At 44.1% G+C, this 57,671-nt stretch carries 51 protein-coding genes (1 of these 51 only partly in view); 22 read left to right on the top strand and 29 right to left on the bottom strand.

Going from position 1 to position 57,671, the window contains the following annotated elements:
• On the bottom strand, positions 1-491 hold the 5' portion of the coding sequence (locus CWO08_RS14920) for an ABC transporter permease (RefSeq protein ID WP_108020697.1). Its footprint begins 208 nt before the window's first position; 491 of the gene's 699 nt are visible here — the first part of the coding sequence; it begins with the start codon at positions 489-491; the stop codon falls past the left edge of the window.
• Positions 492-702: 211 nt separating this feature from the next.
• Complete coding sequence (locus CWO08_RS14915) at positions 703-1,509, bottom strand: substrate-binding domain-containing protein (RefSeq protein WP_017059611.1); 807 nt, start codon at positions 1,507-1,509, stop codon at positions 703-705.
• Positions 1,510-1,812: 303 nt separating this feature from the next.
• Between CWO08_RS14915 and CWO08_RS14910 the strand changes: the two genes are divergently transcribed.
• The 3 genes from CWO08_RS14910 (at position 1,813) to CWO08_RS14900 (ending at position 7,186) form a co-directional block, all read left to right on the top strand.
• Positions 1,813-3,276 carry a sigma-54 dependent transcriptional regulator gene (locus CWO08_RS14910; RefSeq protein ID WP_055318790.1) on the top strand — a complete coding sequence of 488 codons (1,464 nt, stop codon included), beginning with the start codon at positions 1,813-1,815 and terminating at the stop codon, positions 3,274-3,276.
• Positions 3,266-5,293 (top strand): cache domain-containing protein, encoded by a 2,028-nt coding sequence (locus tag CWO08_RS14905; RefSeq protein ID WP_108020696.1) that lies wholly within the window; start codon positions 3,266-3,268, stop codon positions 5,291-5,293. Before CWO08_RS14910 ends, CWO08_RS14905 begins: the two co-directional genes overlap by 11 nt.
• Positions 5,294-5,566: 273 nt before the next feature.
• Positions 5,567-7,186 carry a methyl-accepting chemotaxis protein gene (locus CWO08_RS14900; protein WP_108020695.1) on the top strand — a complete coding sequence of 540 codons (1,620 nt, stop codon included), beginning with the start codon at positions 5,567-5,569 and terminating at the stop codon, positions 7,184-7,186.
• Positions 7,187-7,322: 136 nt separating this feature from the next.
• Here CWO08_RS14900 and CWO08_RS14895 read toward each other — a convergent pair whose 3' ends face one another.
• Positions 7,323-8,210 (bottom strand): mechanosensitive ion channel family protein, encoded by an 888-nt coding sequence (locus CWO08_RS14895; protein WP_107899220.1) that lies wholly within the window; start codon positions 8,208-8,210, stop codon positions 7,323-7,325.
• Between the two features lies 1 nt (position 8,211).
• Positions 8,212-10,557, bottom strand: coding sequence for an ATP-binding protein (locus tag CWO08_RS14890; protein ID WP_107899221.1), 2,346 nt, complete (start codon positions 10,555-10,557; stop codon positions 8,212-8,214).
• Positions 10,558-11,009: 452 nt separating this feature from the next.
• Here CWO08_RS14890 and CWO08_RS14880 point away from each other — a divergent pair, with 452 nt between their 5' ends.
• Positions 11,010-12,593, top strand: a complete 1,584-nt coding sequence (locus tag CWO08_RS14880; protein WP_050650342.1) for an ABC-F family ATPase — start codon at positions 11,010-11,012, stop codon at positions 12,591-12,593.
• A gap of 133 nt (positions 12,594-12,726) precedes the next feature.
• Here the strand turns inward: CWO08_RS14880 and CWO08_RS14875 are convergent, their stop codons facing one another.
• The 10 genes from CWO08_RS14875 to fdhD form a co-directional block, all read right to left on the bottom strand.
• Positions 12,727-14,616, bottom strand: a complete 1,890-nt coding sequence (locus CWO08_RS14875) for a methyl-accepting chemotaxis protein (protein ID WP_108020694.1) — start codon at positions 14,614-14,616, stop codon at positions 12,727-12,729.
• A 361-nt stretch (positions 14,617-14,977) separates the two neighbouring features.
• Positions 14,978-15,085 carry a cytochrome bd-I oxidase subunit CydX gene (gene cydX, locus CWO08_RS14870; protein WP_102431939.1) on the bottom strand — a complete coding sequence of 36 codons (108 nt, stop codon included), beginning with the start codon at positions 15,083-15,085 and terminating at the stop codon, positions 14,978-14,980.
• Positions 15,086-15,111: 26 nt separating this feature from the next.
• The gene (gene cydB, locus CWO08_RS14865; RefSeq protein WP_108020693.1) at positions 15,112-16,248 is read right to left on the bottom strand and encodes a cytochrome d ubiquinol oxidase subunit II; all 1,137 of its coding nucleotides are present in this window, start codon (positions 16,246-16,248) and stop codon (positions 15,112-15,114) included.
• A 9-nt stretch (positions 16,249-16,257) separates the two neighbouring features.
• Positions 16,258-17,874 (bottom strand): cytochrome ubiquinol oxidase subunit I, encoded by a 1,617-nt coding sequence (locus CWO08_RS14860; RefSeq protein ID WP_102431937.1) that lies wholly within the window; start codon positions 17,872-17,874, stop codon positions 16,258-16,260.
• Positions 17,875-17,982: 108 nt separating this feature from the next.
• Positions 17,983-18,591, bottom strand: coding sequence for a DoxX family protein (locus CWO08_RS14855; RefSeq protein ID WP_107899225.1), 609 nt, complete (start codon positions 18,589-18,591; stop codon positions 17,983-17,985).
• Positions 18,588-19,355 (bottom strand): putative DNA-binding domain-containing protein, encoded by a 768-nt coding sequence (locus CWO08_RS14850; protein WP_108020692.1) that lies wholly within the window; start codon positions 19,353-19,355, stop codon positions 18,588-18,590. Before CWO08_RS14850 ends, CWO08_RS14855 begins: the two co-directional genes overlap by 4 nt.
• Positions 19,348-20,250, bottom strand: coding sequence for a DUF692 domain-containing protein (locus CWO08_RS14845; RefSeq protein ID WP_108020721.1), 903 nt, complete (start codon positions 20,248-20,250; stop codon positions 19,348-19,350). Before CWO08_RS14845 ends, CWO08_RS14850 begins: the two co-directional genes overlap by 8 nt.
• A gap of 98 nt (positions 20,251-20,348) precedes the next feature.
• Complete coding sequence (locus CWO08_RS14840; protein WP_108020691.1) at positions 20,349-20,663, bottom strand: hypothetical protein; 315 nt, start codon at positions 20,661-20,663, stop codon at positions 20,349-20,351.
• Between the two features lies 1 nt (position 20,664).
• Entirely contained in the window at positions 20,665-21,606 is a 942-nt protein-coding gene (locus CWO08_RS14835; RefSeq protein WP_107899226.1) for an MBL fold metallo-hydrolase, read from the bottom strand.
• Positions 21,607-22,016: 410 nt separating this feature from the next.
• Positions 22,017-22,847 carry a formate dehydrogenase accessory sulfurtransferase FdhD gene (gene fdhD / locus CWO08_RS14830; protein WP_102431975.1) on the bottom strand — a complete coding sequence of 277 codons (831 nt, stop codon included), beginning with the start codon at positions 22,845-22,847 and terminating at the stop codon, positions 22,017-22,019.
• A 455-nt stretch (positions 22,848-23,302) separates the two neighbouring features.
• On the opposite strand from fdhD, the gene CWO08_RS14825 reads away from it, so the two are divergent.
• The 11 genes from CWO08_RS14825 to cobB all read left to right on the top strand — a co-directional run bounded on the left by CWO08_RS14825 (position 23,303) and on the right by cobB (position 34,889).
• Positions 23,303-23,767: a DUF3305 domain-containing protein gene (locus tag CWO08_RS14825; protein WP_108020690.1), complete on the top strand. Its 465-nt coding sequence runs from the start codon at positions 23,303-23,305 to the stop codon at positions 23,765-23,767.
• The gene (locus tag CWO08_RS14820; RefSeq protein ID WP_108020689.1) at positions 23,757-24,440 is read left to right on the top strand and encodes a DUF3306 domain-containing protein; all 684 of its coding nucleotides are present in this window, start codon (positions 23,757-23,759) and stop codon (positions 24,438-24,440) included. The genes CWO08_RS14825 and CWO08_RS14820 overlap by 11 nt, the downstream gene beginning before the upstream one ends.
• Before the next feature lie 299 nt (positions 24,441-24,739).
• Positions 24,740-26,401 carry a 4Fe-4S dicluster domain-containing protein gene (locus CWO08_RS14815; RefSeq protein WP_108020688.1) on the top strand — a complete coding sequence of 554 codons (1,662 nt, stop codon included), beginning with the start codon at positions 24,740-24,742 and terminating at the stop codon, positions 26,399-26,401.
• 9 nt (positions 26,402-26,410) lie between these two features.
• Complete coding sequence (locus CWO08_RS14810) at positions 26,411-27,049, top strand: molecular chaperone (RefSeq protein ID WP_108020687.1); 639 nt, start codon at positions 26,411-26,413, stop codon at positions 27,047-27,049.
• Between the two features lie 75 nt (positions 27,050-27,124).
• The gene (locus CWO08_RS14805; protein WP_004733728.1) at positions 27,125-27,325 is read left to right on the top strand and encodes a twin-arginine translocation signal domain-containing protein; all 201 of its coding nucleotides are present in this window, start codon (positions 27,125-27,127) and stop codon (positions 27,323-27,325) included.
• 10 nt (positions 27,326-27,335) lie between these two features.
• Positions 27,336-30,191 carry a formate dehydrogenase subunit alpha gene (locus CWO08_RS14800; protein ID WP_108020686.1) on the top strand — a complete coding sequence of 952 codons (2,856 nt, stop codon included), beginning with the start codon at positions 27,336-27,338 and terminating at the stop codon, positions 30,189-30,191.
• Positions 30,192-30,202: 11 nt separating this feature from the next.
• Positions 30,203-30,811: a formate dehydrogenase FDH3 subunit beta gene (fdh3B, locus tag CWO08_RS14795; RefSeq protein WP_004742271.1), complete on the top strand. Its 609-nt coding sequence runs from the start codon at positions 30,203-30,205 to the stop codon at positions 30,809-30,811.
• A 13-nt stretch (positions 30,812-30,824) separates the two neighbouring features.
• Positions 30,825-31,898 (top strand): formate dehydrogenase subunit gamma, encoded by a 1,074-nt coding sequence (locus CWO08_RS14790; protein ID WP_012603931.1) that lies wholly within the window; start codon positions 30,825-30,827, stop codon positions 31,896-31,898.
• Positions 31,882-32,298 carry a hypothetical protein gene (locus CWO08_RS14785; protein ID WP_055318798.1) on the top strand — a complete coding sequence of 139 codons (417 nt, stop codon included), beginning with the start codon at positions 31,882-31,884 and terminating at the stop codon, positions 32,296-32,298. Before CWO08_RS14790 ends, CWO08_RS14785 begins: the two co-directional genes overlap by 17 nt.
• A 377-nt stretch (positions 32,299-32,675) precedes the next feature.
• Positions 32,676-33,896, top strand: coding sequence for an ammonium transporter (locus tag CWO08_RS14780; RefSeq protein ID WP_108020685.1), 1,221 nt, complete (start codon positions 32,676-32,678; stop codon positions 33,894-33,896).
• Between the two features lie 258 nt (positions 33,897-34,154).
• Positions 34,155-34,889 carry a Sir2 family NAD+-dependent deacetylase gene (gene cobB, locus CWO08_RS14775; protein WP_102431930.1) on the top strand — a complete coding sequence of 245 codons (735 nt, stop codon included), beginning with the start codon at positions 34,155-34,157 and terminating at the stop codon, positions 34,887-34,889.
• Between the two features lie 95 nt (positions 34,890-34,984).
• On the opposite strand, the gene CWO08_RS14770 is transcribed toward cobB, so the two are convergent.
• The 5 genes from CWO08_RS14770 to potA form a co-directional block, all read right to left on the bottom strand.
• The gene (locus CWO08_RS14770; RefSeq protein ID WP_108020684.1) at positions 34,985-36,022 is read right to left on the bottom strand and encodes an extracellular solute-binding protein; all 1,038 of its coding nucleotides are present in this window, start codon (positions 36,020-36,022) and stop codon (positions 34,985-34,987) included.
• Between the two features lie 211 nt (positions 36,023-36,233).
• On the bottom strand, positions 36,234-37,268 hold the full coding sequence (locus CWO08_RS14765) for an extracellular solute-binding protein (RefSeq protein ID WP_017059628.1): 1,035 nt from the start codon (positions 37,266-37,268) through the stop codon (positions 36,234-36,236).
• 146 nt (positions 37,269-37,414) lie between these two features.
• Positions 37,415-38,185, bottom strand: a complete 771-nt coding sequence (gene potC, locus CWO08_RS14760) for a spermidine/putrescine ABC transporter permease PotC (protein ID WP_004733706.1) — start codon at positions 38,183-38,185, stop codon at positions 37,415-37,417.
• A complete protein-coding gene (gene potB, locus CWO08_RS14755) occupies positions 38,185-39,042 on the bottom strand; it encodes a spermidine/putrescine ABC transporter permease PotB (RefSeq protein WP_017059630.1) in 858 nt (285 codons plus the stop codon). The genes potC and potB overlap by 1 nt, the downstream gene beginning before the upstream one ends.
• Positions 39,026-40,141 carry a spermidine/putrescine ABC transporter ATP-binding protein PotA gene (potA, locus tag CWO08_RS14750; RefSeq protein WP_048658741.1) on the bottom strand — a complete coding sequence of 372 codons (1,116 nt, stop codon included), beginning with the start codon at positions 40,139-40,141 and terminating at the stop codon, positions 39,026-39,028. Before potA ends, potB begins: the two co-directional genes overlap by 17 nt.
• A gap of 329 nt (positions 40,142-40,470) precedes the next feature.
• On the opposite strand from potA, the gene CWO08_RS14745 reads away from it, so the two are divergent.
• From CWO08_RS14745 to ttcA, 4 genes are all read left to right on the top strand, one after another.
• On the top strand, positions 40,471-41,298 hold the full coding sequence (locus CWO08_RS14745) for a hypothetical protein (RefSeq protein WP_048612081.1): 828 nt from the start codon (positions 40,471-40,473) through the stop codon (positions 41,296-41,298).
• Positions 41,291-42,139, top strand: coding sequence for a glucosaminidase domain-containing protein (locus CWO08_RS14740; protein WP_102431929.1), 849 nt, complete (start codon positions 41,291-41,293; stop codon positions 42,137-42,139). The genes CWO08_RS14745 and CWO08_RS14740 overlap by 8 nt, the downstream gene beginning before the upstream one ends.
• Before the next feature lie 122 nt (positions 42,140-42,261).
• The gene (locus CWO08_RS14735; RefSeq protein ID WP_102431928.1) at positions 42,262-42,912 is read left to right on the top strand and encodes a DUF2987 domain-containing protein; all 651 of its coding nucleotides are present in this window, start codon (positions 42,262-42,264) and stop codon (positions 42,910-42,912) included.
• 303 nt (positions 42,913-43,215) lie between these two features.
• Positions 43,216-44,109: a tRNA 2-thiocytidine(32) synthetase TtcA gene (gene ttcA, locus CWO08_RS14730; RefSeq protein WP_017059635.1), complete on the top strand. Its 894-nt coding sequence runs from the start codon at positions 43,216-43,218 to the stop codon at positions 44,107-44,109.
• A 139-nt stretch (positions 44,110-44,248) separates the two neighbouring features.
• Here ttcA and uspE read toward each other — a convergent pair whose 3' ends face one another.
• The 10 genes from uspE to ccoN form a co-directional block, all read right to left on the bottom strand.
• Positions 44,249-45,199, bottom strand: a complete 951-nt coding sequence (gene uspE, locus CWO08_RS14725) for a universal stress protein UspE (protein WP_017070547.1) — start codon at positions 45,197-45,199, stop codon at positions 44,249-44,251.
• A gap of 132 nt (positions 45,200-45,331) precedes the next feature.
• Entirely contained in the window at positions 45,332-46,078 is a 747-nt protein-coding gene (locus CWO08_RS14720) for an FNR family transcription factor (protein ID WP_017632474.1), read from the bottom strand.
• A gap of 86 nt (positions 46,079-46,164) precedes the next feature.
• Complete coding sequence (locus tag CWO08_RS14715; protein WP_102431926.1) at positions 46,165-46,839, bottom strand: sulfite exporter TauE/SafE family protein; 675 nt, start codon at positions 46,837-46,839, stop codon at positions 46,165-46,167.
• Positions 46,829-47,065 (bottom strand): cbb3-type cytochrome oxidase assembly protein CcoS, encoded by a 237-nt coding sequence (gene ccoS / locus CWO08_RS14710; protein ID WP_102431925.1) that lies wholly within the window; start codon positions 47,063-47,065, stop codon positions 46,829-46,831. Before ccoS ends, CWO08_RS14715 begins: the two co-directional genes overlap by 11 nt.
• Positions 47,065-49,437, bottom strand: coding sequence for a heavy metal translocating P-type ATPase metal-binding domain-containing protein (locus CWO08_RS14705; RefSeq protein WP_108020683.1), 2,373 nt, complete (start codon positions 49,435-49,437; stop codon positions 47,065-47,067). The genes ccoS and CWO08_RS14705 overlap by 1 nt, the downstream gene beginning before the upstream one ends.
• 5 nt (positions 49,438-49,442) lie before the next feature.
• On the bottom strand, positions 49,443-49,922 hold the full coding sequence (locus CWO08_RS14700; RefSeq protein ID WP_048658748.1) for a FixH family protein: 480 nt from the start codon (positions 49,920-49,922) through the stop codon (positions 49,443-49,445).
• Between the two features lie 108 nt (positions 49,923-50,030).
• Positions 50,031-51,005: a cytochrome-c oxidase, cbb3-type subunit III gene (gene ccoP, locus CWO08_RS14695; protein ID WP_048658749.1), complete on the bottom strand. Its 975-nt coding sequence runs from the start codon at positions 51,003-51,005 to the stop codon at positions 50,031-50,033.
• Entirely contained in the window at positions 51,005-51,178 is a 174-nt protein-coding gene (locus tag CWO08_RS14690; RefSeq protein ID WP_004733679.1) for a CcoQ/FixQ family Cbb3-type cytochrome c oxidase assembly chaperone, read from the bottom strand. The genes ccoP and CWO08_RS14690 overlap by 1 nt, the downstream gene beginning before the upstream one ends.
• 9 nt (positions 51,179-51,187) lie before the next feature.
• Positions 51,188-51,808, bottom strand: a complete 621-nt coding sequence (gene ccoO, locus CWO08_RS14685; protein ID WP_102431923.1) for a cytochrome-c oxidase, cbb3-type subunit II — start codon at positions 51,806-51,808, stop codon at positions 51,188-51,190.
• A gap of 11 nt (positions 51,809-51,819) precedes the next feature.
• Positions 51,820-53,253, bottom strand: coding sequence for a cytochrome-c oxidase, cbb3-type subunit I (ccoN, locus tag CWO08_RS14680; protein WP_102424429.1), 1,434 nt, complete (start codon positions 53,251-53,253; stop codon positions 51,820-51,822).
• A 252-nt stretch (positions 53,254-53,505) separates the two neighbouring features.
• On the opposite strand from ccoN, the gene CWO08_RS14675 reads away from it, so the two are divergent.
• From CWO08_RS14675 to CWO08_RS14665, 3 genes are all read left to right on the top strand, one after another.
• A complete protein-coding gene (locus CWO08_RS14675; protein ID WP_108020682.1) occupies positions 53,506-53,871 on the top strand; it encodes a hypothetical protein in 366 nt (121 codons plus the stop codon).
• 115 nt (positions 53,872-53,986) lie between these two features.
• On the top strand, positions 53,987-55,171 hold the full coding sequence (locus CWO08_RS14670) for an FIST signal transduction protein (protein ID WP_108020681.1): 1,185 nt from the start codon (positions 53,987-53,989) through the stop codon (positions 55,169-55,171).
• Positions 55,171-56,895: an ATP-binding protein gene (locus CWO08_RS14665; RefSeq protein ID WP_102431921.1), complete on the top strand. Its 1,725-nt coding sequence runs from the start codon at positions 55,171-55,173 to the stop codon at positions 56,893-56,895. The genes CWO08_RS14670 and CWO08_RS14665 overlap by 1 nt, the downstream gene beginning before the upstream one ends.
• The last annotated feature ends 776 nt before the right edge of the window (positions 56,896-57,671 follow it).

Below are 57,671 nucleotides of genomic sequence, written 5' to 3'. Positions count from 1 at the left end.
GAGAAGGCAGCGATAGTTGCCGCTAAAAGAGGGAAGCGCGTTTCCCAAATTAACGTACACGCCACACGAGTCGTTGATACGCCAAGCGTGCGCGCCGTTTCAACCGCTCGGCGGTCACTGGCTTGGAGAGCGCCGTGCATCATCGCGACTAGGATTGGGAAACAGATCAGCATCTGACCTAGAATCATCGCCTTTTGGGTGAACAGTAATTCCCAATCACCGAGTGGGCCAGAACGAGAGAGCATCATGTACATCAACAAACCGATAACCACGGTTGGGATAGCTTGTAGGGTGTTGATCACCGATAACAATGCCCACTTCCCAGGGAACTCGGTATAAGCCAATAAGAAAGCCATAAGGATTGCAGGAACAATCACTAATGAGATGGCGGACAAAGACACACTGAAGGATACCGCGACGATCTGCCACAATTCGTGGTCAAAACTCACCAGTAGATTCATTGCATCAATCGTTGTTTGCCATAGGGTCATGAAGTATCTCGTGTGAATCGATAATAGGCTTTTATCGGTAATGACTGATGTTAATCATAGCTGACACAATATATTTGAGCCTGTATTGGCCAGCTATTGTTTTTAAGCGTGCTCATTAACTGAATTTAGTTAAGTGTAGTGTTTGTTGGTTTTGACGACATCTTCAACGCTACGCTTTACTTACAACCAACGACTTATTACTTAGAGCATACTATTCTGCGCTTGCAACAAACAGTTGTTTGCCGTGCAGTTTAAAGTCGTTAATCAGTTTCTGACCTTTAGGGTTAACCAACCAATCACTGAATACTTTCGCTGCTTGGTAGTTAATGCTTGGGTAGCGCTCAGGGTTAACGAGAATCACTTGGTAAGGGTTAAAGAGGTTCTTATCACCTTGGAAAAGGATTTTAAGATCCAGTTTGTTCTGGTAAGCCAACCACGTACCACGGTCTGTCATGGTGTAGCCTTGCATTTCAGACGCCATGTTCAGAGTTGGGCCCATACCTTGACCAACACTGCGGTAGCCACCAAAGTTTGGTTCGATTTTAGTTTGCGCCCAAATACCCATCTCTTTCTTATGAGTACCAGAGTCGTCGCCACGAGACACAAACGTCACGTTATTAGTCGCGATCGCTTTGAACACATCTGCCACTGCTTTTTGAGATTCAATTTTTGCAGGGTCGCTTTGTGGGCCAACGATGACAAAGTCGTTATACATCAGCTTACGAGGTAAAACGCCGTAACCTTTTTCTACGAAATTCGCTTCAGCCTTTGGTGCGTGAGTCATCACCAAATCCACGTCACCATTTTCACCCATGCGAAGTGATTTACCTGTACCCGCAGCCAGAACATCTACTTTGATACCAGAATCTTTTTCGAACTCAGGCAGTAGGTAGTCCAGTAGGCCAGAGTGATAAGTGCTTGTGGTTGTCGCCAACTTGATATGAGTGGTGTCTTCCGCACTGCTAGCCGTGTAACTGACGATAGATAGAGCTGCAATAGTTAAGGGAATTGCTTTCATTATTATTATGTCCATTCTGTTATAAATGAATGACATGCCTTCAGATTTAAAGGGCTCAAAGAAGGGCATGTGCATAAGACGCTAATTGTTGTAATTAGAAATCTACACCTTACAAGCAATCTTAATGCCAATAAATAATGCATCAGATCTCATTAAATTGCTGTTATTTCGGACAACACTGCGCCATTTACCCCGTTAAAATGAATCAAAACATGAGCTAGGACAAAATGTCGCACATTGTCCCTGTTGGACAAAAGGTTAATTGGTACACTCTGTCCCAACCTTCCTCACCGGCTAATCATTATGTCTTTACCTAGTTCATCTGCATCCAATCTCAACCCGAACACATTGACTCAGTATCAGGCGTTTTCCGTTTTGGTCGTCGATGATGAGTTGGGTATGCAGGCTATCTTAAAGAAAGCACTAGGTAAGTTCTTTGGCAAGGTGTCGAGTGCAGGGTCGGTTGAAGAGGCTGAAACGCTGCGTTCGAGCGAACATTTTGATCTGATTGTCCTTGATATCAACTTACCAGGTCGCTCTGGTATTGAGTGGGAAGAGGCGTTTAACGACAACGACAAACGCGCCGATGTGATTTTCATGACGGGTTATGCCGATCTAGAGATGACCATATCTGCACTTAAGCTTGGTGCTTCAGATTTTATTCTTAAGCCCTTCAACCTAGAACAGATGATACAAGCCGTTCTACGTTGTATGGATAAGCGACTCGACCAAAGAATGCAATACGCGTTGAAGCGCGATGTTAGTCGTCATATCAAGACCGAATTGATCGGCAATTCAGACAAGACCAAACAGCTTAAACTGCTTATCAGTCAATTTGCACCATCTCGAGCTTCCGTTTTGATAGAAGGCGAGTCGGGTACAGGTAAAGAGTTGGTTGCGCGTGGTGTACATGAAGCAAGTAAACGTACTGGTCCATTTGTGCCAATTAACTGTGGCGCGATTGCTCCAGAGCTTCTAGAAAGTGAACTGTTTGGACACACCTCTGGCGCATTTACCGGTGCGAAGAAAAACCGTGAAGGCCTTTTCCGAGTCGCAAGTGGTGGCACCTTGTTCCTTGATGAAATCGGTGAAATGCCGCTGCCAATGCAAGCAGCGCTACTACGTGTGTTAGAACAAAGAACCATTCGTCCTGTTGGTAGTGAGAAAGAGATCTCTGTGGATGTACGCGTTGTAGCGGCGACCAACCGAAACCTTCAGGAAGAGGTCGATAAAGGGCACTTCCGTCGCGATCTATTCTACCGACTTAATGTACTTAAGATTGATGTTGTGCCATTGAGAGAGCGTCCATCAGATTTAATTGAGCTTGTTCCATATTTTACTCGTCTTTTATCAAGCGAACTGGGCTTGCCTGTTCCTAACTGGGCACATGAAGATATATTGGCCATGAACGAATACGAATGGCCAGGGAATATTCGTGAGCTTAAAAACTTAGTCGAACGATGCATTCTTTTAGACAAGCCACCAGCACACTACTGGCGCGAGATTAATGGCGATCCTGTACCGGCTAACATTTCAGTGACGGTGTCACATGGAGCAGAAATGCCAAACTTGAATAATGCAGATGTTGCCGAGGGTTACCCAAACACTTGGACACTCAAAGAAGTGGAAAAATCTCATATAGAACAGCTTGTTAGTTTCCATGATGGTAATAAGTCGGCTGCTGCGAGAGATCTTGGCGTGGCACGTAAAACGCTAGAGCGTAAATACAAAGATTGGAACACAGAAGGCTCTGAATATGCCGATTAGACGTCATTGGTGGTCAAAGTGGACGTTCCGATTCAAAACCATGGTGCGTTACCGCTTATTGTTCCTAACATCTGCTCCGATCATTCTGACTTTATGTGCGCTTGTGGCTATCACATTGTATTGGTCTGTTCATTACACGTGGCAAGGCGCTTTGATTGATGTCGATGAGCGTTTAGATGTTGCCGACAACAGTATCCACCTAATTCAAAATCAGCAAGCATACAACGTTCGAGCGTTTGCCGAGTCTTATAACTTTCAAACCAAACTGGCGAGCGATCTTTCACACGAAGAGCTAACGAGATGGGTGTCTGAAAACAAATCTCGTTATGAACTCGACTTTCTACGCTGGCGCAGTGTCGAGAGTATGGCTAAGAAACTCGAATATCTAAATTTGACTCACAAGTCTTCGTTTTTCAGCGTGTTAAGCCGTAACGAACTCAACTACCTCGATAGTGACCTCGCTAAAAAAGCGGAAGTTCCGATGCTCAATGGGCAAGAAGTTGAGACTCGCGGACTGGTAAGCCGAACCGTTGTATCCATAAAAGATGAACGTGATCATGTGATTGGTTTTCTAGATGGCGGGATCTTACTTAATAACAGTACTCAACTAGTCGACCAAATTAGTAATCTTATCTACCCAAAAAGAGAAGGCTTTAATCGTCATATAGGCACGGTCACGGTCTTCCTCGATGACCTTCGCGTCAGTACCAATGTACCTTTAAGCAGTGAAGAACAAGCTGGGCGCGCAATTGGTACTCGTGTTTCTAATGAGGTTCACTCAAAAGTTTTAAATGAAGGTAAAGAGTGGCTAGATCGAGCGTATGTTTACGATGCTTGGTACATCACGGCTTATCAACCAATCCATGACCAGTTCGATAACGTGATTGGTATGCTTTACACCGGTTATTTGATTTGGCCGCTGATAGAAACGTACCTGACCAACCTTGGTGAAATTAGCATTACCATTGTGTTGCTGTTATTGGTATCAGGTTTGATCGTTCACCGTGGTGCGCGTGATCTTTTCAATCCAATAGAACGCATCCACAAGGTCGTCAAGCTAGTCCAGATGGGGCAAGACAAGCGCATTGGCACGTTAGGTTTGGATGATCAACACGAACTTACACTGCTCGCTAAACAGTTCGACAAGATGCTAGATTTGCTCCACGAACGTAATCAAGAGATTCAACAAGCTGCGTCTGAACTTGAATGTAAGGTTCACTCTCGTACCGCGAGTTTAAAAGAGAAAACTGAAGAGCTCGAATTGCACATCAAACTACTTAATCAAGCCAGAGATAAGCTGGTGGTCAATGAGAAATTAGCCGCATTAGGTGAATTAACGGCAGGCATTGCTCATGAGATCAATAACCCAACTGCAGTGATTCTTGGCAATGTAGAATTGATGAAGTTTGAACTAGGCGATGACGTGAGCCGTGTAGACGAAGAAGTCCACGCCATCATGGAGCAGATAGACCGAATTCGAAACATAACGCGAAGCCTGCTTCAATACAGCCGTCACGGCGGCGTGCAAGATGAAATTACGTGGCAACATATCAATCCAATTGTCGATGAAAGTATTACGCTCGTAAAAACAGGGGCGAAAAAGAAAGGCATTGTGTATGTCTCAAAATTGAATGCTAAAACCTCGGTCGAAGTGAACCGCAACCAATTGCTACAGATTCTGGTTAACCTACAAATGAACGCGATTCATGCGATGGAAGGACAGGGCACATTGACGATCTCAAGTGAAGACTGGATAGAGAATGGCGTGTCTCATGGGGCGATTGTTCATGTGGAAGATGAAGGTTTCGGTATCAAGGAAGAGCAGCTGAAACGCATTTTCTCGCCTTTCTACACGACCAAGCGAGATGGTACAGGCTTAGGCTTATCCGTTTCTCAAAGTATCTTGAGCCAAACGGGCGGTGAGATACGTGTTGAATCCGAAGTAGGTAAAGGAAGTCGATTTAGTATCTACCTTCAACAAAAAGCCACGCCTCAATTGCTAGTATCAAATCTATAAGCTCTAACAGCCAATTCACCGATATTATCACCCGATAATATTTCTAACGCGCTTGGGCTATTACACGAACGTTTTAGCCCAAGCACGAAGATTCTGCACTACTAATCTATCGCCAGCCAAATCTCAACCTCCGCCTGTTTGACGTATACCTCTTTTTAGTTATGTAACAAGGTGTATATCTTTCGATCTTGATGCATATCATCTGAACTGTACGAATTTTTGATAACTTGGTCGAAAATCCATAATCAAAACAAATAATAAAGTCAGTCAGCTATGAAATTAAGTAACTTATCTATCAAATCAAAACTCGTCTCGATCGTCATTTTATCGGTTGCTCTATTGGTAATGGCGTCCACTTTCAATCTAATGCAGCAGCGCGCTAGTTCGATGGAAGAGCGGCAAGATAAACTCAGCGCTCAAGTTGAAACCGCGGTAAGTTTGGCAAACTACTATTACAGCCAACGCAGTGTGCTGGGTGAAGAGGTCGCAAAGGATCGTGCGCTACAAGCCATCAAAACGCTTCGTTATGACAACACTAATTACTTCTGGATTCTAAACCAGCAGCTCAACATCATTAGTCATCCGTTAAAACCAGAGCTTGATGGCACTAATGCCGGAAACCTTAGAGATGGAGCAGGTAAGCATCACTGGCGCGAGATGGTCACCATTTCTCGCACTCCTGAAGAGAAAGGCTTTCTTGATTACCAATGGATGAGCCCGCAAGGTGAACTCAAAGACAAGATCTCATACGTTCAGTTGTTTCCAGAATGGAACTGGGTGATCGGTTCTGGAATCTTAGTCGCGGATATCCAAGAGGCGTTCTATGCCTTAGCTATTAAGGAAGGGATGGTAGCGGTTGTTTTATCTGGCTTACTGTTCGCTATGGGTTACGCGATTTCCAACAACATCCTTGTGCCACTGAATAAGCTTATCGATAACACCCATAAGATTGCTGATGGGGATCTTCGTGTACGCATGAACATGACACGCAAAGATGAGTTAGGTGATATGAGCCATCAGATAGATACCATGCTCGATAAACTACAAAGCACGCTTCGCACCGCCAATGAATCTGCAGATTTGTCTAGCAACATGGCAAGTCACATCGCGCAAGCCAGTGAAGAGGCCGCAACCAGTGTTAACGCTCAACATGCGCAGCTGGAATTACTGTCTACTGCGATGACTGAAATGAGTGCGACTATCTCAGATGTTGCAGTGAATGCAGAGAACACGGCCGCTAGTACTAATAAGGTGGTCGATCATGCAAACCAGAACGATCAAAACATGCAGGTCACTTCTACAACCATTTCTCAGGTTTCTGATAACATTTCAACCGCGAACAACTTAGTTAGAGATCTGCAATCAGGCGTTACTGAAATCAGCCAAGTTGTCGGTGTGATTCGTGATGTATCAGAACAAACGAACTTGTTAGCGCTTAATGCGGCAATAGAAGCAGCTCGAGCGGGAGAGCAAGGCAGAGGATTTGCGGTTGTGGCTGATGAAGTGCGTAACCTCGCGAGTCGTACTCAGAACTCGACCAACGAAGTGCAATCAACCATTGAAAAGCTTACTCAACAGGCCGAGCGTACCTTTAAAGCAATGCAAAGCAGTAACGAGAAGGTTGACCACAGCGTTGTCGCGTCTAACGAAACTCGCCAACAACTGGATGTGATTGTGAATGAACTGCATAACGCTAACGACATGGTCGCACAGATTGCTGCAGCGTCGGAACAGCAGAGCACAGTAGCGACGGAAATGAGTGAGAGTGTCACTGGTATTCACTTAGCGGCTAATGAAGTACTGCAGGCTTCGGAATCGCTCGCAGAAGACAGTCAGAAAATGGCCAATACCACAGAGCATCTAACAGAACAGTTGAAGTACTTTAAGGTATAAACTCAAAAGCACTTAGCGTTAACACAGATAACACCACATAAAAAAACACCTCCGTACTCGAGATAAGTTCGGAGGTGTTTTCGTTTGTCGCTGACTAGGAGATTAATTTACTCTCCTAGCGTTAGACCAAGTTCGATCAATGCGCTGCCACTGAAATCTTCGGTGGGTTGATGTTGTGCTTCTTAAACTCTTTCATCACACGCAGGGTAATGTCGGTTTCAAACAACTTTTCATACGCGGTGTCCACCACATAAGCCTTACACGTCAACTGTATCGCAAGGTAGTTATCGGTAATCGTCTGTTTAACCAAAACCGTGACAGGCTTCGGTAAGTGGATGTAACGACTCGAAGACGCCGCTTCTTGAATTAAGTCACGGGCTAGGGTGATGTCTTCATTCATGCCGACGTAGAACGGAATCACCACCTGCATGTCCAACGCACCGTAGTTACCACTGGTCGTCACTTCATTTAAGAACTTGTTATTCGGAATGGTAATGATGTCGTCATTCAATGTTCTCATTCGTACCGAACGCAAACCGATAGTGATAATGTCGCCATAGTTACCCTCAAACGTGACACGGTCACCAACTTGAAAGGGTCTATCAATCATCACCGTGATACCGGCGATGAATGAAGCAGCCAAGTCTTTAAGCGCAAAGCCTACCGACACGGCGAGGGTGCCACCAATCAAGGCCAGTATTTGGTCGTTGATTCTAAAGCTCATCATGAACACGATGAGACCGGTGCTCACATAGATGAAGAACTGAGTAAACGACTGCAGTTTTTGTAGTAGCATTCGATATTGCACGAACTGACTACCAAAGCTGGTCACTAACGAGTTGATGAACTTAAGCAGCAACCACATCGCAGCGATAACGATCATGGAGAAGAACACGCCGCTCCATCGCACAAGGCTCGCAATTTTAGAGATGTTTTCTACGTTAGCTAACTCTTCCGTCGCAAAGGTCGGGAAACTGACAGCACCTGCCAAGCCAACAAATAGTAGGATAAATAACTTCTTCATTTTACTTCACCAGTAGATGTTGACGGTCGAGAACGTTCGTAATATGGCGGAACCAGTGCTCAGAAATCCGAGCCTTTTCTTCATGCCAACCAATATAACCACGGCTTTCAAAGTAACGCAGAATCCCCGTTATCTCTGCCGTGCTCAGCTGTGTACATTCAGACAACACTTCCGGAGAAGCGATTTCCAGTTGAACGATAGAACGAAGTACAGCCAGCATAGGTTTCGGCATATTTTCCAGCTCCTGGGCTTCAGGAACATGGAACAGACGCACCACTGCTTGATCTGTCTCTTTGTTTCGGTTCAAAGAGAGTCGGAAGAAACGCAGCGCAACGGTAGGGTTGCCATCAGAGTAGTGCCACAAAATTCGATAGAAACCTTGGCGTGCACGTTCTTCTTCACTCATATCATCTTGGTCCCATTGCTTAGGGACTACTAAACCATCAAAAGACAACGGCTTCTCAAGCTCCGTATTGATACGGCTATTTAGAAGTTCACCCACTTGTTTCTCTGTCCAACGCGGAAGGAAACACACCAAGTCAAACAGCAAACGTTCGCCACGCGCTCTATCCACAAATCGCCAGCTTGATTTGGCGATCGATATCACGACACGGTGGTTCTTTTTAGAACGACGCAGAAGGTTGGTCAAACGAATCAAATCAGACAGGCCACCGACCATTGGTTGCACCAGTCGTTGTGCGTTATCAATCGCGATAAGGTAAGTGGTATTGCTCTTACGAAGATGCGCTAATATTTGAATTTCAGTCGCTTCTTCGTCCAAGCCAATGCTCACGGCTAAATGCGCTAAAAGCTCTTGGTAACCCGCATAAGGGCAACTCACGTATACAGGCTCAGCGTTAGAGACTTTGTGCAGTAAGGTATATAGCAGCGTTGTCGCGCCGACACCACGTTCGCCAGACACAATACAGATAGCCGGGCTGTCTGACATTAAGTAGCGTGATAACTGCTTAATTTCATCTCCCGCGTAATCTATCAACGTACTGTCGATATTACCCGGAAGAATGTATTCATAGGTTTGATCGCCTTTGATTCGAACCAAGTTTTGCTGATTCTTATCAAGGTCAGACTGTTTAGCAACTTCAATTCTAAATAGATAAGCTAAGGCCTGGCTAAACAAAGTGTAATTGGATAGCAGGGCCATAATTCGATGTTGAAAGTTGTAAACACTCAACCACACGATGCCAATGGCCGTCGCCAATATATTAAGTAAGAAGGTATCCTTGCGGTTTACTGCCCAATTCACCCAAACCGGACGATCAGAGATGTGTTGCAACGTATCGAAGACCTTCGCTCTCCATAGTCTGAGAACTGAGATCGTGACCAGCACAAACCAAAAAAACAGAGCGCTGTAAATCCAGCTGTAAATCGTACCTTTTCCTAGCGTAATACTTGATATCTGGAGAATCACACCCGCAACGATGAAGCTCCACACGTAACGACGAATAGTCGATAGGCGTAGTGCTATCACTTCTTGATTTGATGTACGACCTAAACGGTAGGCAAATTCCAAAATAAAGCTGATGGCAATCGAACCACCTAGAATCCACCAAGTGAAGATCTCCAGGAAAATCAAATGTTGAAGACTAGGGATACTAGAAAGCACTCTCAATGACAATGTGATGGCAATTAGCCAAGCAATCGCACGATCAGCGCGGCTGATATACCAAATCACGCGAACCAGAAAAGGAGGGTTCGTTTTCGCTTCAAGAAAGTTAATTCGAAACAGTTCAATCAAGCGGGTGCTGTTGGCAAGCCACCACACTAAACCGAAGTAGATGAATAACACTTTTAGTGAGGCACCAATCACTGGCACTGGCGAAATAAAGATGTCTTTAACAAGCGCTTTAAAGCTACGAATTTGGAAATAAACAAGATACTCAATATTGAGTTTGGTCAATTCCCACTCTTGCTTAAACTGGGTCACACCATAGGGACCAAAACCGGTTAAACGCTCTTTGTTTGCAGAGTTGGTCTGCTCTAAAAGATGCTGTTTACTTACGTTCAAGCTATTCAGCGTGACGTAACTGGTTTGAACGGCAAACCATTGATCGGCGTCGCTGTTATCTCTGTAAGCTTTTATCTGTTGCTCGAAGGTTTGGATTTCCTGCTTTTGAACTCGCAGAACTTCGGCAAGCAGAATATTGACTTGGCGTCTGTCCGACGGCTCCATAAAGAGAGGATCGGGTAACGAATCAATTCGATCATCGAGGTCAACAGCAGAATCGGATACCTGCGGCTGAGATTGTAAGTCATATTCCAAGTTGGCATGACTAGGCCATGAGAGAATGGCCAACGTGAGGATTAAGAAGCGCGATAGTGAACGCATAAAAGTCTCTTAGAATTATGAGGTTAGGATTACTATAGTTAGATAATCTGACTTTGTGAAATCCAACCCCGTATCGGGGGCGAGTACTTTATTCCTGTTTCGATCGATTTTGTCATGAAATTGTCAGGGATTAGGCTAGTCTTGGCTATGTCTGTTGCTGCTTTGATCAGGGTGGCTTTGACTGTGACCAATCAGCATACGATATATTCAATGGTTGGCATGATTTGGGACGTTATATACCACCCATTATGGGGCGCTGTTCGATATTTTGTTTTTCCTGAAAATCGACGGCTTTTCGGAGATAAATAGAAAATCAAAAATGTGAGTCAGCTCAAACTATGATTTGGCTAGGTTATCACTCACTTAATGGCCAGTAATTGCAATCAATACTTGCAGTTAAAGCCCTGAACAAGTAACGTTGCGACGTTTTTCACATTAAGAAGGTAATGGCATTGATCTCCACAGCAAATATCACCCAACAATTCGGCGCTAAGCCACTTTTCGAAAATATTTCAGTTAAGTTCGGCGAAGGCAACCGCTACGGTTTAATCGGCGCGAATGGCTGTGGTAAATCGACGTTCATGAAGATCCTATCTGGTGAACTTGAGCCAAGTGCTGGTAACGTAAGCTACGATCCTAACGAGCGCGTTGCTAAGCTAAACCAAGACCAATTTGCTTACGAAGAATTCACGGTAATCGACACGGTTATCATGGGTCACAAAGAGCTTTGGGCTATTAAGCAAGAGCGTGACCGCATTTACTCTTTGCCAGAAATGAGCGAAGAAGACGGCATGAAAGTAGCCGACCTTGAAGTTCAGTTCGCTGAAATGGACGGCTACATGGCAGAAGCGAAAGCGGGTGAGCTTCTTCTTGCAGTAGGTATTGAAGAATCAATGCACTTCGGTCTGATGAGCGAAGTAGCACCGGGTTGGAAGCTTCGTGTTCTATTGTCTCAAGTACTGTTTGCAGACCCGCATATCATGCTTCTTGACGAACCAACGAACAACCTGGATATGGACACCATCAAGTGGTTGGAAGATACGCTAAACCAACGTAACTGCACAATGATCATCATTTCGCACGACCGTCACTTCCTAAACTCTGTTTGTACACACATGGCTGACCTTGATTACGGCGAACTTCGTCTATTCCCAGGTAACTATGATGAGTACATGACGGCAGCGACTCAAGCTCGTGAGCGTCTATTGTCTGACAACGCTAAGAAGAAAGCACAAATTGCTGAACTTCAAACGTTCGTATCTCGTTTCTCTGCTAACGCATCGAAAGCGAAGCAAGCAACGTCTCGTGCTAAGCAGATCGATAAAATCCAACTAGACGAAGTTAAAGCGTCTAGCCGTCAAAACCCATTCATCCGTTTCGAACAGTCTAAAGAGCTATTCCGTAACGCACTTGTGGTTGAAAACCTATCTCAAGGTTTTGAAGAAGACCTATACAACAAGTTCGACGGTATCTTCGAAGTAGGTGAGCGTGTTGCTATCATCGGTGAAAACGGTGTAGGTAAAACAACACTACTTAACACACTAGCTGGCGCACTAGAGCCACGCACTGGTGAGTACAAGTGGTCTGAAAACTCAAACATCGGTTACTACGCTCAAGATCACGCACATGACTTCGAACAAGACATGAACCTGTTTGATTGGATGAGCCAATGGCGCCAAGAAGGCGAAGACGAGCAAGTTGTTCGTGGCTTCCTAGGTCGTATGCTATTTGGTCAAGACGACATTAAGAAATCTGTAAAGGTTATCTCTGGTGGTGAGCAAGGTCGTATGCTTCTTGGTAAGATCATGATGCATAAACCAAACATCCTTCTAATGGATGAGCCAACGAACCACATGGATATGGAATCTATCGAAGCGCTTAACCTGGCTCTTGAGAACTACAAAGGCACATTGTTCTTCGTATCTCACGACCGTGTATTCGTAGACTCGCTTGCAACTCGTATCCTTGAAATCAAAGATGGCAAGATCAACGATTTCCGCGGCACTTACGCTGAGTTCTTGAAAGCACGCGGCTAATACCGTGTAGTGAGAGCTGATACGTAATAACACGTTAGTACGTATTCAAAATTAGAAAGGCCTCTATCTTAGCAATCAGATAGAGGCCTTTTGTTTTTCCATACCACACGAATCAACTAGCTTGCGCTAATCACTAATACTTAAACTGCGCGACAATCTTCTCTAGCTTCACACTCACACTCGAGACTTGTTCACTGCAACGTACCGACCCAGAAACCACAGTATAGGTGTCACTAGCAAGGTGAGCGATATCAGTAATGTTTCGGTCAATCTCAACAGAAACCATCGATTGCTCTTCAGACGCTGTTGAGATCTGGCTGTTTAAGTCGAACATCTCGCCAACTTGGAAGTGTATTCCTTCTATCGCATTCACCACGTCTTTGGTTTGGTTTTTCACCAACTCAGTTTGTTCTAAGCTTGCCGTCATCTTAGCGACGGTCTTGTCTATCCCAGTGGTTAAACCATGAATCGTGGATTCTATTTGATGAGTTGAATCGTTGGTCATTAGTGAAAGCTCTCGTACTTCGGATGCTACCACAGCGAAACCTCGTCCATGATCGCCAGCACGCGCCGCTTCAATCGCAGCATTAAGTGCCAATAGATTAGTTTGCTCAGCAATACCTTGAATGGTCGTCACCACCTGATTGATTTCACGGCTCTGTTCTTCAAGCTGAACGATGAGATCCTGAGACTCTGCAATGTTTTCTACTAAGACATTAATACTGTCGTTGGTTGATTGTGTCTTTTGTAGCGCTTGATGGGCATTTTCTTTGATCTTCTCGGCATTGGTTGCGGCATTTTCGATATTCGCCGTCACCTCATTACTCGTCATCACTAACTCGTTGACTGCCGTCGCTACCGATTCAGATTGCTGCTTTTGTTTCTCTGCATTGCTCATACTTTTAACTGCCGCTTCTTCAGAACTGCATGAACTGTCTGTCAGCACCGTCATCACGCCGGATAGCTCTTTGATGTTGCCGTGCAGTTTATTGATGAAGGTATCGAACGAGTGAGCAAGTTGAGCCAGTTCGTCGTTACCTTTGGCGTTCATTCTGACAGTTAAGTCTCCATCTCCATTTGCAATAGACTCCATCATCACGTTTATCGCTTTGATACGACCCAGGATGTTGCGACCGATGAACCCCAATAATAGAGAAAGCAGAGCGACGATAGCGGCACCAAACAGATGTAACATGTTTTGTGTGTTTTTAACTGCAGCTGTAATCGCTTGGCTTATCTCATTCTGCACTTCTTCAATGGCTTGTTCCGTTTGATGAACATTGCTACGTAAGGCGCCTCTAAGCCCCAACTCTGCAGACAAACCTAGATTGCTGTTAGCAACTAACAGAGTTTCAACCGCGGCCTTATATTCGGAATAGGCTTGTTCAGTCGCAATCGAAGTTTGGGAGTAGGGTTCAAACTCAACAAGAGCATTGGTTAACGCTGCATTCGTTTGGCTATTAATATGTGCGAGGTAATGGAAGTCTTTTTCGATCAACTCTAACAACGCAAGTTCCAGTGCCAAACTTGATTCTGATTCGATTGTTGATTTCAGCGCTGTTCTTTTTCCATCGAGGGTTGCGACAAAGCCTAAAGGTGGGGTTGTGCGTTCAATGTCGTTCACTTGATTGACGATCTGATGGAACTGTTTCTGGTACTGATGAAGGGTATCGGAGATTTTGGTCATTTGATCGGTAAGGTGAAGCTCGTGCGAGGTTAGAGTTTGGTTCAACGTCACCAATCTTTGATTCAATGTGTCGGCAGTTTTATCGAAACGCTCTGCGTATTTTTGATCGTGTCGAGACAAGAAGTCTTTCTCATGTCGCCTAAGCGTTAATAAATCGACTGAGCTTCTAAGGTTTTCGGTCGCAGCGAGCTCCAGTGATTCCAATTTGTTTAGGCTGAGCTGCTCGTAGATGGCATAGATAAAAACAGAAATAAACAGGGTGAGGTTGATTAAAATAAACTTACTGCGAATAGAAAGAGACAGCAAACGATGCTGAGGTTCCGATGGATTGTTCATGGTTAACTCCCTTTAAGCCAGTGACGTTGATATTCATATTTATTTTGTAATTAACAGATATATTAAAATGATGAATATGTAACTAATAGCCTATAGGGTTGTTAAAGCAAGGTCCGTTGATGGAGAAAGCTACTTAATCGATGATATGCACCAACTTAACTATTATTAACTTAGCCATTTGAGACGCCGACTTTGCTAGCGAAGACGGGGGTAAGCACGTGAGATTAGATGCGAAAAGAAAAAGTCCTCATTAACACTCATGTCAGCAATCTTTGAGATCACAGGCATCGCATTAAGTAAGGACTTTCAGTTATTTTAATTAGTTAGCTTACTATTTAGTTAACAGTTGCTACGCTCCGTTTTATCCGTTTTGATCATCGAGAAAATCGGTGTGCTCCAGCCATAGAGCATTAATGATTCCAAACGCGCAGGCTAGCAACACGCCAAGTACCCAACATAAATACCACATAGGTTATCCTCCTATTTCATCTTTAATTAATACAGTGACGAGCTGTTATCATGAATGTATTGACTGTCTAATCGACCGAACATTTTGTAGTAACACCAAATTGTGTAACCCAAAATAATTGGCACCACGATAACTGCCACAACCGAGATAATGCTCAGTGTTAACTCACTCGATGTTCCGTCCCACAGCGTTAAGCTATGCGATGGCATCAAGCTAGATGGCATGATCATTGGGAATAGAGCTACGCCCGCTGTCGTTATGATGCTTGCGATTGATAAGCTCGAAGAAGCAAAGGCTAAGCCAGCGCGGTTAAGTCGAGTCATCACTGCACAACTCAGCATTCCGATGATGCCTAGCGCAGGGATTCCCCAAAGTACCGGATAGTTTTCGTAGTTATGTAGCAGTAAGTCATCAAACTTCACTACATGTTTTAACAATGGGTTTGAAACACCATCGGTCACAACTGGGCTAGTAATCAGGTAACCCGGAAGTGTATATGCGTATAGCCCACCAACAATAAACAGACCTACAGTCACAAGCGCCATACATACGATCACTTTCTGGGCTCGTTGTTTTAAATCACCCGTCGTTTTCATCTGTAGGAATGCCGCGCCTTGCGTGACAACCATCGCCAAGCTCACCAAGCCACATAGTAGTGGGAAGGGCGTGAGTAGATCCCAGAAACCACCTTGGTATGACATCATTAGCAATTCGTTAAATTCAAACGGAACGCCAATCATCAAGTTACCGAAACCAACACCAAAGATAACCGGAGGAATGAAACCACTGACGATAAGCGCAATATCACAGGCTTTCTTCCATTTCGGGTTGTCGATCTTAGCGCGGTAATCCATACCGAGTGGTCTTAACCACAAGGTCGCCAACACTAAAATCATGGCTAAATAGAACCCAGAGAACGCAGCCGCGTAGATTGCAGGCCATATCGCGAAGATCGCGCCACCCGCGGTCACCAACCACACTTGGTTACCGTCCCAGTGAGGGGCAATCGAGTTAATCATGATTCGTCGATGAACTTCTGACTTCCCTAAAACTGGGAGCAACGCCGCAACGCCCATGTCGAAACCATCGGTAATGATAAAACCGATCAACAACACACCAATAACTGCCCATGTAAACAGGCGAAGATTTTCGTAATCAAACATCTGAATTCCTTAATGAAGGTCGATAGTTTTATCTAGCTGACGCGGTGTGTTTTGCTCACCTGTAATGGCTAGATCTTGGTTTGATTGCTCATGATGATAGCGACCCGTCTTCAGTGCGCTCGGGCCCATTTTTGCAAACTTAACCATCAGGAACATTTCTACAATTAAGAACGCGGTGTAGAACAAGTAAACCAGGCCGATAGAGATCCACAGACTTGAAACGGGTAGATTAGAAGCCGCCATATTGACTGGAAGGATTTCGCCAATTGCCCAAGGCTGACGACCATACTCAGCGACAAACCAACCCGCTTCACAAGCAATCCAAGGAAGTGGGATCGCACATATTGTTGCTTTCAGTAACCAACGATTGGTACCAATCTTACGGCGACAAATTTGTACGAATGAAAGACCAATGATGGCAAACATCAAGACGCCACACACCACCATGATGCGGAAGCTCCAGAATAGAGGGGCTACCGTTGGGATCGTGTCTTTGGCTGCTTGTTTGATCTGTTGTTCTGTTGCATCCACCACGTTATCGCTGTATTTCTTAACCAGTAAGCCATAACCTAGGTCATGTTTAACCGATTCAAAATCATCGATATTTTGTTGTGATTTATCACCAGAGCGTAGTTTTTCTAATAGTCCATAAGCCAAGATACCGCTGCGCACACGTTCTTCATTTTTTGCTAATAGATCATGAATCCCGACAACTGGCGTATCCAAAGAACGCGTTGCGATAATACCCATCACGTATGGGATCTTAATCGCGTAGTCCGTCTCCATGGTTTCTTGGTTTGGGAACCCGAACAATGTAAATGATGCAGGGGCTTCTTCGGTGTGCCATTCAGCTTCGATAGCCGCTAGCTTCACCTGTTGAACATCACCCAACTCATAACCAGATTCATCACCTAGCATTACTGTCGACACAATCGCAGCCATACCAAAAGCACTTGCGACTGCAAATGAACGACGAGCGAACGGTAAATCACGCCCTTTAAGCATGTAGTAAGCACTGATACCCATAATAAATAGCGCGCCGGTTGTGTAACCCGCCGCAACGGTATGCACGAACTTCACTTGAGTCACTGGGTTGAAGATCACCTCAACGAAGTCAGTCATCTCCATACGCATGGTTTCGAAGTTAAACTCTGCACCCACTGGGTTTTGCATCCAGCCATTGGCCATCAGAATCCAAAGACCAGAGAAGTTCGAACCTAGAGCCGTCAACCACGTTACCGATAAGTGCTGACGCTTAGAGAGCTTGTCCCAACCGAAGAAGAACATACCGACTAAGGTTGATTCCAAGAAAAACGCAACAAGCGCTTCAATCGCCAGTGGGGCACCAAATATGTCGCCCACATAGTGCGAGTAATATGCCCAGTTGGTGCCGAACTGGAATTCCATGGTTAGGCCGGTAGCAACACCGACAGCAAAGTTAATACCAAACAATTTACCCCAGAACTTGGTCATGTCCTTGTAGATGGTTTTGTTGGTCATGACATACAGCGATTCCATCACTGCGAGTAAGAAGGAGAGACCTATAGTTAGGGGGACGAATATAAAGTGATAAAGAGCGGTACTTGCGAATTGAAACCGCGACAGATCAACGACATCTGTAAGCATAAAAACTCCTTCCCGCCACGAGTGTGACGGGTAAGATAATGGAAAATAAGATGATAATTAGAGAGAACTAATTAAAGGTTTTACATGTAGCTGTGTGAAAAGAATCGATTACCAACGAAGTGCTTTGTTTTGTTTTTTAGAGAACTGTTTACGTAGCCAGTAATCTGCACTCACGTAACGACCACCGCCGTAAACAAGCAGTACTAACAGCATCACGAAGTAAGTGCCTGCGAATTCCATACCGTTGTTGAGCATTACCGGGTCGCCAAGTTCTGTGATGTAGTTGTAACGACCTGGGAAGTTAACCGCGAGCCATTCGATGAAGCCGTTAAGTCGAACGGTTGCTTCCATACCACCAGTCGCAATCGCATCCCAACCGTGTTTCCAGTGAACCATTGCACTCGCGACGCTCATCATGAAAATCATTGGAATCGAGATAAAGCGAGTAAACAGGCCTAGCGCGATACAGATACAACCTAATACTTCGGTCGCTGCCGCTAGGAATGCCAGTAGCTCTGGGAAGGGAAGGTTAAGACCACCATCGGCGGTTGATGCACCGAACCAAGCGACCGTCCCAGCGAAGCCGAGCACTTTTGAGTGTGCACCAACATAAATCACCGGAATAAGGTACAGACGTACGGCAAGCAGAGCTAGATAATCGAACTGTTTGCATTTCTCGACAATAGTGTCGTACCAGCTGAGGGCTGACTTAATCATAATTTTTCTCCTAAAGAGTGAACGCCAATCAGTTCTGTTTCACTGAAGTGTTCAACCCAATTAATAAACTCGAATCTCGCCAATTGTTGAGCAATTATTTGTTTTATATCGGCTAAAGAACGATTTGGTCGTTGTTGGATTATTTGGATAATCGCAACATCAATTTCTCTTAGTTTTATCGTGTTGACGCGTTGGTCTGAGTCGCGATAAATCGCGTAATAAATTGAGTGTCGCCTTTGTGTTAGAAACGTCAGTGAATCACCATGAACAAGGAAAGGTACCTGTACGAGCTTCATCATACTATTGACTAACAAGCCCAATTGAAGCTGTTGTTCATCGATACAAAAGTCACCCGTCCACGACATCGGCAATACTTGCTTTGAAGAGTCAATTTCAACGCAAAAGGCACACCATTCGAACTCCAATACAGCCAATTGATCGTCTGTAAGTTGATGGGTGGCAGTCAAACTAGAGATATACATTGGCTGAGCGCGACGCTGAACAAAGCTGACAAACTCAGTCGCGATATGATGAAACTCCGGCTCTGAGGCGTAATGCACGACAACAAACTCATCAACCAATATCAGTAGTTGGCCTTGGTCGACTTGCTGACAAAACAGCGGAAATGTGTTGTTCAATACACCAAATACGTTATCTCTAATGAATTCGCTGTATCGGCACACCGCGTTGCCTTCAAGTGGCGAACGTATTAATGCAGCCAAAGCTTGTGTTTGCCTTACCATTGAGTTTGGCGGATTATGCATATAACAACTCCTGTTCAAGAGGGCGATGACTTACACCAGTATCTAGAACCTGACTATGCACACCTCGTAACTCTTCTGTCAGTACAACCAAAGGCGGTACGTTGTTATCTCTTTCTAGCAATAACGGTTTACTGCCATGAATAGAGATGGTGTAACGTGCCAAGTCAATAACAGCTTGCTGTACTTCCATGCCGTGGGTATCAATCAGCGACTTGTTACCTTTAATCGATTTATCACTTTCAACCGACCTGTCGTTTTCAACTAAATGCCCTGCAATGTGGTAATAGCGAATAGCATCACTCGGCAAAGCTTTAAGCATTTGAGCTGCATCAAAGTGGTGGTTCTGACTGTTCACGTAGAGATTATTGATGTCGACCAACAACTCACAGCCACTGCGCTTTGCTATTTCAGCGATAAACTCACCCTCAGGCATCTCATCTCCGTAATTGTGGTAATAAGAGATGTTCTCCATGACCAAAGGACGTTGAATGATGTCTTGGACTTGCTTGATTCTGTCCGCTAAATAGTCGATGTTTTCTGCGCGGCGTGGCACGGGTAACAGTTCATACAAGTACCCTTGATTGTCTCTAGAGAAGCTCAAGTGCTCGCTATAGACTTCGATATTCAATTCATCGAGAAACTGACCAACCTGACGTACAAACTTTGTGTTAAGTGGCTGGCAATCGCCAATAGACAAACTTAAACCGTGTGCAATCAAGGGGTAGAGCTTAGATATATCTTGTAATTGCTCACGCTTAAGTCCACCCAAGCTCATCCAGTTCTCTGGTGCTAACTCGAGAAAATCAATATCAGGGTGCTTTGGGGAACGAGCGAGCAGTTCAATGTGCTCACCGCGTAGCCCAATGCCTTTGTCTGTATTCTGAATGGTTCGCACTTTATGGTTTAACTCTCTGCTTTTAGGGACTCGGTCATTTGATGCTAAAGCTTTGGTTTTTAAAGCCTTATTTTTTATAGCTTTAGTTTTATGCGTTTCTACTGGCCACATACTCCACCTGTCACCTTGCTATTTGCCATTAAGATGCGTTCTTTACTTGGCGAGATACCTTCAGCTGTTAAGCCACATTTCCCGTCACGAGCTCGAACTAAACGGTCTTGTGGGTTACTGGTCAGTTCCGCTTTTTCGAAACGTTTTTCGGTACCACATTTACCTGCGGCACATTTACCACCGTGTCCTGAAGATTGTCTAGCTTCAACAGGGGCTTCGGCAGGTGCATCAGCAAACGCCATTGCAGAGTTAAGACTAATCACAGACGTGATCGCGATTGATAGGGCGATTTTGTTGTTCATGTTATTTCTCCTTTACAGCGGACATAGGGAAGCTGGCTAAATCACGACCGGACATGATTGGTCCGTCGTAGTATTCGCGTACGATTTTGATCGATTCAGATTTACGCTTAAGGCCTAGACCCATCCAGTGGTTAAGTACCAACATTTTTGGATTAATCTCTTTAGCAATCTCACCAATCACGGAAGGCTTAGCGTGCATAAATGTAGAGACACCATCGGCTTGTTCATGAATCGCCATTGGCATCATCATGATGTCGGCGCCGCGAGCGAAGTCTAAGAACGCAGGGTTGCTACCGTTTTGGTCAGCTGAAATCACCATCACGCCTTCTTCACTTTCAATTCGGTAAGCGAGACAAGGCACATCACCATGAGGAATACCCAGAGCAGTGATCTTCAAACCATCTTTTTCATAAACAACGGTTGGCACTGTGGATTGATAGTCAACATCGGTAAGATTGACTGGGAATAGACCATCGGTTCCATCGTATAAGCCAGCAAGATAAGCGTATGCGCCATGGTCTGGGTCAAAATTCGCTTCGAAGTAACCGTTGAGGCTTGGGAACGCAGAACCTGCGGTTGGACCTGAAATCTCCAACGCCTTTTCGCGTTCAAAGAAATAGCCACCTTTAAGAAGAGCAGGCATGTCATTGACGTGATCGGTATGGAAGTGAGTAATACCCATAAAATCTAGGTCTTCAAGTTTTGCACCCGCTTGACCGAAACGTAGGTAAACACCGCCACCGGCATCAATCATGATTCGTGATTTGCCTTTCCACCATACGATTTCACCTGAGGATGCACGTAGGTCATCCGAGATAGGACCACCTGAACCCAGTATTTGTAATGTAAAGTCAGTATCGACCGGCTTAAGTTCAATTGCGTGACAGTTGGCGCCCAAGGTCAATCCAAGAGCAATTGCTAAAGCTTTTAAAGGCTGTTTCATATTGTTATCCAATTCTTTTTTCTTATGTGTTTTCTTCGAAGTGAGCATTCAAAGAAGTGAAACTTTCACCAAGCAGCACAATAAGTGCGTGCTTCGTTCTGTTCACGGAGCACAAGATAAAGAATTGTTAACGTTTGGTATATCTAGTAATTTTGAAATTAACGTTAAGTAAAACTAAACAGTAATATTGAGCGCGTTCTGTTGCTGAAATAACGTGCAGAAAGGGTGGTAACAGCGAACTGGCTGTAAAAATTATGCGAATAAAATGATGGAGCAAGGAGAGGGAATGATAAGGAGACTAAATCGAATAGAGGACACAAAAGAAAAAGGTGCAAGCCTTCGCCTACACCTTATATGAGTTCATCTGAAAATTGGCTTTAGATAGCACTTGCCTTTAGAAAAGTTTGTCTTTAAAGAACTTGTTCGCCTTTCACATCAAAGTCGATCTTGTCTGCGCCTGTAAACACTTGGAAGCGTAAACCTTTTGCGCGTGCAATAGTGGTGATGCCGAATTTCTGAGCCAAGTCTAAGCCCATTTGAGTTACACCAGAACGTGATAACAGAACAGGGATACCCATCTGAGCAACCTTAATCACCATCTCAGACGTTAAACGGCCTGTGGTATAGAAGATCTTATCTTCACCTGACTCTTTGTTAAGCCACATCTCACCAGCCAATGTATCAACGGCATTGTGTCGGCCAACATCTTCAACAAACGATAGAACCTTGTCGTCTTTACAAACCGCACAGCCGTGCACCGCGCCTGCTTTCTTGTAGGTATCGTTATAATGAGTCAGCGCTTCAAGCGCTGTGTAGATTTCAGATTGTTTAATCTTAGTTTGAGGCACTTGGTAATCTTCCAATTGCTTCATCACGTTGCCATACATGGTGCCTTGACCACAGCCAGACGTTACTGTCTTCTTCTTCAATGCTTGTTCAAGTTGGCTCGTGTCTTCTTTGGTGATAACCGCTGCAGAACTGGTTTCCCAATCGATAATGATAGATTCAATAGCTTCTGGATCAGACAGAAAGCTTTGGTTCTTCAAATAGCCTAATACTAATGACTCAGGACGAGAACCCAATGTCATCAACGTTACGATCTCTTTCCAGTTCAACATCACGGTAAGAGGGCGCTCACACGCGATTTGTTTCGTTAGCTTTTCGCCATATTCATCAAACACTTCAACTTCGATTGTCTGAAGTGGGTTCTCACTGGTTTTTATTATGTTTGGTTTTACCACAGTCATTTCCTACTTAATGAGATAGCGATTTTATGAGATAAGAAGTCAACAAGAGCAATAAGGCTCTCATTCATCAATGCGCTAGTTTGTTAGTTCGCTATAGCTTAGGTTTCGATTAACGTTATCGAGCGCGCCATAGCTCTGAGAATACATAGCTCTGTGAATAACATTAGCGAATTAGCTAAAGCAAATCTTATTCCAAAATAACGGGGATTGATGGAAACAGGAAGCATTAGATTAAAATAGCGCAAAATATGAGAGTTCACTGGGTCGAGTTGTCTGAAATAACCAGTATCGACTAACGTTATAATGACAACTTGATAACGAACGCTATAGATACGCTCTCGTAGGTAATCCGTATTGGCGTGTTTATTGCTTTATGGGGTGTATATGATTGCGCACAGTACAAAATGTCCTAAGTGCATTCAGACCAAAGAAAATCAATTGGGTGAAGTATGTCTGAGATAAAAGAATTCCAAGAACAATATGAAAAAACAGAAGCAGCTTGGCCAATCGGTGTCCAAAGAATAGAGAAAGAGATCCAAACAGGTATCTGGGTAACGACGCAATGGGAATTGACGGGATTTGAACTGTCGCCAGAAGACGATGCCCAAGACGTTTGTTTACTCCAATTACATAAAGACGAGCGTACAGACTATCGTTTCAACCTAAGCTCTCAGCAACCTAAGCTTTTCTTAGTAATGGATAATGTTGATTCTGGCGTTAAGCCCGTCATTCAGTTACTTACAGCATCACAAACCGTTGCAGGGCAATACATGGACGGTGACAACCAAGTCCTTTCATACGACATTCCATTGCCTGTACAAGCTTGGATGGAAGCGTTCATCGGTCGTCATGGCGAGTTATTAGAAGCAAGACGTAAGAAACGTAAAGGCGCGGGTCGATCAAATGGCAACTAATTTTTTTAGCCGTTGGTCTCAACGAAAGCTTGATGAATCAACCGACCAACCATTAGAAACGCAACAAACGCTTGAGGAAACTGAGCTTACTTCCACTGAAGCTTCGACTGCTGCTTCATCTATAGACGCAGAAACATCGGAGTCAATAGAGCGTGAGACTTTAGAAAATGAGTCTCCAGAACACAATGAACACGCTCACGCTATTGACTCTCAGGAGATAGCATCAGAAACGACTGAAGACTTGTCTGTTGCTCAATTATTGGTGTCAGAAGCCTCAGAAAGCGTAAAAAAAGCGGCATTGCGTAAATTATTCCTCTCAGAAGAGTTCAACGTTCGTGATGGTTTAGATGATTACGACGACGATTACAGTAATTTGAAGTCTCTTTCTGAAGGGGTAGCGGAAACCTTGCGTGATTGGGTCAAAGACAAAACGGAAGAAGAAACTGCACAAGAAGAAGAGCAACTCATTGATAATAAAGACGAAGATGAGGTTTTAGAAAATTCTGAAAGCGATCTTGAGGTATCTGATCATGAATTTGAAACGTCAGAAAGTGCCGAAATAACCGAACAAGAAAAAGAACTGTATAAAAAAACAGTGTCAGATGATAACGCTACAATGTCAGAAGAAGCTGACCTGAAAGAGATGGGACAAAATATACCACACAAAGAATAGGTACATTTTGACTAAACACTCAATGAGCCGCTTGCGACAAAATGTCCCAAGCGGTTTTTTTATACGCACAATAAACGCTATAAATCATTAAACTACTGATATATAGGGATTATTAAACTGGCATGGCATTTGCTAAATAACGTTCATTATCAACTTTTTTGTAGATAGACGAGTTCATGGTCTGACGAACGGCACACTGGCTAAAGGGTTAGTTGTTAACGGATTACTCAGCAAGTTCTCTATCGCTTACTACAATGAAAGTTGAACAGATTATCCATGTCCAAAGATGGAACTGAGCAATGCTTAAACAATTATTAGAACAAGCAACTTCAAATAACGCTAAAGCAAGACTGTATGCATTTGAAAATACAGTTGAGTTAACAAATCTGATTCCACCTACTGTTAGCTACGAAAGCGGTGGTAATACTCTTGTTATTGGTCCAACTGCGATCATTGAAAGTGCTGCGGCGCAATTACCTCAATTGACGAGCCTAACCTTATTGTCGACAGACGGCGAAAAGGGCACAAACCCAGAACTGTATTTCGCGAATTCGGTTCAAGTCTCCGGTTTCCTTGGCACGTTTGAAGTTGTGATCGAAAGTAAAGGCACATCAAGCAACTTGGCGAAAATCGCGATTAATCACGATTGTTTCGATGTTGTTCTAGACCTATGTCTGAATAGCTGCATGACAGAAGAAGTGCCTGTACCAGGTTATTACCCAGTGGGCCGAGGCTATCCAAAACTGGCCGAAGCACTGGAAGAGATTCCAACGCTAATGGGCACATTTGATAAGCCTAAGTTCTTCCGTTTAGACACTGACCTTTGTGCGCACAGTTCTCGTGGCGTAAAAGGGTGTGAACGTTGTGTTGACGCTTGTCCTGCTGGCGCACTATCAAGTGAAGGCTCAGACAAAACAGGTCACAAGATCGAGATTAACCCTTATCTATGTCAAGGCGTAGGAACTTGTGCAACAAGCTGTCCTACAGAAGCGATTACCTATGCGCTTCCAAACCCTGACGATACTCAAAAGTTCATTGAACGTACGCTAGCTAACTATGAACATGCGGGCGGTCTGGATCCAATCGTACTTATCTGTAGCTCTCGTCATGAGACTTACAATGTAATGGCGCTAAAAGCACTACCAGATAACGTTATTCCAATCGTGGTTGAAGAACTGCCTTCTATTGGTATTGATACTTGGTTTGCAGCGCTAGTGAATGGGGCGACTCAGGTTCTGTTTGCTGCCTCTCGTTTTATGCCAGAGACGATCATTCGTGTTCTGAATAACGAAGTCGGGATTGCTCAAGAGCTACTAGACCAAATCGGTGTTCCAAAAGAAACCATCGATATCCTGTATTTAGAGTCTCTACGTGAAGGGCCTCCAACACTGTGCGTTGATTCTTTCGACCTTGCACTTGGCGATCTTCAAGGCAACAAACGTCAACGTCTATTCACTGCACTCGATGCTATGTCTTCATCTCGCATTCCTGTCGAGAATATCGTTGAACTTCCTTCGAATGCGCCATATGGCACGGTTTCGTGTGAAAGCAAAGATTGTACTTTGTGTATGAGTTGTGTGTCTGTGTGTCCGACACGTGCACTTCATACCGACGGGGCTTCTCCATCACTTAAATTTGTAGAACAAGACTGTATTCAATGTGGCTTGTGTGAAAAGGCATGTCCTGAAAATGTTCTGACTCTTACGCCTCGTATGAACTGGGTAAAAGAAGAACGTCAGAAAGCGGTTGTGATTCATGAAGAGAAAGCTGCGGAATGTGTACGTTGCCATAAACCATTCGCACCTCAGTCTATGATCGACATGTTACAGAACAAGTTACGCGGTCACTCTCACTTTTCAGATGAAGCAGCGATCAATCGTATTGCTATGTGTGAGGACTGTCGTGTGGTGGATATGTTCGATTCAATGGCGCAAGACCCATTGAAACAATTGAAATACTAGGAGTTAGCCTTGGAAACTAATTTGGATCAGGCACAAGAACAGACACTAAGAACTGAGATCTATTTGGTTCTATCTGCACTGTTTCGTAGCGCACCTTCTGAAGAGGTGATCGACTTTCTAAAAACGCTAGATATTGAAGCGTCTGAAAGTGCAATGCAAAAAGCTTGGATTGCTATTCAACAAGCGGCAACAGAATCAAATCGCGAAGCGTTAGAAGACGAATATCAAGATCTGTTCATTGGCATTGGCCGTGGAGAGATTGTTCCATTTGGTTCTTGGCATCGCACTGGCGCCATGATGGAAAAACCATTAGCAGAGATTCGTCATGATTTAGAGCTTTTAGGCATTGAACGTGATGATCAAGTAAAAGAGCCAGAAGATCATATTGCGGCATTGTGTGAAGTAATGGCAATGCTAACCGGTGAAGAAGAAGCCCTGCAACAAGTGGTTTTCAATAAGCACCTTGGTCCTTGGTTCAACTCTTTTACACGTCAGCTTGAAAGTGCAGAAAGTGCCAACTTCTACAAATCGGCCGCTCAGCTGTGTGAAGCATTTTTAACGTTAGAACAAGTGCGTTTTAGCGTTAATACAAAAAGCAGTAAGCATAAATTAAAGATTGATGTGAAAAACGTCACTGATTACGAGTAATCGAGCAGTACGCGATTATATCGATAGAGGGGCATTAAGCCTCCAAAAGATCTACCGTAAGGTAAGGAAGCAATGATGAAAGATAATAAAGAAATAAACACAAGCCGTAGGGACTTACTCAAAGGCTTAACGACTGCAGCCGTAGCTGGTGCCGTTGTCGCTGGTACAACGAAAGTGGCAACTGCTTCAGAAACGGTTGAAATGCCGAAAGAAGACATGAAGAAGACGGGCTATCGTGAAACGCAACACATTCGCGATTACTACGACACGCTTTAGGAGATAACGGATGAAACTTGTCAAACGCTCCGATAGTGTGAGCAAAGAAACCAATCAGCTAGGCGTGTCTCGACGTGCCTTCATGAAAAACACTTCATTAGCTGCTGGTGGCGCAGTGGTAGGCGCAAGTCTATTCGCACCGGGCATAATGAAGAAAGCACAGGCTAAATCAGTCGATCCAGAAGCGAAAACAGAAGTGAAACGTACTATCTGTTCTCACTGTTCTGTAGGTTGCGGTATCTACGCTGAAGTTCAAAACGGTGTTTGGACAGGTCAAGAACCTGCATTCGATCACCCATTCAACGCTGGTGGACACTGTGCGAAAGGTGCAGCTCTACGTGAGCACGGCCACGGTGAACGTCGTCTTAAGTACCCAATGAAATTGGAAGGCGGTAAGTGGAAGAAGCTTTCTTGGGAACAAGCGATTGAAGAGATCGGTAACAAAGCGCTAGAACTTCGTAAAGAGTCTGGCCCTGATTCGGTTTACTTCCTAGGTAGTGCAAAGCACAGCAACGAGCAAGCTTACGCATTCCGTAAGATGGCGTCGCTTTGGGGAACGAACAACGTTGACCACCAAGCGCGTATTTGTCACTCAACCACAGTAGCCGGTGTTGCAAACACTTGGGGTTACGGTGCAATGACCAACTCGTTCAATGATATGCACAACTGTAAGTCGATGCTGTTCATTGGTTCAAACCCAGCAGAAGCTCACCCAGTGGCAATGCAACACATCCTAATCGCGAAAGAGAAGAACAACTGTAAGATCGTTGTTGCGGATCCTCGTCGTACACGTACTGCTGCTAAATCTGATCACTATGTATCACTTCGCCCAGGTTCAGACGTTGCGTTTATCTGGGGTGTGTTATGGCATGTCTTTGCTAACAAATGGGAAGACCAAGAATTCATCCGCCAACGTGTATTCGGCATGGACGAGATCCGTGAAGAAGTCGCGAAGTGGAGCCCAGCAGAAGTTGAACGTGTAACAGGCGTAAGCGAAGAAGACGTTTACCACACAGCGAAACTGCTTTCTGAAAACCGTCCGGGTTGTATCGTTTGGTGTATGGGTGGTACTCAACACACCACAGGTAACAACAACACACGTGCTTACTGTGTACTTGAGCTTGCGCTAGGTAACATCGGTAAATCAGGCGGCGGTGCAAACATCTTCCGTGGTCACGATAACGTACAGGGTGCAACTGACCTTGGCGTACTTTCTGACACACTTCCAGGCTACTACGGCTTGTCTGAAGGCTCTTGGCGTCACTGGTCGAAAGTTTGGGATATCGACTTTGATTGGATCAAAGGCCGTTTCGACGACAACGCATACGGCGGTCAAAAACCAATGAACAGTGCAGGTATTCCTGTCTCTCGTTGGGTTGATGGTGTACTTGAAGACAAAGACAAGATTCGTCAACGCGAAAACATCCGCGCGATGTTCTACTGGGGTCACGCAGTGAACTCTCAAACTCGTGGTCCAGAGATGAAGAAAGCGATGCAGAAGCTGGATATGATGGTTATTGTTGACCCATACCCAACGGTTGCAGCGGTAATGAATGATCGTACTGACGGCGTTTACCTGCTACCAGCGACGACTCAGTTTGAAACCTACGGCAGTGTAACGGCATCGAACCGTTCTCTACAGTGGCGTGACAAGGTGGTAGATCCTCTGTTCGAATCTAAGCCTGACCACGAAATCATGTACCTTCTTTCTAAGAAGCTTGGTTTCTCTGATCAGCTGTTCAAAAACATCCGTGTTGAGAACAACCAACCATTGATTGAAGACATTACTCGTGAATTCAACAAAGGTATGTGGACGATCGGTTACACAGGTCAAAGCCCAGAACGTTTGAAAGAGCACCAACAGAACTGGCATACATTCCACAAAACGTCTCTGGAAGCAGAGGGCGGGCCTGCAAATGGTGAGACTTACGGTCTTCCTTGGCCATGTTGGGGTACGCCAGAAATGAAACACCCAGGCACACATATCCTTTACGATACGTCTAAGACTGTCGCTGAAGGTGGTGGTAACTTCCGCACTCGTTTCGGTGTTGAGTTTGAAGGTCAAAACCTACTGGCTGAAGACAGCTACTCGAAAGGCAGCGAAATCAAAGATGGCTACCCTGAGTTCAGTGACAAACTACTGAAACAACTGGGTTGGTGGGATGACCTAACAGCAGAAGAGAAAGCCTCTGCTGAAGGTAAAAACTGGAAGACCGACGTTTCTGGCGGTATTCAACGTGTGGCTATCAAGCACGGTTGTATCCCGTTTGGTAATGCAAAAGCGCGTGCGATTGTTTGGACATTCCCAGACCGCGTGCCACTGCACCGTGAGCCGCTTTACACACCACGTCGCGACCTAGTTGCTGACTACCCAACATGGGATGACAAAGAGGCGATCTTCCGTGTACCTACGCTTTACAAGTCGATTCAAGAGCAAGACAAATCTGGTGAATACCCGATTATCCTGACTTCTGGTCGTCTGGTTGAGTACGAAGGTGGTGGTGAAGAGACACGTTCTAACCCTTGGCTAGCAGAACTTCAACAAGAGATGTTCGTTGAAGTGAACCCGAAAGACGCGAACGACATCGGCTTTAAAGACGGTGATGATGTTTGGGTTGAGGGTGCTGAGAAGGGCCGAATTAAGGTGAAAGCGATGGTTACACGTCGTGTGAAACCGGGGCTGGCATTCATCCCATTCCACTTCGGTGGTAAGTTCCAAGGCGAAGATTTGCGTTCTAAATACCCAGAAGGCACTGATCCTTACGTTATTGGTGAAGCTGCTAACACAGCAACCACATACGGTTACGACCCTGTCACGTTGATGCAGGAAACGAAAGTAACCCTTTGTAATATTCGTAAAGCGTAAGGAGTCTTAAAATGGCTAGAATGAAATTTCTTTGTGACACCAAGCGTTGTATCGAATGTAACGGTTGTGTCACTGCATGTAAGAATGAAAATGATGATGCTCTGGAATGGGGTATTCAACGTCGTCGCGTTGTAACACTGAACGACGGTGAACCGGGTGAAAACTCTATCTCAGTAGCGTGTATGCACTGTACTGATGCGCCTTGTATGGCAGTTTGTCCTGCAGACTGTTTTGAACATACAGAAGACGGCATCGTACTTCACAATAAAGATCTTTGTATCGGTTGTGGTTACTGCTTGTTTGCTTGTCCGTTTGGCGCACCTCAATTCCCTAAACAGGAAGCGTTTGGTGAGCGCGGTAAGATGGACAAATGTACCTTCTGTGCTGGCGGCCCAGAAACAGAGCCAGGTTCTGTTGAGGAGCGTCAAAAGTACGGTGCGAACCGTATTGCAGAAGGCAAACTGCCAATGTGTGCTTCGCTTTGTTCAACCAAAGCACTGCTAGCGGGTGACGCAGAGAAAGTTTCTGATGTTTTCCGTCAGCGTGTAGTTGAACGTGGTGCGAAAGGTGCAGGTTGGACAGACGGCAACGACCTTTCTTACGATGCGACTAAGAGCTAAGTAGGAGAGACATATGCTTACAATGTTTAAGCGTCTCTTCCTTGTTGTGCTGCCTATGTTGGCAGCACTAACAATGCTTTCTCCTATGAGTCATGCATCTGAGACGAACTCATCACAAACTCAATCGAGCTCTGCTCAACGAGAAATCACTCAACTTGCTGGTGCCGATTTTTGGCGACAAGTAAGAAATGGTGAAGAAGGTTACACCACATCTCAATCGGCTGAACACGGTGTGTTAATCAGTACTCCAGGTCAGACGTGGTACATATTGAAAGAGAAGTGGATGTCACCAGCCGGTGCCGTCGCTATCTTTGGCAGTATTGCTTTCGTGACTTTGATGTACGTTGTGATTGGACCGCTAATGCTAAGCGCACCAAGAACAGGTCGTAAGATCAAACGTTGGTCTCGACTTGATCGTGCATTGCACTGGAGCATGGCGTTTACCTTCTTAACACTGGCATTCAGTGGTTTGATGTTGGTTTACGGTAAACACTTCTTGAAACCTTATATCCCAACGGATCTATGGGGCTTCATTGTTCTACTGGCTAAGCAATACCACAACTACATCGGACCGATTTTCTATGTGCTGTTGATGGCTGTTCTGATCAAGTGGTGGCGCAAGTCTATCTTTAAGATGGTCGATATCCAGTGGTTCATGAAACTGGGTGGCATGGTAGGGAAACATAAAGGTTCTCACCCATCTGCAGAGTTCTCGAACGCGGGTGAAAAAGCACTGTTCTGGCTATTGATTGTTATGGGTAGTGTGGCTGCGATCAGTGGCTTGGTTTTAGACTTCCCAATCTTCGGTCAAACGCGTCGAGATATGGAGCTTTCAAACCTAGTCCATATGTTAGCTGCTTTGATCCTTATCTGTGGTTTCGTGTTCCACATCTACATCGGCTTGTTCGGTATGGAAGGGGCACTAGAAGGCATGGTAACAGGCGAAGTTGATGAGACTTGGGCTAAAGAGCACCATGACCTTTGGTACAAAGAAGTGATGGAACAAGAGAAAAACGGCGTTGAGCAAAGCGCTAACGCAGCAACAGAGAAAACGGAAGGGGTGAATAAGAATGAACAAACCTCATAAAGGTATTTGGGTCGCTTACATACTAAGCTGCTTTACACCATTTACTTGCCTTCTCTCTGGTGTGGTTGCCATCATCTACGCGGGCTATCGTTTAGATAAAGGCGAAGACGGGGAAGTAGTGGATACCCATTACTACGGACTGATTCGCTCGTTCTTCTTGAACCTGACGTTCTTCGTGGTGCTTATCGTAACGGTAGCGACCTCTAATGGCGTGTTAATCGGTGTGAACGATTACTGGTATCAAAACCATATTATCGATGACATCGCTTACTACATTCCATATGTAGGCATGTTGTTCGGTGGTGTTGCGATTGTGGTTTGGTTTATCCGTATGTATCAAGGCATGCAGCGTTTAAGTCAAAACCTACCGCAAAGCCCGTCGACAGGGCCAAACCTGTAACGCTAACACGTTAACGACATATCTAAAGAAAGCCCAGTGATTCAAATTCACTGGGCTTTTTGTTTTTAGGCTATGGAACAGTAAATTGTTGTCAGCCGCTCTCTGTATCAGAACCTACTTATTGGCCGCTTCAATATGGTGCAACTCCCTTATTTGGTGCAATTGTCGTGGTTGTTTTTTCAATTTTTAATAACCATAAAAGTGCACGTAAATATTTAGACCCTAATAATCAACGACTTAAAATTAAAATCTGTTGCACGAAAATTACCCTTAACACTTGGAACACATCTTGCGTTTACTGTTGAGTCTTTAATTAATTACAACATTGAATCGCACGATATCAGTGCAAATCAGATAAAGCGAAGGAGAATGCTTTAATGAGTGAAACGGTGACTCAAGTTCATAGTGCAGTACAAACCCTTACCCAAAGTTCAGATACTTTATTCCTACTACTTGGCGCAATCATGGTCTTCCTGATGCATGCAGGCTTTGCTTTTCTCGAAGTCGGTACCGTGCGAAAGAAAAACCAAGTAAACGCGCTGGTTAAAATCCTTTCCGACTTTGGTGTCTCCGCCATCGCTTATTTCTTTATCGGTTACTGGGTTGCTTACGGTGCACACTTTTTTGCCGATGCTGAAACGCTCTCACAAGGTAATGGTTACGAACTGGTTAAGTTCTTCTTCCTAATGACCTTCGCAGCCGCAATTCCTGCGATTGTTTCTGGTGGTATCGCAGAGCGTGCACGTTTCTATCCAATTTTGATCGCAACGTTATTTACCGTTGGTTTCATCTACCCATTTTTCGAAGGCATCATTTGGAACGGTAACTTTGGTTTCCAAGATTGGCTAGAAGGCCTGTTTGGCTATGGTTTCCATGACTTCGCAGGCTCGGTAGTGGTTCACGGTGTCGGCGGTTGGATTGCATTGGTTGCGGTTTACTTCTTAGGGATGCGTAAAGGTCGCATCCGCGCGGGTAAGCACACTAACTTCGCACCATCGAACATTCCATTTTTAGCACTAGGTTCTTGGATCTTATGTGTGGGTTGGTTTGGCTTTAACGTGATGTCTGCACAAGCAATCAACGGCATCAGCGGCCTAGTGGCGATGAACTCACTGATGGCAATGGTTGGCGGTATTCTTGCGGCGCTTGTTGCTGGTAAGAATGACCCGGGCTTTATCCATAATGGTCCTTTGGCTGGCTTAGTAGCAATTTGTGCAGGTTCAGACTTAATGCACCCATTAGGCGCTTTGGTGACAGGCGGTGTGGCAGGCGCGTTGTTCGTTTACTTGTTCACGTACATGCAAAACAAAACACAGATTGATGATGTATTGGGTGTATGGCCTCTGCATGGTGTATGTGGCGCTTGGGGTGGCATTGCAGCGGGTATCTTCGGTTCGCAAACATTCTGGGGCTTAGGCGGTGTGAGCTTTGCTTCTCAAGTGGTTGGTACACTGGCGGGTATTGCTGTTGCTCTGATTGGTGCTTTGATTGTTTACGGCGTGCTCAGCAAGCTAACTGGCCTACGTTTAAGTGAAGAAGATGAGTTCAACGGTGCGGATCTTTCAATCCATAAGATCTCATCTATCAACGAAGACTAACGTCGTTCACTTTGATGGGTTTAGGCTCATCAAGTAGGCATCAGTTAAACAGAACTAAGCGGCTTCGGTCGCTTTTTTTGTTTCAGTGAAAAGCAAAACGGAGAGTTTGCGTAACAACGGCAGCACCCATCAAGCGAGTTATGTCACAAATAGCCAATGAATTCAGTTGCCTAAGACTATGGTCTAATCCCTAAAACTATTGTTGGAATTTGAACAGTGCTAAGCTGTTACAAAGTGACATATTGAAAAGGACGTTGTATGCATTTCCCATATCGAAATATCGTAATTCTTACTGGCGCTGGCATCTCTGCGGAGTCGGGGATACAAACATTCCGAGCACAAGACGGGCTATGGGAAAACCATAAAATCGAAGATGTCGCCACTCCAGAAGGGTTTGCTAAAGATCCCGACTTGGTTCAAGCATTCTATAACAAGCGTCGCCATGGTTTACAAGGTGAGGGCATTCATCCAAACTCAGCCCACAAGGCGCTAGGTGAGCTTGAAGACAAACTTGATGGTAAAGTAACAATCATCACTCAGAACATCGACAACCTGCACGAGAGAGGCGGTAGTAACAACATTATCCACATGCACGGTGAACTTCTAAAAGCACGTTGCAGTGAATCGAATCAAGTTATCGAATATAAAGGTGACATTGAAACTGGTGAACTTTGTCACTGTTGTCAAATTCCAGCGCAAATGCGTCCTCATATTGTGTGGTTTGGCGAAATGCCATTAAGAATGGGTGACATCTATTCAGCACTCGAAGAAGCCGATCTCTTTATCTCTATCGGAACTTCAGGTGTTGTTTATCCAGCTGCAGGCTTTGTTCATGATGCAAAAATGCATGGTGCGCACACAATAGAGATCAATCTAGAACCAAGCGCGGTTGAAAGTGAGTTTGAAGAGAAACGTTACGGTAAGGCGAGTATCGAGGTACCTAAACTAGTCGGGGAATTGTTATGTTCAGAGAAAGGTTCTTTAACGGCCTAAGCCTTGTCTTTGATAAAGCACATCAGTTTCTGAATCTGAAAAAAATAAAGCGGCTTACGCCGCTTTATTTACTTAACTGATTAACTAACAATAACTTAGTTGTTCACTTTAAGTTTTTGGAAGTACTCGTCATAAATGACGCTCGCTTCACCAACTTCATCTTGCCATACACCGTTATCCATCGCTGCTTGTGGTGGGAAAACGTTCTTGTCTTCAGCAAATTCTTTTGGAAGAAGAGGGTAAGCGGTTTTTACTGGAGTCGGGTAGCCGATCTCTAGAGCAATTTTCGCTGCGTTCTCTGGGCGAAGAAGGAAATCGATCATCTTATGAGCCGCTTCGATGTTCTTAGCACCAGATGGAATCGCTAGGCTGTCCATCCAGAAGATAGCGCCTTTCTCCGGCCAGATAATGTCAATCGTTGCACCTTCTTGGCGTGCCATGTAAGCAGAGCCATTCCAAAGCATACCAAGTGACACTTCACCCGCTAGGTAAGGGTTCGCAGGGAAGTCTGAGTTAAATACCAATACGTTTGGCATCAGCTTACGAAGTTCTTCGTACGCTTCTTTGATTTCTTCTGGGTTGGTTGTGTTTGGAGAGTAACCCAGTTTAGATAAAGCGATATGGAAAACCTCACGAGAGTCATCCATCATCATCAACTGACCTTCCCACTGTGTATCCCACAGGTCGCCCCAGTTTTTCACTGAAGACTTGTCTAGCATATCTGAGTTGATACCAATGCCCGTTGCACCCCAAATGTATGGGATTGAGTAGTTGTTGCTTGGGTCAAATGGCTTATCTAAGTAATTTGGATCCAAATCAGCAAAGTGGCTTAGCTTAGTTTTATCAAGCTCTTGAAGCATGCCTTCTTTACGCATCTTAGAAACGAAGTAAGTAGAAGGAACCACTAAGTCATAACCCGTACCTTGAGTTTTTAACTTAGCGTACATGCTTTCGTTAGACTCATAAGTAGAGTAATAAACCTTAATGCCCGTCTCTTTTGTGAAGTCTTCTAATACTTCATTTGGGATATATTCAGACCAGTTGTAAAAATACAGTTCTTGGTCAGCTGCGAAAGAGGGTGTAGAAAGTAAAGTAGCAGCACACAATGCGCCGGTATACAGTGTTTTTTTCATTACTGTTCCGTTCATTTGTTTGATTTGAAGTTGGGTAGTGAGCCCAAAGTAAAAGGATTCCTAAAAATCGCGGTATATTATAGCAGCGATATAATAAAATAGGCAGCCTAAGCTGCCTATTCATTGATATTCTTATTTTTAACTTGTTGATTATCTAGCTAGGCTTGTGAAGTAAACCTATTACTTAGTCGCCATTAGATAATAAGCTAAGTTACTGACCTGCTTTAAGTTTCATGAAGTAATCTTCGTACTTCACTGTCTTGTCGCCAACTGCAGCTTGCCATTCAACACGGTCAAGGTCTTCTTGAGACGGGAACAGAGCAGGGCTGTCTTTGAACTTCTCGTTAGACGCTTTAACTGCCGTTAGGTAGCCAGTATCGCGAGAAATCTGCTCAGCAATTTCAGGGCGAAGTAGGAAGTCGATCATCTTATGAGCCGCTTCTACGTTTACCGCACCAGAACTGATTGCAAAGTTATCAACCCAACCGATACCGCCTTCTTTAGGGAAAACCAATTTGATTGGTAGACCTTCGTTTTGCGCAGCGGCAGCAGAACCGTTCCACAGCATACCAAGTCCAACTTCACCAGACATATATGGCGCGCCTGGGTTATCTGAGTTAAATACTAGAACGTTTGGCATCAGCTTTTGTAGCTCAGCGTACGCTTCGTCGATCTCTTTCTCGTTTGTTGTGTTACCAGAGTAACCTAACTTACGTAGTGCGATGTGGAACACTTCACGAGTGTCATCCATCATCATTAGTTGACCTTCAAGCTCAGGCTTCCATAGATCAGCCCAGCTTTGGAAATCTTCTGGATCGTACATGTCAGTGTTAACAGCAAGACCTGTGATCGCAACTACGTGTGGAATAGAGTAGTCGTTACTTGGGTCGTACGGCTTATCTAGGTAGTTAGTATCTAGATTCTTGAAGTTGTTCAGCTTAGTTTTGTCGATCTTTTGTAGCATACCTTCGTCACGCATCTTAGATACGAAGTAAGTCGACGGCACAACTAGGTCGTAGCCTTTGTTGTGTGTTTTTAGCTTTGCGTACAGGGTTTCGTTCGACTCGTAAGTCGAGTAGATAACCTTGATACCAGTTTCATCAGTGAACTGTTCTAGAATCTCACTGTTGATGTAAGGTCCCCAGTTCATGAATACCAATTCTTTGTTATCTTTTGCAAATGATGGTGCAGATAACATTGAAAGCGCACATGCACTACCAGCTAATAGAGTAGCCCATTTTTTCATTGACGTTAGCTCCAAACTAAACGTTGCCCGAAGGCAGTAGATAGAAAAACAGAATGGCAATTTCCATTCTGTTTATGATTAACACTTTTTTGAACTTGAAGTAGCTTAACTTCTTACCAAGCCTGTCTCTTTATAGAGTAGGAGACTTACTTGATTTTTTCTCTCGCTAATAACTGAGAAATGATCACCAGTATTAACGACACCACTAACATCACTGTTGCTAGGGCGTTTACCTCAGGAGAGATACCCACTTTAACCATTGAGTAAATCTTCAGTGGTAAGATTTCATACGTTGGACCGGTTACGAAAGAACTGATGATCACATCGTCCAGAGACAGAGTGAAGCTCAATAACCAACCCGCAGCAACCGCTGGCTTAGCAAGTGGTAAGATGATCTGTTTTAGGATCGTCCATTCGCTCGCACCTAAGTCTTTTGCTGCTTCTAACATCTTCACATCAAAGCCATTCAAGCGACTGTAAACCGTTACCACAACGAACGGTAGACAGAAGGTAATGTGAGCAGCAAGTAGGGTAAAGAACCCAAGTTGTACACCCATTACTAAGAACAGAGCCAGTAACGAAATTGCCATTACGATATCTGGTGACATCATTACGATGAACAACATGCCATTTACGATGCCTTTACCTTTAAATTGGTAACGGAATAGGGCTACTGCTGTAAGGCTACCGACAATCGTTGCGGCTGTTGCTGAGAACACCGCTACATTGATCGAGTGCCACGCAGCCTGCATTAGGCTGTCGTTGTTAATAAGCGCGTCATACCATTTAGTCGTGAAGCCACCCCATTTCATACCAAACTTATTGGCATTAAACGAGTTAGCAATCAATACGATAATAGGTAGGTATAGAAAGGCGTATACCAGCGCCATAAAGCTGAACTTAACTGTGCGCCCCATTAGTCTAGCTCCACTTTCTTATTCAATAGCTTACCTGCTCGGTAGTAGGCATACAGCATCACAGCCATTGCCATGGTCAGTGCGATACTCGTCGCTGCACCAAACGGCCAGTCTCGAGCGTTGAGCACTTGGCTCTTAATCACGTTACCAATCAATAGGTTCTTAGCTCCGCCTAATAGGTCAGAGATGTAGAACATACCTAACGCTGGCAGTAGTACTAATAAACAACCGCCGATAATGCCCGGCATTGTTAGGGGCAGTACAACTTTCAATAGCGTTTGCAGTTTGTTCGCACCTAAATCTTTAGCCGCTTCTAAATACGTATCATCCAGTTTCTCAATCGCTGAATACAGCGGCAGAATCATAAACGGAAGTAGGATGTACACTAAACCGATCATTACTGCGGTTTCTGAGTACATGATACGTAGCGGTTTATCAATGATATCTAGCGCTAACAAACTTTTGTTCAAGACACCTTGCGTACCCAGTACAATCTTCAATCCATAAGTACGAATCAAAGAGTTAGTCCAAAATGGGACAATCACTAGGAACAACATGATTGGACGCCACTTCGCAGGCATTTTTGCCACGATGTAAGCGAACGGGTAACCAATAATTAAACAAAGTAGGGTTGCGACAATTGCCATATAGAAAGAGTGCATCAACACTTTAAAATACAGCGGGTCAGCCAAACGCACGTAGTTATCGAGGGTGAAGGTCATCTCGATCAAGTTCGCTTCATCACGAGTTAAGAAGCTAGTACCGATGATCATGATGTTTGGAATCATCACGAACAGCACTAACCAACCTGTGATTAAAGCAACAATTGCGTTTTGTAAATTAAACTTCTTGCTCATCTTCTAATACCACTTCCCAGCTCTCAACCCAAGTTACTGCAACTTTTTGGCCCAGTGAGTGATCAACATCAGGGTCATCTTCGTTGAAGAATTCGCTAACCATGACACGCATACCAGATTCAAGTTCTACAACTGAATCTAATGTCATGCCTTTATAGGTTCGCTCGACAATGTGGCCAACAATACCGCGTTGCTCAGACTCTTTGATTTCTTCGATACGAAGATCTTCAGGGCGAAGCAATACTTGCAGTTTTTGACCCGGTGTGACGTCTTTATCGTGATAGATAACCGACTCTTCACCTTCGATTGTCGCAACAATGCGTTTTTCATCTAGACGAGATTTCGCTGTCGCTTCGAATACGTTAATTTCACCAATGAAGCGCGCTACAAATAGGTTCTTAGGCTCTTCGTAGATCTCTCTTGGTGTTCCGTCTTGTTCAATCACGCCATCACGCATAACAATAATACGGTCAGACATAGACAGCGCTTCTTCTTGGTCATGCGTTACAAAAATGAACGTGATACCAAGTTGGCGTTGTAATTGTTTCAGCTCGATTTGCATCTGTTTACGCAGTTTGTAATCCAGAGCAGATAGAGATTCATCCAACAAAAGAACTTTAGGCTTATTAACGACAGCACGAGCGATTGCAATACGTTGCTGTTGACCACCAGATAGCTGGTGTGGCTTTCGTTGTGCCATTTGTTCTAGGCGCACCATTTTCAAAGCATCCATTACACGAGGTTCAATCTCGCTGTTTGGAACTTTCTGCATGCGTAAGCCAAATGCCACATTGTCGAAAACGGTCATATGTGGGAATAGGGCATAGCTTTGGAATACAGTGTTTACATGCCTTTGTTCAGCAGGAACTTGGGTTACGTTTTGTTCAGCTAATAGTATTTGACCACTATCTGCCGTTTCAAAACCCGCAATCATTCTTAGTACGGTTGTTTTACCACAACCTGATGGGCCTAAAATCGTGAGAAACTCACCATGATTTACGTTTAAATCCAGATTGCCGATGACTTCCTTACCATCGAAACTTTTACTGATGCCAGTTAGCTGTACTACTGGCTTTCCTACTGATTTTTTAGCGTTCAACGTCTGTTTTTCTCCACCTTGGTTCTATTTGAGACCTGTTGCTATACACCTTTAAGGCGCGCATCATAATCACCAAAAACGTGAATTCAAAGCATTTTTTACCTTTCGAAGATAAAAAATTTCGCAGGTAAAAGTAAACATCCTTTACCATACTGTTATTTACTGGGTTTACACCCCAACAAGTGTCTAATTATTAACCATTAAGACGCAAAAGCAAGCCTTGTTACAGAATCATATTTTAGTTTGTATCCGACATATGAGTATAATGAAGGTAATTTTTTATCAATAAGTTAGGTGGTTTCGCTTAATCGGCGCACCTAGGTATCAATATGAACAACGACATCGAAAAAGATTTTAATTTGGGCGGTAGTATCAACCGTGCACTTTCTGGCGATTATGAGCTCAAAGCAACGGCTGTATTCCAAGAAGCTTGGAAACATACGATAAGTCACTTTCTTTCGTTTTCCCCTGCGATTATTGCTTTGATGTTTGTGCAACTCGCTATCTTTTATATCGCACTTAAACTACAGCTTGGTGACCCTGCGGTTATATTGGATGCGGTTATCGACCCAGAGTCGTTTACACCACAAATCGTTGAATCAATTTTTATTGCGAACTTTAGCTATGAAGTGATCAGTGCACCTATCTATGCTGGTATCTGTTTAATGGCCATGAGCCACGCTGCTGGTCTACAAACCAAAGTACGCCATATTGGTAAAGGTTTGCAGTTTACGGTTCCCGTTATCCTAGTGACTTTATTTAGCCTAATGCTTCAAGGCATAGCAGGTATGATTCTGCCGTTCTTATCTATCTACTTTTCACTTGCGTTCAGTCATTCGATTCTGCTGATTTGTGATAAGAAAGTGCCGCCAATGCAATCGCTTCTGCTTTCATTAAGAGCGGTAAACAAGAAGATCTTCGTGGTCGCGTCTATTTACCTAATGGTTATGTTGATGTTCATCGTGGCTGCGATGATGTACGGCATTGGCTTAATCTTCGTTCTTCCATTCTTCTTCCACGTGAAAGGTATCCTTTACCGTGAAATGTTTGGCATCAAGTTGAAACTGATTGCTTCAGATCGTCCAAAGAGTGATGACGATAACAACGACAGCAATAACGACGACAATAACAAAAACCCACAGGTGTTCGATGCATAAAGACACACAGGCAAGCGCAAGCAAATCACTTGCGCTTAAAGTGACGGCACTGGCTCTTGTTGGCTCTATTTCACTAATTGGTCCTTATATTTACCAAGAAGAGGAGCGTCGACGTACGACAGAGCAGAGCGCCAATTCCACTGACCAATTTGGCGACTTGACGGTTTCTTCGAGCACACCAAATTTTGCGGCCATCGAAGATGTGAACGAGAAAAAGGACACATTTTTTTCGTTCCTACGTCCAAGCATCAATATTGAAAACAAACGTATCACCAAAGAGCGCGCGTTTTTAACTAAGCTCTCTGAATCTGGTTTAAACAAAATTGATTCTGAAGACGCGTCTTATGCGAAAAGGTTAGGGAAGTTATACAGCTTACCTGTGCCTAGTGAAGGTTTAGATCTGGCATGGCTGACAGAGATGCTTAATCGCGTCAATGTACTGCCAGAAGCGCTCGTACTGACACAAGCAGCGAATGAGTCAGCTTGGGGAACGTCGCGTTTCGCCACCAAAGCGAACAACTATTTCGGACACTGGTGTTACACCAAAGGTTGTGGCCTTGTTCCGCTACAACGTAACGAAGGTAGCTCTCATGAAGTCGCAACATTCTCTTCAAGCCAAGAGTCTGTGCACCGTTACTTCATGAACCTAAACCGAAACCGTGCTTACGCAGACCTAAGAGCAATTCGCGCAAAACTAGCAACACAGGGCGACGATCTGTTAACGACCGAAACCGCAACAGAGCTCACCAACGGCTTGCTAAAATATTCTGAGCGCGGTTCAGACTATGTGACTGATTTACAAGCTATGATCCGTCACAACGAGGTATACTGGACAAAGTAACTCGATTTGATAGTCATTTGTTGAGCTTATACGATAAGTTCGACCAAATAACATCACATAAAGAGCAGCTCATTGGCTGCTCTTTCTATTTATAAACGCTCAACTTCGACAAGATTATAATAATGAAAAAGACAGCACTCGCTATATTAGCCTCATTAAGCCTTGGGGTTTCTCTTCCAGCTTCCGCGCAAGAGTACATGTTCACGTATTCTAAACTTTATACTCAGCTGAAAAACAACACCAAAGAAGGGCATGATGATGTCAAAGTTGCGGTCTTCTTTGTTGATCAACAAGCTCAGCAAACCTGTCACATCAGCAAAGCTTGGATGGAAAAAGAAGAGCACTACGAAGAGCTAAAAGTCTCTCCTGCGAATGAACTGCTTCTACCTGTAGATCAAAACCTACGTTCAGCTAATCCTCTTATCTTTGTACAAACTCAAGAAGAAGAGTGTGCGTATTCTTTGGTTGTGATGACGCAAGAGCCTTTAGCTGGCACAGTAGAAGTAACTCAACTAGAAAACCTATTACCACAGATGCAGGCGATGCTTGAAGATGTCAGCGGTATGTTCTCTGGTTGGTTCACGCCTGATATACAAGGGTTAACGCTGGAATTCGCTAATAAGCTTGAAGGCAACATAGAGGTTTCAAACGGCAAGCAACTACCAATCGAAGAAGGGCGAGCGAAATTCACCTTAGAAGAACTGAATGGAAGTGACAGCATCACGTTACCAGAACCAACAGTTCGCGTATTGCCGTACATTCCCGCGCAATAATTTTTAAAGGAATTATTGTTAGCAGAATCAGTCTCCAAACTTTCATGACATATCTTAAAGCAGCCTGATCGAATTAGAGCAGGCTGCTTTTCTTTATCTGTGATACCAACCGAGAGCTTGTGAAGCCGCGTTTCCCTACCGCTTAGGGAGCTTATCGAATAATAAAAGCCGAATCTTTCTAATACTCAGCTTGTTTATCCTGCCGTTACTATTTCAACATGAAATAAAAATCCGTATAATCCACGCCCTAAAACAGTCCCACTAGCAATCTACAGTCGGTAATACGACGGTGTGAGAGTCGCAATGAACCAAAACGATAATAGAAAAGAAACACTTGAATTCAACAAACTTCAGAAACGTCTGAGAAGAAATGTTGGAAATGCCATCATCGACTACAACATGATCGAAGAGAATGACGTAGTAATGGCATGTATTAGTGGCGGTAAAGATTCATTTGCGATGCTAGACATTTTGCTACGTTTACGTGAAGCAGCGCCTATCAAGTTTGATGTTGTGGCAGTAAACCTAGATCAAAAACAACCTGGGTTCCCTGAACACATTCTTCCTGAGTACTTTGAAACGCTGAACATTCCTTACTACATCGTAGATAAAGATACGTATTCAGTGGTTAAAGAGAAAGTGCCTGAAGGCAAAACAACGTGTGGCCTATGTTCTCGTCTTCGTCGTGGTACTTTGTACTCATTCGCAGAGAAGATCGGCGCAACTAAGATCGCACTTGGTCACCACCTAGACGACATCGTTGAGACCATGTTCCTAAACATGTTCCACGGCGCGCGCCTAAAGGCTATGCCACCAAAGCTTCGTTCAGATGATGGTCGTAACGTTGTTATCCGTCCACTGACTTACTGTCGCGAAACGGACCTAATCAAATACGCTGAGCACAAAGAGTTCCCAATCATTCCTTGTAACCTATGTGGTTCACAAGAGAATCTACAGCGTCAGAACATTAAAGCGATGCTAATTGATTGGGATAAGAAAACGCCAGGTCGTGTTGAGAAGATCTTCAAGTCAATCCAGAACGTAAGCCCAAGTCAACTGGCTGACCGCGAGCTGTTTGATTTCGTGAACCTTCCTCTAGACCGTAGTGAAGATCGCAAAGCATACGAATTCGAAGAAGCTGAAATCTCATCTTCAAACATTGATGAGTCAATGTTCATCGACGTAACCAACGTTTAGCCATTTGAGTCGATAAAGATGATATTAGCCATTCTGTATTTGGAATGGCGTTGCTCTAGATAAACAAAAACGCCTCAAGCAATGCTTGAGGCGTTTTTTTATGAGTTGAACTTGTAGTGAAGCTCTGTGCTTAAACGACTTAACCTTTCGAAAGGTTAGGGTCTAATGGGCTCACGTAACCAGACGGTTTAAGAGCCAACACATCACAGTTAATTTTGTCGATAACATGCTCCGCTGTATTACCAATAAACACGGCAGACAAGCCAGTACGACCCGTGGTACCCAGAATAACCATTGCAGCGTTATTTTCAGAAGCCACACGAGGAATAACATCTTCAGGCAAGCCTTGCTCAACCACAGTTTGTTCTTCACACATACCGTGCTTTTGGCGAAGCGCTTTCATTGCCGTCAAGTGGTGACCACGAACTGCGTCAGTATAAGACGTTGGATCAAACTCTGGCAGTTCAATCGTGATATTAGCAGGTGTCACTGGGTAGGCATTCACCAAGAACGGTTCAGCATCCAAACGACCCGTGATCTCTAGTAACCTGTCGACCATAGTGTCGTTAAGCTCTAAGTGAGCTTCTGTTTCCGAACCAACGTGAACTGAAGCAAAAATCTTCGCGTGATCTGGCCAGAAATCATTTTTAACCAATAGCACTGGGCTAGGGCATTTTCTCAACAGATGCCAATCAGTTGGAGTGAAGATGACAGACTCCAAGGTATCATGCTTACGCGTACCTTTGATTAATATATCATGCTCGCCACTATACACCTCGGCAATGATCGCTTCGTACGGGCGGTTGTGCCAAACCACTTGTACATTAAATTCAATAGAATCATCTAGGTAAGGTTCTGCGACTTTATTCATCCAAATTTCGCGTTGGTGAATTACACCTTTGCGCATTGCGTCTCTTTCATCGATAGAGAGCATAGATGTCATTTCATACGAGAAGTCGTATATCGACAAAAAGAAAGTGATGTGGCTTGTTGAGGTGCTTTTCTTGGCAAGTTGGATAGCACGAACTAGAGCAGGTTGCTCATCGTGATTAATGTCTGCGACAACTAAAATTTTGTTATAGATACTCATAACTAAGCCTACTTTTCAGACCGAACATATAAATAATGTAGCGTAGTTATGGGGAGATTAAGAGAAATAAAAGAGGTTTTAAGAGAGAAACATGATGTAGCTCATTATTGAACTACATCATTGATATCTAGACTATTCTTTTGAAACGCCAGCAAGTTCCATCAACGCATCGTGATCTTCGATAGTGATATATTTGCCTTTAACGCTCAAGATGTCTGCTTTTTGGAAACGACCTAAAAGACGGCTGATTGTTTCAACAGTCAAGCCAAGGTAGTTACCAATATCGCCACGAGTCATCGTTAGGCGGAACTCACGCGGGCTGAAGCCACGCTGAGAGAAGCGAGTAGAAAGGTTGTAAAGGAATGCAGCAAGACGCTCTTCCGCGTTCTTCTTAGAAAGAAGCAGAATCATTTCTTGGTCACCTTTAATCTCGTTACTCATCAGGCGCATAATTTGCTGACGCAATTTAGGCATTTTTCCTGATAGGTCATCAAGAATTTCATATGGGATTTCACATACCATAGAAGTTTCTAGCGCTTGTGCGAAACTAGGGTGTAGGTCACCAGTAATCGCATCGAAGCCAACAAGATCGCCCGCTAGGTGGAATGCAGTAATCTGCTCATCACCTTGCTCGGTAATCGTGTAGCTCTTGATCGTTCCAGAGCGAATAGCGTATAGAGATTTAAGCTCGTCACCGGCTTTAAATAACTCTTGGCCTTTTTGAATAGGCTTTTTTCTCTCAATGATCTGATCAAGTTGATCGAGTTCAGATTCATTCAAAGTAAACGGAATACAGAGCTGGCTAATACTACAATCCTGGCAATGGATTGCACAGCCGCCAGACTGAACACGTTTCGTCACAGGCTTTTCAGAAATCATAACAATCTTTCACTATTTGATATACGTCAATATTTTAGCATTCCTTTATCCAGTTGGGTAGTAAAAAAACCGGATTTAAAGAACAGCTATACGGTATAAATAATGAGCTGCAATGCCATATAACCGGTATAGAAACCATAAATGAGGATTAAAATTGCGCCTAGTTGGCGAAATAAGTCAGCTTGTTGCAGTTTCTTGAGGAAATTAGCGCCCATACCAACCGTCAGCATCGCTGGAAGCGTCCCTAAACCGAAGGCAAGCATGATGCCCGCTCCGTTGTACCAGCTTCCCGATACCGCAGCCCACGTTAGCATAGAGTAAACCAGGCCACATGGAAGCCAACCCCAGATAAAACCAAAAGGCAGGGCATGGCTTGGGTGTTTGAGCGGAAGAAAAGACTTACCGATTGGAGAGATATAACGCCAAAGCTTCTGGCCGACTTTTTCAAAGAACAGCAAGCCGAACCACCATTTGCCAATGTATAAACCTAAGATGATCATAAAGACAGCAGCAAATAGACGCAGCCAACCGAGCAAGGCATTAAAATCGCTGAGCTGGCCAATCGAAGAGATTGCTCCGCCTATCACGCCACCAATCACGGCATAGCTTAATAGGCGTCCAAGGTTATAAAGCAGGGGAATAACAGGGGAAGGCTTCGTGTTACCAATCGAAAGAAGCGACGCGATGCCACCACACATTCCCATGCAGTGTCCCGCGCCGATCAATCCAACAATAAAAGCTCCGATCCAATCAGGCGTCATCATTCTTTTTATCTAAGTTAGGTTGGCTTTCTGTATTGGCTTTTTCATTCTTAGCAAGTTTGCTATCTGAATGGTTGTGAGCTTTTTCGTCTTCATCAAACAGAATGTTGTGGCCTTGTCGCTCAAGGTCTTCAAACTGTTCGCTCTTAACGGCCCATAGAAAGATGCCGACAGCGATACACACAAGTACGATCGCGATTGGAATGAGTATGTATAAACTTTCCATTATTTACCTTGCTCTTTTAAAAGCCTTAACGAGTTAGACACAACAATAATAGAGCTAGCAGACATGCCTACAACGGCGATGTAAGGAGCAACCAAACCAGCGACAGCCAATGGAAGAATAAGCAGGTTATATCCCAACGACCATGCAAGGTTCTCACGGATTATCTTACGCGTTTTTAGCGCCAAAGTACGCGACTTCAGTAATCTATCGAGTTTGTCGCCCAATAACACCATGTCTGCAGATGCTTTAGCCACGTCTGTACCGCCGCCCATAGCAACTGAAAGGTGAGCTCCTGCAAGAATAGGTGCATCGTTAATTCCATCTCCAACCATCATTGTGATGTCACTTGCATCTCTAGAGTTAAGGTAAGCCAGCTTGTCTTCAGGTTTCGCGTTCGCAACGATATCGGTAATACCAATCTCTTCAGCAACAGGTTTTGCGTTAATCAACGAGTCACCAGTCAGCAAGGTGGTTTTGATACCCGCTTGTTTGAATTGCTTAATGAACTCGATACTTTCTTTGCGAATCGGATCTTCATAAGTAAATGTCGCGATATGGCGAGCGGCCAATGACAGGTAGATACCGTTGCTTTCGGAAGGCTGAGATTCACCAAGAATGAACTCACTACTACCGATTGCTACTTCTTGACCATTCCACTCACCAGTAATACCTGAACCGATCACGTTATTGACAGACTCAACTTCAATATCATCTGAAATATGAGTCTTGAACGCTTTCGCAATAGGGTGGTTAGCGTGTTGCTCCAAGCTTGCCGCGACTTTGAGACAGGTGTCTTTATCAAGCTCGGCGAAGGTTTCAACTTGGCTGATACGAATATCACCCTCAGTCAATGTACCTGTTTTATCGATGATCAAGTGATTCACTTTGCACAAGGTTTCAAATACATGGCCTTTACGCAGCAAGATACCGAAGTTACCCATACGAGAAGTGGAACAGGTAATCGCCGTCGGTGTCGCGAGTGACAGAGCACACGGACAAGTCGCAACGAGCACAGACAACATGATCCAGAAAGCGTCTTCTGGTCGTGTTTGGTGCCAGTAGAACCAAGTGCCAAATGAAATGATCAAGATAACCGCAACAAAGTATCGCGCTACCACATCGGCAATTTCAGCAATTCTAGGCTTAGAAAGTTGCGCTTCATCTTGCAGACGAACGATATTGGAAATCACCGAATCCGCTTTTGATGTCATCACTTCCAGTTCAAACGACTCGTCACCATTCAATGTACCAGCGAAGACAGTATCACCCTCGTTTTTTACTACGTGGATAGATTCACCAGTCAGCATCGATTCATCAATATGAACTCGACCAGACAATACTTTGCCATCGGCAGGAATGTGTTCACCCGGAAGAACGCGAATTTGGTCGCCAACTTTTAAGGTTTTTACCGGAACTTGTTCGCCATCTAACGTTGTTGCCATAGCAGGAACGAGCTTAAGCAGGTTACCACTAGCAGCAGCTGCTTTACGACGAGCGCGCATTTCAAGGAAACGACCAAGCAGTAAGAAGAAGGTAAACATCGAGATAGATTCGAAGAATACTTCACCTTTCTCTGTCACCGTTGCGACCAAACTTGCAACATAGGCAAACAACAGAGCAATCGACACAGGCACATCCATACCCAATGTTCGCCCTTTGAGGCTACGCCACGCATTGATATAGAAAGGCAATGCAGAGTAGAGCAAAACCGGTGTTGCGAAGATTAAGCTGACCCAACGGAAGTAGCTTTTGAATTCGGGCTCAAGGTTACCAAAGACTTCAAGATAAAGCGCCACAGCCAGCATCATGACCTGCATGGTAGCTAAACCAGCAATACCAAGACGATAGAGATAATTCTTCATCGAGCGATGATAGGCGGCTTCTTGTTGATCAGCCTCGAATGGTGCGGCTTTATAACCTAGGGTGTGGATTGCAGACAACAGCTCGCTCAGTTTAGCCTGAGTGTTGTCCCAACTGAGCAGGGCGCGGTTAGTCGTGGTATTAACACGAATACTAACAACCCCTAACTTTGAAGAGACTTGCTTCTCAATAAGCCATGCACAAGCAGCACAAGAGACACCTTCTAGTGACAATGTCACTTCAGAGGTATTTTCAGAGTTACGGACAAACTCCAATTGAACATCTTCGTTGTCGTAATGACTGAGTGCCAGAAGTTGCTCTGGCACGAGATCCGCTTTTTCAGCTGGAGCGGTACGATATTGGTAGTAAGAGACCAAGCCGCTATCAACGATTGTCTGGGCTACGGTTTCGCAGCCCGGACAACACATCTGCCGCACCGATCCTAAGATTTCTACTTTAAAATCCGTTTCCGCTGGTACATCTTCACCGCAGTGATAACAGGATTCACACATAAGCTTTAGTTCGTTAGTTGAGTAGGAGTATCAATAGGGAAGTTCATGCGACCTTGAACTAACCATTCAGAATTATGCGGAGAAAGCTCGATAAACCATGGACCTTGCATTTCATGGTCCAGAGTCAACGTGTAGTTGCCTCTCGCATCAGCGGTCAGTAGCTGAGTAAAATCACGGTCAGGCAGCGTTCGGTGCACGAACATTGCGCTAATAGCAGGGAAGTGGTCTAGCTTGCCTTTGTCGAGAGTAATGATAACCGAGTTACCTTTCTCGCTAACTGAAGCTGATAGGCCAAGCTCTTTAGCAACGTTTACTTTTGAAATGTCGACATTAATACCTTTACCTTTTTTATAGTAATCTTCAGTAACAACGTGAACTGAATGGTTGGTAAGTATCGCGACTCGAACCAACGTTAGCATAGAAACGCCAACGGTTAGGAAGAGCAAAAACCACGGCCAAAACTGCTTATACCAAGGTTGTTCCATATTATTATTCTCAATATATACAATGAAATAAAACTATTTTTTACAAACACTTAAGGTTATAACTGTAAAAGAAAGACAGCCCCTTAAGAAGGGGCTGTTATCATTATGTTACTCTTTATCTGAGTTGCTGAGGCTCCAGACGTAGGCTGAGACGAGCTGAACCTTATCCTCACCGAGGATGTCTTTCCAAGCCGGCATTACACCAGAACGTCCGTACATGACTGTTTCCGTCACATCAGCGCGAGAATCGCCGAATAGCCAGTCGCGGTCAGTCAGATCAGGGGCGCCAACAGCAGGGTTACCCTTACCATCAGTACCGTGACACGCTGCACACACTACAAAGCGAGCTTTACCAGCCTCTGCTTCACGTGCGTTTACGCTACGACCAGAAAGGCTAAGCGTGTAGCTAACTACTTCTTTTACGCCTTCTTCGCCAAGAGCGTCTTTCCAACCTGGCATTTGACCGACACGACCATGCATGATGGTAGTAACGATAGCTTGTGGTTCACCACCATATAGCCATGCGTTATCAGTTAGGTTCGGGAAACCTTTCTGACCACGAGCATCAGAGCCGTGACACTGAGAACAGTTTTGTAGGAACAAGCGTTGGCCCACTTTGATTGCATCAGCATCTGATGCAATGTCAGGGACAGAACGTAGACCATTTTCGTCGTGAGCTAACTTTCTGAATGCTTCACCAAAGTAGGTGTCTGCATCATCAAGCTCTTTCGCGTATGCATCTAACTGTTTGTTTGCTTGCGCAGCAGCGATTGCAGAGCGAGACTCTTCTACGCTACGAACTGTTTGGTTTGAACTCGTCCAACCTAGTAGACCTTTAAAGTTGCCAAGGCCTGGGTATAGAGCTAGATAAACAGCTGCAAACACAATTGTGCTAACGAAAAGGTATGTCCACCATTTAGGTAGTGGGTTATTAAGCTCACGAATACCATCGTATTCATGGCCCATATCATGACCTTCTTCTACACCTGTTTTATCGTTGGAACACCAACGAAGTAAGGCTGCACAGCCAATCAACGTACCGATTGTGATTACTGTTACCCAAATACTCCAGAATGTACTCATTACTTCGTCACTCCTTGATTTTTATCTTTCGCAGGTGCTTCATCAGCGAACACTAGGTTTGCATCTTCGTCGAAGCGCGACTTACGATTTTTACCGAAAGCCCACCAAACGATGCCGATGAAACAAGCAAAAACAGTAACAGTCCAAACACTTTGAAATGTAATAATGTCCATAATTATTCCTTATTTCATTGCGTGGCCAAGCGATTGAAGGTAAGCGATGATTGCATCCATCTCTGTTTTTCCTTCAACATCTTGTTTAGCGTTAGCAATTTGTTCGTCTGTGTAAGGAACACCAAATTGATTACGGAAGATTTCAAGCTTCTGTTTAGTCAATTTGCCATCAAGTACATTCTCAGCAAGCCATGGGAAACCAGGCATGTTTGATTCAGGAACAAGTTCACGAGGGTCGATAAGGTGAACACGGTGCCACTCATCAGAGTAACGTTCACCAACACGCGCTAGATCAGGACCAGTACGCTTAGAACCCCATAGGAATGGGTGTTCCCAAACGCTTTCGCCAGCTACAGAGTAGTGACCGTAACGTTCCGTTTCAGAGCGGAAAGGACGAATCATTTGGCTGTGACATACGTTACAACCTTCGCGAATGTAGATATCACGACCTTCCATTTCCAGAGCAGAGTAAACGCGTAGATTTTCTACAGGTTCAGTCGTCTGCTTTTGGAAAATAAGCGGGGTAATTTCTACTAAAGCACCAAAACTGATAGCAATAACGATAAGAATCGCTAGTAGGCCAACGTTCTTCTCTACCAACTCATGGCGATTATTTGAATTTGAGCTCATTCTAAATCTCCTTAAGCCGGTTGAGGGATAGCTTTAAGGCTATCTTTAGGTGCAGAAACAGTTTTGTACGTGTTGTATGCCATTAAGAACATACCAGATAGGAAGATGAAGCCCCCTAAGAAACGTACAAAGTAGAACGGGTAAGATGCTTCTACAGATTCAACGAAGCTGTAAGTTAATGTACCGTCAGAGTTAACTGCACGCCACATAAGACCTTGCATCACACCAGAGATCCACATTGCAACAATGTAGAAAACCGTACCAATCGTTGCTAACCAGAAGTGAACATTGATTAGAGATACAGAGTACATACGCTCTTGACCAAATAGTTTAGGAACTAAGTGGTAAACCGAACCGATAGAAACCATCGCTACCCAACCTAGCGCACCAGAGTGAACGTGACCGATAGTCCAGTCCGTGTAGTGAGATAGTGCGTTAACCGTTTTGATTGCCATCATTGGGCCTTCGAAAGTCGACATGCCGTAGAATGATAGAGAAACGATTAGGAAACGTAGGATAGGGTCGTAGCGTAGCTTATGCCACGCGCCAGATAGAGTCATAATACCGTTGATCATGCCACCCCAAGATGGAGCAAACAGAACCAAAGACATAACCATACCTAGAGATTGAGTCCAGTCAGGAAGTGCTGTGTAGTGTAGGTGGTGAGGACCAGCCCAGATATACAGAGACACGAGAGCCCAGAAGTGAACAATCGACAAACGGTAAGAGTAAACAGGGCGACCAGCTTGTTTAGGTACGAAGTAGTACATCATACCTAGGAAACCAGCTGTCAATAGGAAGCCTACCGCATTGTGTCCGTACCACCATTGCACCATTGCATCGATCGCACCGGAATAAATCGAGTACGATTTAAACGCAGATACAGGAACAGCCAGGCTGTTAACGATGTGCAACACGGCAACCGTGATGATGAAGGCTCCGAAGAACCAGTTCGCTACGTAAATGTGCGATGTCTTACGCTTAATCATGGTTCCGAAGAACACGATTGCATAAGCTACCCACACAAGAGTAATAGCAATATCGATTGGCCATTCAAGTTCTGCGTATTCTTTACCAGAGGTTAGACCTAACGGTAAAGTAATTGCAGCGGACAGGATAATCGCTTGCCAACCCCAAAAGGTAAAGGCTACGAGAGGGCCACCAAAGAGACGCGTCTGACAGGTACGTTGTACAACATAATATGATGTTGCAAACAGCGCACTTGTACCGAACGCAAAAATAACCGCATTAGTATGCAGGGGACGTAAACGACTGTACGTCAACCACGGCGTATCAAAGTTTAGCTGTGGCCAAACTAATTGAGCGGCAATCAAAACACCAACGCCCATACCGACAATACCCCACAAAATTGTAACTAGGGTAAATTGACGGACGACCGTATAGTTGTAGTTTTGTTCAAGCTGCTTTTCTTGGCTCATTTGCATGCTTCCAATTTCTTATTTACTACACTTTACTTCCAACACGACTCACGTCGTAATGCCACCCAAATTAGAAAAGGAAATTCAGCCTATTCAGGGCTTTATTTCCACTTGCTGATTTTAAAAAAAAGTGGCATTTTCAACGCGACACTATACTTGAATTAACAAATCAATGACAGAGTAGTAACCTTACGCTTGGTCAGGAATTGGATTTTTATTTAAAAACTTTGAACTTTGTAACAAGGAGTAAAGATTATAATGGCGGCACAAAAGCTAACAAAAGGCAGGCTTGTTCAAATTATCGTCATGTTGGTTATTTTAATAGCTGCATTTACTTGGAGAACAGTAACATACGATAATAACGAAACAGTGAACTGTATCGTTTCAAAACCTTGTGAATTTGGTATTGATAATCATAATGTTTTAATTTCGGGCGATAACCTAGGGTATTCGATCGAAACATCTAAAACTGGCAAATTTATCATTAGCTATAATGAAAGCGGAATTCTGAAAGAAAAAGGGCCATCAAATTGGCTGTTACAAACTAATGATAAGACCTCCTCAATAACGGTTACATTTCCACAACAGGTGAGCACGTTTTCTGTAAACCTGTCTAAAGAGTAACAGAGAGAAAACTGGGGGACGCCTCGGTTCTTTTGATAGAAATATGTACCAAATCAGTGAAACACAATGCATTAAAGTGTTATAAAGAGAACATTAATAAAGTTTCCCAGAATCTATGAAATTTCTATCAAAAGTCTCTTACTCCCTAGACGATAAAATCGCAGTAGATGAGTTGCTCAGCGGGGTAGAAAACGCTGACGATATTGCTTGTCTTATTTGCTACTGCACAGAAGAATATTCGACACTCGCTGTTCAGAGATATTTCGTAGACGCTCTCCCTAACACTCCTATACATGGCTGTACCACTTGTCACGGCATTATGACAGAAACTGGGTTTCATTCTGGTCCGGTAATTGGCGTACTCATCATTTATGACTCGGGAATCAACGCCTACGGTACAGGTATCGAGCACTTTAGCGACTCCATAGACCGCAGCACCTTCAGCGCGATCGACAAAGCACTTAAGAACGCCAACCGAGAGGGCGAAATCCCCGATCTTATCTTGCTGCATTCCACTCCTGGTAATGAAGAGAAGGTGATGGCAGCTATCGATAAAAAGTTTGGTACTGAGGTGCCTATTATTGGCGGTAGTGCTGCGGACAATCAGGTTTCTGGAAATTGGAGCATCTTCACCGAAGAGTCGCTATCTATAAATGGCGTATCTTTAACGGTGGTGTTTGCGTCTCAGTCAATCTATTCCTCTTTCAGTGCAGGTCATACGCCTACACGTTACTCAGGCACTGTGACTAAAGTACGAAATAGAATTTTGCTGGAGATAGACCATCGGCCAGCTGCCACAGTTTATAACGAATGGACCAATTTTCACCTAGGTGGCAGTGACGATGGCTATATCTTTGAAAAATCGTCTGTTTATCCTTTGGGGAGGAAAGTTGGCTCATCTTACAACTATCCGTATTTCAAGCTCTCTCACTCTATCCGAGAAACAGAGTGCAACGGGATCGAGCTCTTCACCGACATTAGTGAAGGTGACACCATCTATCTAATGCAAGGCTCTAAACAACAGTTAATAAGCCGTGCCGCTAATATCATTCATTCTTCTTATTACAACGATATGGATCTTGAAGAGAAGCTCGGAGCAATCAACATCTTTTGCGCGGGCCCAATGCTCAACCTAAAGCAAGATATGGAAGAGGTTTGCGAGCAAATAAATCAAGCACTTAATGGGCTTCCATACATATGTCCGTTCACGTTTGGTGAGCAAGGCAGGCTCTCTGGTGGCGAAAACGCACACGGGAATTTAATGGTATCGTCTGCAACGTTTTATAGGTTGAAAAAGTAATGGGTTCTGAAGGTCAAGAAGCGCTGCAAGAAGCTCGTATTGAACTGCAAAAACTAAAAGCCCGTGAGCGAAAACTGGCTGAAGAGAACAGAGTGATCTTATCAACCATCTCTGCGATCAGTAAGGCGAGTAACATATCTGAGATATTCTCTAGCCTTGAGTTTGTCCTCAAAAAATACATTAGGTTTGATGATTTTATCGTGGTATCAAGGGTAGGGAACGAAGGCAGTTTCAAAACCCTGCTAACCAATAACAAAGTCTTCGAACAAATGAATTGGAGCGATTGTGGCAAGCTATCGCGAGTCATCAATGGTGAATGCGCCATCCTTTTCGAACCCAAGTCTCTTGGGGAATTCAACTCTCTGCATCCCATTGTTCTCGACCAAATCAACTCCGTTCTGATTACGGGTATAGATAGCGGACTAACACAATCCGTCATCATCTTTATCCACTCTAATACCAAGCACTTTAGTATTGAAACCAAGGCCACATTAAACCGTTTCCGACCGTTGATAGAACGTGCTGTTTTCGATATTGAGAATAAAGAAAAGCTTGAGGCAACCGTTCGAGAACGTACAGCAGAGCTTGTCACAGCAAGAAAAGACGCCGAAAGAGCTAATAAGGCAAAGTCTGAATTCCTCGCAATGATGAGTCATGAATTAAGAACACCGCTAAACGCCATTATTGGCTTAATAGACACCCTCAAATCCACATCATTGAACAAAGAACAACAGTCTATACTACTCAACATGAGCACATCATCTGAGCTCCTATTGGCAATTATCAGTGATGTGTTGGATTTTTCTAAGATTGAATCTGGATGCTTCTCGTTAGCGCCTCAATGGAGCAACGTAAGCGACACTGTAACTTTTGTGTTGTCTGAACAAAAGAAGACAGCAGACGATAAAGGTTTGTCGCTAACCGTAACCAGCGATATCCCTGAGGGTGAACTTCATTATCTCGACCCAAGTCGTTTGGCACAAATCCTATTTAATCTAATTGGTAACGCCATTAAGTTCACTGAACGTGGGCGTGTCCATGTTTCTATCAAGTACCAGCAGAGTTCATTCTATATAACAGTAGAAGACACAGGGATTGGTATCAGCTCACAACAACTTTCGTCGCTGTTCAGTCCATTTGTGCAAGCTGATAGCACAATCACACGCAGATTTGGCGGCACAGGTTTAGGCTTGGCAATCACCAAAAGACTGGTTGAGCTGATGCAAGGGCGTATATCGGTAGAGAGTGAACCAGGAAAAGGTTCTAAATTCGAAGTACAACTGCCAGTACTAACCAGAGTCACGAACAATCTGGCCAACATTGAAGATAATGATTGTCCACGAGATTTAAGAAGCCGTTATTCAGTGTTAGTTGTCGAAGACAACCCAACCAATCAAATGGTGATCAAATTAATCCTAACGCGACAAGGCCACGAAGTTTTCATCGCCAGCAATGGTGAGGAAGCGATTGGCTTTGTGGAAAGAGCCAATGACTCGATAGACATTATTTTAATGGATGTGTCGATGCCGGTAATGGATGGATTAACCACAACCAAATACATGAGAGACGCGAACATCAAAACGCCAATTGTCGCGCTAACAGCACACACATCAGTTGAAGACAAATGTTCGTGCTTAGATGTTGGTATGAATGATTTCGTGACCAAGCCAGTAAGAACCAAAGAGATCACAGAAGCAATTGATCGATTGATGCTTGAAGTCTAATAAACGTATTCTTAATCGAAGATTAGGAAATATGTTTATTAGGTATTTTATGGTAAATAGCGTTACTGTTAAATAGAACGCCGATTTGGTAGATAGATAAGAGGCAGGGCATCATATAAAGATACCTGCCTTATAAACACCAAAGTCAATTTAACATAATATACATAATACGCAGTGGGATTGTTAGAGCAATTTAGTAATGTCCGGTTTGAACTACTTTAAAATATCCGCCTAATCTAACGTATTGGTCTTTTTAAGCATGCAGCAGCGCTCTTTAAGATCACAAAAAACAAATAGCTATATGTACCCAACGTCTGTACCGTCCGTAATTCGATCTCCGTGCACACAAACTTTATCAACAGAAAGCTTTTCTCTTCTCGTTTCCTGATTCATGCTCATGTTTGTAGTCATTTTTGCTGTGTTGTGTGTGAATCTTGTGGGCATTGGTTGTTGTTTTCTTTTCAGATTTCACACAGGCGACCATCTTTATTGATAACACCAAAACGACACCTTTATCAGTAGCCAATCAAATTGAATTATTTTACCTACAACCGTCACCAACTTTTCATGTGGCTCTTCTTCTGGCGCCAATGTTCGTACTAACATCTAAAACCGTTAACATGCGTACGCGTTTCACATGGGTACTTTAATGTCACGCTTAGTTTATGGGATGTCGTTGGAATCGATCTAGAGCATATATCCGATAGCTTTCAGGTATTTACACGAAGCTTATTAAACTCAGCAGTCCCTGTTTACCAACCTCACCCAGACAAACT

The sequence above is a fragment of the Vibrio sp. 10N.286.48.B8 genome, from assembly GCF_003050085.1.
Lineage (GTDB): Bacteria > Pseudomonadota > Gammaproteobacteria > Enterobacterales > Vibrionaceae > Vibrio > Vibrio crassostreae.
Note: the sequence above shows the minus strand (reverse complement) of the source record. Positions and strands in the feature narration are given on the sequence as shown.

What these genes read in the sequence shown, in the direction of transcription:
- ttcA (WP_017059635.1), top strand. Translation starts at nt 43,216, where the DNA reads ATGAACCAAAACGATAATAGAAAAGAAACACTTGAATTCAACAAACTT.
- CWO08_RS14910 (WP_055318790.1), top strand. Translation starts at nt 1,813, where the DNA reads ATGTCTTTACCTAGTTCATCTGCATCCAATCTCAACCCGAACACATTG.
- fdh3B (WP_004742271.1), top strand. Translation starts at nt 30,203, where the DNA reads ATGGCTAGAATGAAATTTCTTTGTGACACCAAGCGTTGTATCGAATGT.
- CWO08_RS14705 (WP_108020683.1), bottom strand. Translation starts at nt 49,437, where the DNA reads ATGTGTGAATCCTGTTATCACTGCGGTGAAGATGTACCAGCGGAAACG.
- CWO08_RS14690 (WP_004733679.1), bottom strand. Translation starts at nt 51,178, where the DNA reads ATGGACATTATTACATTTCAAAGTGTTTGGACTGTTACTGTTTTTGCT.
- CWO08_RS14900 (WP_108020695.1), top strand. Translation starts at nt 5,567, where the DNA reads ATGAAATTAAGTAACTTATCTATCAAATCAAAACTCGTCTCGATCGTC.
- CWO08_RS14895 (WP_107899220.1), bottom strand. Translation starts at nt 8,210, where the DNA reads ATGAAGAAGTTATTTATCCTACTATTTGTTGGCTTGGCAGGTGCTGTC.
- CWO08_RS14905 (WP_108020696.1), top strand. Translation starts at nt 3,266, where the DNA reads ATGCCGATTAGACGTCATTGGTGGTCAAAGTGGACGTTCCGATTCAAA.
- CWO08_RS14770 (WP_108020684.1), bottom strand. Translation starts at nt 36,022, where the DNA reads ATGAAAAAAACACTGTATACCGGCGCATTGTGTGCTGCTACTTTACTT.
- CWO08_RS14715 (WP_102431926.1), bottom strand. Translation starts at nt 46,839, where the DNA reads ATGACGCCTGATTGGATCGGAGCTTTTATTGTTGGATTGATCGGCGCG.
- CWO08_RS14735 (WP_102431928.1), top strand. Translation starts at nt 42,262, where the DNA reads ATGAAAAAGACAGCACTCGCTATATTAGCCTCATTAAGCCTTGGGGTT.
- CWO08_RS14740 (WP_102431929.1), top strand. Translation starts at nt 41,291, where the DNA reads ATGCATAAAGACACACAGGCAAGCGCAAGCAAATCACTTGCGCTTAAA.
- cydX (WP_102431939.1), bottom strand. Translation starts at nt 15,085, where the DNA reads ATGTGGTATTTATGTTGGGTACTTGGCGTGTTGCTAGCCTGCGCGTTT.
- CWO08_RS14835 (WP_107899226.1), bottom strand. Translation starts at nt 21,606, where the DNA reads ATGAAACAGCCTTTAAAAGCTTTAGCAATTGCTCTTGGATTGACCTTG.
- CWO08_RS14860 (WP_102431937.1), bottom strand. Translation starts at nt 17,874, where the DNA reads ATGCTTACAGATGTCGTTGATCTGTCGCGGTTTCAATTCGCAAGTACC.
- CWO08_RS14825 (WP_108020690.1), top strand. Translation starts at nt 23,303, where the DNA reads ATGTCTGAGATAAAAGAATTCCAAGAACAATATGAAAAAACAGAAGCA.
- CWO08_RS14840 (WP_108020691.1), bottom strand. Translation starts at nt 20,663, where the DNA reads ATGAACAACAAAATCGCCCTATCAATCGCGATCACGTCTGTGATTAGT.
- CWO08_RS14915 (WP_017059611.1), bottom strand. Translation starts at nt 1,509, where the DNA reads ATGAAAGCAATTCCCTTAACTATTGCAGCTCTATCTATCGTCAGTTAC.
- CWO08_RS14805 (WP_004733728.1), top strand. Translation starts at nt 27,125, where the DNA reads ATGAAAGATAATAAAGAAATAAACACAAGCCGTAGGGACTTACTCAAA.
- CWO08_RS14670 (WP_108020681.1), top strand. Translation starts at nt 53,987, where the DNA reads ATGAAATTTCTATCAAAAGTCTCTTACTCCCTAGACGATAAAATCGCA.
- CWO08_RS14820 (WP_108020689.1), top strand. Translation starts at nt 23,757, where the DNA reads ATGGCAACTAATTTTTTTAGCCGTTGGTCTCAACGAAAGCTTGATGAA.
- CWO08_RS14700 (WP_048658748.1), bottom strand. Translation starts at nt 49,922, where the DNA reads ATGGAACAACCTTGGTATAAGCAGTTTTGGCCGTGGTTTTTGCTCTTC.
- uspE (WP_017070547.1), bottom strand. Translation starts at nt 45,199, where the DNA reads ATGAGTATCTATAACAAAATTTTAGTTGTCGCAGACATTAATCACGAT.
- CWO08_RS14815 (WP_108020688.1), top strand. Translation starts at nt 24,740, where the DNA reads ATGCTTAAACAATTATTAGAACAAGCAACTTCAAATAACGCTAAAGCA.
- potC (WP_004733706.1), bottom strand. Translation starts at nt 38,185, where the DNA reads ATGGGGCGCACAGTTAAGTTCAGCTTTATGGCGCTGGTATACGCCTTT.
- CWO08_RS14800 (WP_108020686.1), top strand. Translation starts at nt 27,336, where the DNA reads ATGAAACTTGTCAAACGCTCCGATAGTGTGAGCAAAGAAACCAATCAG.
- ccoO (WP_102431923.1), bottom strand. Translation starts at nt 51,808, where the DNA reads ATGAGCTCAAATTCAAATAATCGCCATGAGTTGGTAGAGAAGAACGTT.
- CWO08_RS14790 (WP_012603931.1), top strand. Translation starts at nt 30,825, where the DNA reads ATGCTTACAATGTTTAAGCGTCTCTTCCTTGTTGTGCTGCCTATGTTG.
- CWO08_RS14785 (WP_055318798.1), top strand. Translation starts at nt 31,882, where the DNA reads ATGAACAAACCTCATAAAGGTATTTGGGTCGCTTACATACTAAGCTGC.
- ccoS (WP_102431925.1), bottom strand. Translation starts at nt 47,065, where the DNA reads ATGGAAAGTTTATACATACTCATTCCAATCGCGATCGTACTTGTGTGT.
- CWO08_RS14765 (WP_017059628.1), bottom strand. Translation starts at nt 37,268, where the DNA reads ATGAAAAAATGGGCTACTCTATTAGCTGGTAGTGCATGTGCGCTTTCA.
- CWO08_RS14720 (WP_017632474.1), bottom strand. Translation starts at nt 46,078, where the DNA reads ATGATTTCTGAAAAGCCTGTGACGAAACGTGTTCAGTCTGGCGGCTGT.
- CWO08_RS14675 (WP_108020682.1), top strand. Translation starts at nt 53,506, where the DNA reads ATGGCGGCACAAAAGCTAACAAAAGGCAGGCTTGTTCAAATTATCGTC.
- CWO08_RS14745 (WP_048612081.1), top strand. Translation starts at nt 40,471, where the DNA reads ATGAACAACGACATCGAAAAAGATTTTAATTTGGGCGGTAGTATCAAC.
- cydB (WP_108020693.1), bottom strand. Translation starts at nt 16,248, where the DNA reads ATGTTTGATTACGAAAATCTTCGCCTGTTTACATGGGCAGTTATTGGT.
- CWO08_RS14850 (WP_108020692.1), bottom strand. Translation starts at nt 19,355, where the DNA reads ATGCATAATCCGCCAAACTCAATGGTAAGGCAAACACAAGCTTTGGCT.
- cobB (WP_102431930.1), top strand. Translation starts at nt 34,155, where the DNA reads ATGCATTTCCCATATCGAAATATCGTAATTCTTACTGGCGCTGGCATC.
- ccoN (WP_102424429.1), bottom strand. Translation starts at nt 53,253, where the DNA reads ATGCAAATGAGCCAAGAAAAGCAGCTTGAACAAAACTACAACTATACG.
- potB (WP_017059630.1), bottom strand. Translation starts at nt 39,042, where the DNA reads ATGAGCAAGAAGTTTAATTTACAAAACGCAATTGTTGCTTTAATCACA.
- ccoP (WP_048658749.1), bottom strand. Translation starts at nt 51,005, where the DNA reads ATGAGTACATTCTGGAGTATTTGGGTAACAGTAATCACAATCGGTACG.
- CWO08_RS14665 (WP_102431921.1), top strand. Translation starts at nt 55,171, where the DNA reads ATGGGTTCTGAAGGTCAAGAAGCGCTGCAAGAAGCTCGTATTGAACTG.
- CWO08_RS14855 (WP_107899225.1), bottom strand. Translation starts at nt 18,591, where the DNA reads ATGATTAAGTCAGCCCTCAGCTGGTACGACACTATTGTCGAGAAATGC.
- CWO08_RS14780 (WP_108020685.1), top strand. Translation starts at nt 32,676, where the DNA reads ATGAGTGAAACGGTGACTCAAGTTCATAGTGCAGTACAAACCCTTACC.
- CWO08_RS14890 (WP_107899221.1), bottom strand. Translation starts at nt 10,557, where the DNA reads ATGCGTTCACTATCGCGCTTCTTAATCCTCACGTTGGCCATTCTCTCA.
- CWO08_RS14875 (WP_108020694.1), bottom strand. Translation starts at nt 14,616, where the DNA reads ATGAACAATCCATCGGAACCTCAGCATCGTTTGCTGTCTCTTTCTATT.